This window comes from Nostoc sp., assembly GCF_036917975.1.
Taxonomy (GTDB): Bacteria; Cyanobacteriota; Cyanobacteriia; order Cyanobacteriales; family Nostocaceae; genus Nostoc.
Genome location: NZ_JBALEJ010000041.1, coordinates 1 through 57,671 on the forward strand (window position 1 = coordinate 1; position 57,671 = coordinate 57,671).

Annotated in this window: 43 protein-coding genes, 1 tRNA gene and 1 rRNA gene (1 of these 45 running past the window's edge); 24 read left to right on the forward strand and 21 right to left on the reverse strand. The window is 42.1% G+C overall.

The window, feature by feature from the left end:
• From rrf to V7K76_RS17995, 4 genes are all read left to right on the forward strand, one after another.
• Positions 1-90: ribosomal RNA gene (rrf, locus tag V7K76_RS34620) — 5S ribosomal RNA — on the forward strand; the annotation flags it as partial.
• A gap of 762 nt (positions 91-852) precedes the next feature.
• Positions 853-1,182: a hypothetical protein gene (locus tag V7K76_RS17985; protein ID WP_334778251.1), complete on the forward strand. Its 330-nt coding sequence runs from the start codon at positions 853-855 to the stop codon at positions 1,180-1,182.
• Between the two features lie 73 nt (positions 1,183-1,255).
• Entirely contained in the window at positions 1,256-1,804 is a 549-nt protein-coding gene (locus V7K76_RS17990; protein WP_334778252.1) for a GIY-YIG nuclease family protein, read from the forward strand.
• 48 nt (positions 1,805-1,852) lie between these two features.
• A complete protein-coding gene (locus V7K76_RS17995) occupies positions 1,853-3,316 on the forward strand; it encodes a protein kinase domain-containing protein (protein WP_334778253.1) in 1,464 nt (487 codons plus the stop codon).
• Between the two features lie 163 nt (positions 3,317-3,479).
• Here the strand turns inward: V7K76_RS17995 and V7K76_RS18000 are convergent, their stop codons facing one another.
• Positions 3,480-3,659: a hypothetical protein gene (locus tag V7K76_RS18000; protein WP_334778254.1), complete on the reverse strand. Its 180-nt coding sequence runs from the start codon at positions 3,657-3,659 to the stop codon at positions 3,480-3,482.
• Here V7K76_RS18000 and V7K76_RS18005 point away from each other — a divergent pair.
• From V7K76_RS18005 to V7K76_RS18020, 4 genes are all read left to right on the forward strand, one after another.
• Positions 3,658-3,831: a hypothetical protein gene (locus tag V7K76_RS18005; protein ID WP_334778255.1), complete on the forward strand. Its 174-nt coding sequence runs from the start codon at positions 3,658-3,660 to the stop codon at positions 3,829-3,831. The two genes, V7K76_RS18000 and V7K76_RS18005, sit on opposite strands and share 2 nt — an antisense overlap.
• A gap of 135 nt (positions 3,832-3,966) precedes the next feature.
• Positions 3,967-5,370 (forward strand): 3-isopropylmalate dehydratase large subunit, encoded by a 1,404-nt coding sequence (leuC, locus tag V7K76_RS18010; protein ID WP_334953451.1) that lies wholly within the window; start codon positions 3,967-3,969, stop codon positions 5,368-5,370.
• A 144-nt stretch (positions 5,371-5,514) separates the two neighbouring features.
• Complete coding sequence (gene leuD / locus V7K76_RS18015; RefSeq protein WP_334778257.1) at positions 5,515-6,123, forward strand: 3-isopropylmalate dehydratase small subunit; 609 nt, start codon at positions 5,515-5,517, stop codon at positions 6,121-6,123.
• Positions 6,124-6,303: 180 nt separating this feature from the next.
• Positions 6,304-6,474: a hypothetical protein gene (locus V7K76_RS18020; RefSeq protein ID WP_334778258.1), complete on the forward strand. Its 171-nt coding sequence runs from the start codon at positions 6,304-6,306 to the stop codon at positions 6,472-6,474.
• Positions 6,475-6,541: 67 nt separating this feature from the next.
• Here the strand turns inward: V7K76_RS18020 and V7K76_RS18025 are convergent, their stop codons facing one another.
• Positions 6,542-8,470 carry a protein kinase domain-containing protein gene (locus tag V7K76_RS18025; RefSeq protein WP_334778259.1) on the reverse strand — a complete coding sequence of 643 codons (1,929 nt, stop codon included), beginning with the start codon at positions 8,468-8,470 and terminating at the stop codon, positions 6,542-6,544.
• Between the two features lie 164 nt (positions 8,471-8,634).
• Between V7K76_RS18025 and V7K76_RS18030 the strand changes: the two genes are divergently transcribed.
• The 5 genes from V7K76_RS18030 (at position 8,635) to V7K76_RS18050 (ending at position 14,211) form a co-directional block, all read left to right on the forward strand.
• Positions 8,635-9,123 carry a hypothetical protein gene (locus V7K76_RS18030; protein ID WP_334778260.1) on the forward strand — a complete coding sequence of 163 codons (489 nt, stop codon included), beginning with the start codon at positions 8,635-8,637 and terminating at the stop codon, positions 9,121-9,123.
• Positions 9,124-9,130: 7 nt separating this feature from the next.
• Positions 9,131-10,795, forward strand: a complete 1,665-nt coding sequence (locus V7K76_RS18035) for an RluA family pseudouridine synthase (RefSeq protein ID WP_334778261.1) — start codon at positions 9,131-9,133, stop codon at positions 10,793-10,795.
• 205 nt (positions 10,796-11,000) lie between these two features.
• Positions 11,001-12,227 (forward strand): precorrin-6y C5,15-methyltransferase (decarboxylating) subunit CbiE, encoded by a 1,227-nt coding sequence (gene cbiE / locus V7K76_RS18040; RefSeq protein WP_334778262.1) that lies wholly within the window; start codon positions 11,001-11,003, stop codon positions 12,225-12,227.
• A 192-nt stretch (positions 12,228-12,419) separates the two neighbouring features.
• Positions 12,420-13,193 carry a nucleoside phosphorylase gene (locus V7K76_RS18045; RefSeq protein ID WP_334953447.1) on the forward strand — a complete coding sequence of 258 codons (774 nt, stop codon included), beginning with the start codon at positions 12,420-12,422 and terminating at the stop codon, positions 13,191-13,193.
• A 430-nt stretch (positions 13,194-13,623) separates the two neighbouring features.
• The gene (locus tag V7K76_RS18050; protein ID WP_334778264.1) at positions 13,624-14,211 is read left to right on the forward strand and encodes a retropepsin-like aspartic protease family protein; all 588 of its coding nucleotides are present in this window, start codon (positions 13,624-13,626) and stop codon (positions 14,209-14,211) included.
• A 214-nt stretch (positions 14,212-14,425) separates the two neighbouring features.
• Here V7K76_RS18050 and V7K76_RS18055 read toward each other — a convergent pair whose 3' ends face one another.
• From V7K76_RS18055 to V7K76_RS18085, 7 genes are all read right to left on the reverse strand, one after another.
• On the reverse strand, positions 14,426-15,247 hold the full coding sequence (locus tag V7K76_RS18055) for an NADPH-dependent oxidoreductase (RefSeq protein WP_334778265.1): 822 nt from the start codon (positions 15,245-15,247) through the stop codon (positions 14,426-14,428).
• Positions 15,248-15,357: 110 nt separating this feature from the next.
• On the reverse strand, positions 15,358-16,473 hold the full coding sequence (locus V7K76_RS18060) for a sulfonate ABC transporter substrate-binding protein (RefSeq protein ID WP_334778266.1): 1,116 nt from the start codon (positions 16,471-16,473) through the stop codon (positions 15,358-15,360).
• A gap of 256 nt (positions 16,474-16,729) precedes the next feature.
• The gene (locus tag V7K76_RS18065) at positions 16,730-17,491 is read right to left on the reverse strand and encodes a class II aldolase/adducin family protein (RefSeq protein ID WP_334778268.1); all 762 of its coding nucleotides are present in this window, start codon (positions 17,489-17,491) and stop codon (positions 16,730-16,732) included.
• Positions 17,475-18,149 carry a cysteine dioxygenase family protein gene (locus V7K76_RS18070; RefSeq protein ID WP_334778269.1) on the reverse strand — a complete coding sequence of 225 codons (675 nt, stop codon included), beginning with the start codon at positions 18,147-18,149 and terminating at the stop codon, positions 17,475-17,477. Before V7K76_RS18070 ends, V7K76_RS18065 begins: the two co-directional genes overlap by 17 nt.
• Positions 18,150-18,416, reverse strand: a complete 267-nt coding sequence (locus V7K76_RS18075; protein WP_334778270.1) for an RRXRR domain-containing protein — start codon at positions 18,414-18,416, stop codon at positions 18,150-18,152. It lies immediately after the preceding gene.
• Between the two features lie 132 nt (positions 18,417-18,548).
• Entirely contained in the window at positions 18,549-19,670 is a 1,122-nt protein-coding gene (locus V7K76_RS18080) for an LLM class flavin-dependent oxidoreductase (RefSeq protein WP_334778271.1), read from the reverse strand.
• 116 nt (positions 19,671-19,786) lie between these two features.
• Positions 19,787-20,839, reverse strand: a complete 1,053-nt coding sequence (locus tag V7K76_RS18085) for an aliphatic sulfonate ABC transporter substrate-binding protein (RefSeq protein ID WP_334778272.1) — start codon at positions 20,837-20,839, stop codon at positions 19,787-19,789.
• Positions 20,840-21,487: 648 nt separating this feature from the next.
• Here V7K76_RS18085 and V7K76_RS18090 point away from each other — a divergent pair.
• A complete protein-coding gene (locus V7K76_RS18090; RefSeq protein WP_334778273.1) occupies positions 21,488-21,685 on the forward strand; it encodes a hypothetical protein in 198 nt (65 codons plus the stop codon).
• Between the two features lie 352 nt (positions 21,686-22,037).
• On the opposite strand, the gene V7K76_RS18095 is transcribed toward V7K76_RS18090, so the two are convergent.
• Both V7K76_RS18095 and moaC read right to left on the reverse strand, forming a co-directional pair.
• The gene (locus V7K76_RS18095) at positions 22,038-22,169 is read right to left on the reverse strand and encodes a hypothetical protein (protein WP_334778274.1); all 132 of its coding nucleotides are present in this window, start codon (positions 22,167-22,169) and stop codon (positions 22,038-22,040) included.
• A gap of 112 nt (positions 22,170-22,281) precedes the next feature.
• Complete coding sequence (moaC, locus tag V7K76_RS18100) at positions 22,282-22,791, reverse strand: cyclic pyranopterin monophosphate synthase MoaC (protein WP_334778275.1); 510 nt, start codon at positions 22,789-22,791, stop codon at positions 22,282-22,284.
• Between the two features lie 34 nt (positions 22,792-22,825).
• Between moaC and V7K76_RS18105 the strand changes: the two genes are divergently transcribed.
• A tRNA-Arg gene (locus tag V7K76_RS18105) sits at positions 22,826-22,899 on the forward strand.
• Between the two features lie 38 nt (positions 22,900-22,937).
• On the opposite strand, the gene V7K76_RS18110 is transcribed toward V7K76_RS18105, so the two are convergent.
• From V7K76_RS18110 to V7K76_RS18120, 3 genes are all read right to left on the reverse strand, one after another.
• On the reverse strand, positions 22,938-24,191 hold the full coding sequence (locus V7K76_RS18110) for an MFS transporter (RefSeq protein ID WP_334778276.1): 1,254 nt from the start codon (positions 24,189-24,191) through the stop codon (positions 22,938-22,940).
• Positions 24,192-24,510: 319 nt separating this feature from the next.
• The gene (locus tag V7K76_RS18115) at positions 24,511-25,524 is read right to left on the reverse strand and encodes a glycosyltransferase family 2 protein (protein WP_334953442.1); all 1,014 of its coding nucleotides are present in this window, start codon (positions 25,522-25,524) and stop codon (positions 24,511-24,513) included.
• Between the two features lie 14 nt (positions 25,525-25,538).
• A complete protein-coding gene (locus V7K76_RS18120) occupies positions 25,539-26,243 on the reverse strand; it encodes a C40 family peptidase (RefSeq protein WP_334953440.1) in 705 nt (234 codons plus the stop codon).
• Positions 26,244-26,253: 10 nt separating this feature from the next.
• Between V7K76_RS18120 and V7K76_RS18125 the strand changes: the two genes are divergently transcribed.
• From V7K76_RS18125 to V7K76_RS18155, 7 genes are all read left to right on the forward strand, one after another.
• On the forward strand, positions 26,254-27,186 hold the full coding sequence (locus tag V7K76_RS18125; RefSeq protein WP_334953438.1) for a serine hydrolase: 933 nt from the start codon (positions 26,254-26,256) through the stop codon (positions 27,184-27,186).
• A gap of 309 nt (positions 27,187-27,495) precedes the next feature.
• Positions 27,496-28,779 carry a proton extrusion protein PcxA gene (locus V7K76_RS18130; protein ID WP_334778280.1) on the forward strand — a complete coding sequence of 428 codons (1,284 nt, stop codon included), beginning with the start codon at positions 27,496-27,498 and terminating at the stop codon, positions 28,777-28,779.
• Positions 28,780-28,955: 176 nt separating this feature from the next.
• The gene (locus V7K76_RS18135) at positions 28,956-29,432 is read left to right on the forward strand and encodes a hypothetical protein (protein ID WP_334778281.1); all 477 of its coding nucleotides are present in this window, start codon (positions 28,956-28,958) and stop codon (positions 29,430-29,432) included.
• Positions 29,433-29,863: 431 nt separating this feature from the next.
• Positions 29,864-30,733 (forward strand): polyphosphate kinase 2 family protein, encoded by an 870-nt coding sequence (locus V7K76_RS18140; RefSeq protein ID WP_334778282.1) that lies wholly within the window; start codon positions 29,864-29,866, stop codon positions 30,731-30,733.
• Positions 30,734-31,263: 530 nt separating this feature from the next.
• Positions 31,264-31,896 carry a chemotaxis protein CheB gene (locus V7K76_RS18145; protein WP_334778283.1) on the forward strand — a complete coding sequence of 211 codons (633 nt, stop codon included), beginning with the start codon at positions 31,264-31,266 and terminating at the stop codon, positions 31,894-31,896.
• A gap of 73 nt (positions 31,897-31,969) precedes the next feature.
• A complete protein-coding gene (locus V7K76_RS18150; protein WP_334778284.1) occupies positions 31,970-33,865 on the forward strand; it encodes a CheR family methyltransferase in 1,896 nt (631 codons plus the stop codon).
• A 606-nt stretch (positions 33,866-34,471) separates the two neighbouring features.
• Positions 34,472-36,550, forward strand: coding sequence for a PAS domain-containing hybrid sensor histidine kinase/response regulator (locus V7K76_RS18155; RefSeq protein WP_334778285.1), 2,079 nt, complete (start codon positions 34,472-34,474; stop codon positions 36,548-36,550).
• Between the two features lie 511 nt (positions 36,551-37,061).
• Here V7K76_RS18155 and V7K76_RS18160 read toward each other — a convergent pair.
• The 3 genes from V7K76_RS18160 to V7K76_RS18170 form a co-directional block, all read right to left on the reverse strand.
• Positions 37,062-39,479 (reverse strand): ATP-binding protein, encoded by a 2,418-nt coding sequence (locus V7K76_RS18160; protein WP_335029917.1) that lies wholly within the window; start codon positions 39,477-39,479, stop codon positions 37,062-37,064.
• Positions 39,480-39,789: 310 nt separating this feature from the next.
• Entirely contained in the window at positions 39,790-44,478 is a 4,689-nt protein-coding gene (locus tag V7K76_RS18165) for a response regulator (RefSeq protein WP_334953432.1), read from the reverse strand.
• A gap of 208 nt (positions 44,479-44,686) precedes the next feature.
• Positions 44,687-45,952: a hypothetical protein gene (locus tag V7K76_RS18170; protein WP_334778288.1), complete on the reverse strand. Its 1,266-nt coding sequence runs from the start codon at positions 45,950-45,952 to the stop codon at positions 44,687-44,689.
• A 376-nt stretch (positions 45,953-46,328) separates the two neighbouring features.
• On the opposite strand from V7K76_RS18170, the gene V7K76_RS34625 reads away from it, so the two are divergent.
• Entirely contained in the window at positions 46,329-46,472 is a 144-nt protein-coding gene (locus tag V7K76_RS34625; RefSeq protein WP_442936245.1) for a hypothetical protein, read from the forward strand.
• A gap of 21 nt (positions 46,473-46,493) precedes the next feature.
• On the opposite strand, the gene V7K76_RS18180 is transcribed toward V7K76_RS34625, so the two are convergent.
• A complete protein-coding gene (locus V7K76_RS18180) occupies positions 46,494-47,987 on the reverse strand; it encodes a hypothetical protein (protein WP_334778289.1) in 1,494 nt (497 codons plus the stop codon).
• A gap of 374 nt (positions 47,988-48,361) precedes the next feature.
• Positions 48,362-50,089 carry a ShlB/FhaC/HecB family hemolysin secretion/activation protein gene (locus V7K76_RS18185; RefSeq protein ID WP_334778290.1) on the reverse strand — a complete coding sequence of 576 codons (1,728 nt, stop codon included), beginning with the start codon at positions 50,087-50,089 and terminating at the stop codon, positions 48,362-48,364.
• A gap of 759 nt (positions 50,090-50,848) precedes the next feature.
• On the opposite strand from V7K76_RS18185, the gene V7K76_RS18190 reads away from it, so the two are divergent.
• Complete coding sequence (locus V7K76_RS18190) at positions 50,849-53,665, forward strand: CHAT domain-containing protein (protein WP_334778291.1); 2,817 nt, start codon at positions 50,849-50,851, stop codon at positions 53,663-53,665.
• Between the two features lie 224 nt (positions 53,666-53,889).
• On the opposite strand, the gene V7K76_RS18195 is transcribed toward V7K76_RS18190, so the two are convergent.
• Entirely contained in the window at positions 53,890-57,201 is a 3,312-nt protein-coding gene (locus V7K76_RS18195; protein WP_334778292.1) for a two-partner secretion domain-containing protein, read from the reverse strand.
• A 203-nt stretch (positions 57,202-57,404) separates the two neighbouring features.
• On the reverse strand, positions 57,405-57,671 hold the end of the coding sequence (locus tag V7K76_RS18200) for a DUF928 domain-containing protein (protein WP_334778293.1). The gene runs 465 nt beyond the window's last position; 267 of the gene's 732 nt are visible here — the last part of the coding sequence; its start codon lies beyond the right edge, outside the window; it ends in the stop codon at positions 57,405-57,407.

Consider the following 57,671-nt stretch of genomic DNA (forward strand, 5'->3'; position numbering starts at 1 on the left):
ACTGAACCCTTCCCGAACTCAGAGGTGAAACGCTGCTGCGGCCACGATAGTTTAGGGGTAGCCCTACGCAAAAATAGCTCGATGCCAGGTTTATTATTTATACTTAAAGCCCCACGCTTACATCATAGCTTGGGGCTTTTTGTTTATCCCAGCATTCATGCCACATTAGGTGGGTTAATTTAAAAATTGAAGTATTTACCGAAAAATAGACTAGATAAAGAAAGGTGGCTCTTCCGTACCTGTTATGCTATAAGATGTCTGCAAATAAGTTTGAACCCCTTATTGTGCAATAATAACAGGCATTATGATTATACTGCAAACGGCTAATATCTGGACTTTACGGGATGGTATAAATTTCAGAGGGAAAACTTGAAGAAAAACTTTGCGTACCTACCCTGCGGGAAGGCGTTCGCGTAGCGTCTCGTAGAGAATGGCCTACGGGTTTACCTCAGCGAACCTCTGCGTTTAAAAGTAAAATTCCTAACCGTTTTTAGTATACCATTTGAGTCTTCGTGCTGAAATTGAGGTTATAATCGCCTCTAAACCTTGATTTTAAAGGAAAATTTTGGGGTTTAATTAAAATTTCAGCATAACACCTACTGAAGAACCAGAAAGATTTTAACTTCTAAAACTAAATTTAGATTTAGATATGGCGATCGCGTCACAAGAAAGTGCCAAAATGGATTTTGCTGACACCCAAAACTTAATTATGTTTCAGAGAATTAGGCTTGTTTTTTCAACACAGGGTTACAAGCTGGACTTAGTTGCCTGATAATTTTGTATTATCATGTATAATATGTTGCTTTTTCTTGATATCATTTAGTCGTTAATAACTAGCTATTAATACAAAAAATGTCACTTAAAATAGTTCATAGCTTTGATGCCAGTTTCACTCTTCAAGCACAAGCTCAAGAAACTCTATTTAATTTGTTGACAAGTGTTGCTTTCTTGAACCAAATTTGCCAACAGTTGGGATGTGAGCAACTTAAATTTACAGAATTACTTTTCCAGCCAGTTCCTTACAGCTTAACTACCACAAAAGGAATGCCAGCAGAATTTGAAAAATATCATGAATCTGATGAATATGCCATTATTAATGTGCCACCAAATTTCATGTTCAGTGCTAAGATTTTCCAACCCAGTCGCCTTTGTGCAATTTACCAAAAATTGGGTAATGGTTAATTATTCAAGATTATTTTTCCCTAATTAGCAATTCTCAATTCTGAAGGCAAATAGTAAGTTTAATATTTTATGTATGGCTTCTGAAACGAATCTTTCTTCTTTAGCAGTTCTGGAATACATTCCTTATATCGACGATCGCGGCCAACTACCCGAACAATTTCAGGGTAAAATTGGTGTATATGCTATTTTTGACCAAGAAAAAGCGCTGCAATTTGTAGGATACTCTCGTGATGTTTATCTCAGCCTTAAGCAGCATTTAGTCCGCCAGCCACAGCATTGCTATTGGGTAAAAGTTCAAACTATTGAACGCCCCAGTCGCACAATCTTAGAAAATACTGAAAATGCTTGGATTGCTGAAAATGGTAGTGTGCCCTGGGGCAATGGGGATAACAAAGAAAAATGGACTCATCCCATTGATGTCAAAGTAGTAATGACACCTGAAGAACAGGCAAAATATCAGAATCCAGCTAATGATGAATTAGCACAAATAAAAATTATTAAAAATGTAGCACGGAGAGTAGAAGCAGAAATTTCAACGCAATTGCTAGAAGTGCGCGGTTTGCAAATGCAAATTCGCTTCAATCCTAAATTGAAGGAAGAAGGTTTACTAGATTTGAAATGAAGGTAGTTTTGGGGAAAACTATCTTATGAATATCGCTTGTAATCTCCTATGACAATACAACTGCTGAACGATCGCTATCAAGTTATCCGCACATTGGGCGCTGGTGGGTTTGGTGAAACCTATCTAGCTGAAGATACTTATATGCCTTCAAAGCGCCATTGTGTGGTTAAACAGCTAAGACCGATTCACAACAATCCCCAAATTTACCAGTTGGTGCAAGAGAGGTTTCAACGCGAAGCAGCTATTTTAGAAGAACTCGGTGGTGCAAATGAGCAAATTCCGGCATTGTATGCCTACTTCTCCTCAAGCGGACAGTTTTACTTAGTTCAGGAGTGGATTGAGGGCGATACCCTAACTGGAAAAGTCCAGAAGCAGGGGCTATTTAGTGAAGGCGCTGTCCAGGAATTATTCATGAATTTATTACCCGTCCTGGATTACGTTCATTCCAAGTATATCGTTCACCGCGATATTAAACCGGATAATATCATTGTGCGCCATCGAGACGGTAAACCAGTACTGATTGATTTTGGGGCTATACGGGAATCGATGGGAACAGTAGTAAATTCCCAAGGCAATCCTACTAGTTCGATTGTAATTGGTACGCCTGGCTATATGCCGAGTGAACAAGCCGCAGGTAGACCAGTTTTTTCTAGTGATTTATACAGTTTAGGAATGACGGTAATTTATTTGCTGACTGGTAGACAGGCGCAACAACTAGAAACCAATTCCCAAACGGGTGAAATTGTGTGGCGACAGTATGCGAGTCATGTTAGCCCAATTATGGCAGGACTTATTGATCAAGCGATCGCTTATCATCCACGCGATCGCTACCCCACAGCCAGAGCAATGCTGGATGCTTTGCAGAGCATAGCAAATCCAATTCCACTGACACAACCCCTCTTGACTCAACCGACTGTAGTCTCTGCACCGCAGCCTCAGACGCTATCTGTCAAGCCGCAGCCTACCCCTCAAAGTAATCAACCAAATGGTATTCTCATCGGTGCTTTAGTTGCAGGTGGGCTAATCGGTGCATCTGTGATTATTAGTCAAGTGTTACCAAAATCTTCTCAACCCATAGTAGACAAAGCGGTATTACCTACAGAAACACCCTCAACTATCACCAGCCCAGTGATAGAAACTCCCAAATTTACACCAACTCCCCCATCTGTTCCTATTCAATCTACACCTTCCTCAACTACATCAATACCGCCAGTTGATACCACGACTCCAAACAATTATTTCTGGCTTTCCCAAAGACTTGTAACTGATACAGATTTGAATGGTAAGAACGGTTTTGAACTAGATATTATGCGAAATTCGATTTTTGCAATTCATGGTCGTCGTTTTAGCACTGCTGAATTACAAAATTACTTTGATAACCAATCTTGGTATCGTCCTATATATTCACCAGAAGAATTTCCACCTAAATTGCTGACAAAATTAGAGCAACAGAATGTAGAATATATCAACAAATATCAAGACCGTAACGGCTTGAGATATTTCAAGAAATAAGTTTTTCATAAAGGGAGAGTGGCAATAACTCCTGCGGATGGTTCTACGTCTCGTCCTTCGAGTTGCCTGAGTTGTGTAGGCGTAGCCCGTCGTAGACATCGCAGAACTGAATGGATTTTTTGCTATATGCCTTTGCGCTGCCAACGTTGAAAATGCTCCTCAGTCAGTCTAGCACAGCCAGCAAACTCGCCTTTATAGCAGTGCCAAAATCAATCAGCACAGTATCACCAGTTAGGTTAGTTTTGTACCCATCTTGGTAAGCCGCAATGCGAACTAAAACACCATTAACGTCTGACTCCCATCTGCCATCGGCGACCTTATCAAAACAAAAAGGATTTCCCATGACCCAAGACAGTCCAGACAGATTAGACCGGATAGAAGCGACATTAGATAAGCAGTTGCAAGTAAATGCTGATCTGAGAGTAACAGCCGAAGCCCTGCTACAAACCGTTCAAAATTGCATCTCACTATTTCGGAGAATTTTCGCATTTACTACCTCAAAGGCGATCGAATGACATCGCTAATTCTCTGCGTACCTCTGCGCTTACTTCTGTGCCCCTCTGCATTTAAAAATATTTAAGTTATCTGCAAAAACCGAGACTCTTTTTTGATACTATTTAAGGCCGGACTCCTTAAATATTGATTGACGTATGAGCAAAGGTACCCTGTTTGATAAAGTTTGGGACTTACACACCGTTGGTACACTTCCCTCAGGGCTAACGCAACTATTTATCGGGCTTCATCTAGTTCATGAAGTCACCAGTCCCCAGGCCTTTGCTATGTTACGCGAGAAGGGTCTAAAAGTACTGTTTCCAGAGCGGACTGTGGCCACGGTCGATCATATTGTGCCCACAGATAATCAAGCGCGTCCCTTTGCCGATAGCTTGGCAGAGGAAATGATTCAGGCGCTTGAAGAAAATTGTCAAGAAAATAACATAACTTTTTACAATATTGGTTCTGGCAGTCAGGGTATAGTTCACGTCATCGCCCCAGAACTGGGAATTACCCAGCCGGGAATGACGATCGCTTGTGGAGATAGTCACACTTCCAGTCATGGGGCATTTGGTGCGATCGCATTTGGCATTGGTACTAGTCAAGTCCGCGATGTTCTTGCTTCCCAAACCCTTGCCCTTTCCAAACTGAAAGTCCGCAAAATAGAAGTTAACGGCACTCTCAACCCAGGAGTTTATGCCAAAGATGTAATTTTACATATCATCCGTACCCTTGGCGTGAAAGGTGGTGTGGGTTATGCCTACGAATTTGCAGGGACGACCTTTGCACAAATGAATATGGAAGAAAGGATGACTGTCTGCAATATGGCGATCGAAGGCGGTGCTAGATGCGGCTACGTCAATCCCGATCAAGTCACCTATGATTACCTCAAAGGTAGAGATTTTGCTCCCAAAGATGCAGATTGGGAGCAAGCAGTAGTTTGGTGGGAATCCATCAAGAGCGATGCTGATGCCCAGTACGATGATGTAGTGGTATTCGACGCGGCGGAAATTCCTCCTACCGTTACTTGGGGGATTACTCCCGGTCAAGGTATCGGTGTCAATCAGTCAGTGCCTCAACCAGAAGAACTGCTAGAAGAAGACCGATTTATTGCCGAAGAAGCTTACCGCTACATGGATTTATATCCTGGTCAACCCATCAAGGGTACCAAAATAGATGTCTGCTTTATTGGTAGTTGCACCAACGGCAGAATTAGTGATTTACGAGAAGCGGCAAAAATCGCCAAAGGTCGCCATGTTGCAGAAGGAATCAAAGCCTTCGTTGTCCCTGGTTCTGAACGGGTGAAGGAAGAGGCGGAAGCTGAAGGACTGGATAAAATCTTTCAGGAAGCTGGATTTGAGTGGCGTGAACCGGGATGTTCCATGTGCCTGGCCATGAACCCCGATAAGTTAGAAGGAAGACAGATCAGTGCCTCCTCATCTAATCGCAACTTTAAAGGAAGACAGGGTTCCTCTTCCGGTCGGACATTGTTAATGAGTCCGGCGATGGTCGCCACTGCTGCCATCAAAGGCGAAGTCTCTGATGTGCGTGAGTTGCTGTAACTTTGGGGACTGGGTATTGGGGACTGGGTATTGGGGACTGGTAATTGAAATACCTATTACTATTCCTCATATCCTCATCCTCCCTAGTCCCCAGTCCCCAGTCCCTTTTTCAACAGGCTGTCATTGAAATAATAGATAAAATCTATGGTGAGTGAAGTTAAAACGGTTTCAGGACGCGGTATACCCTTAGTGGGCAATGATATAGATACCGATCGCATCATTCCTGCACGATATTTGAAAGCCATTACCTTTGACGGCTTAGGTGAAGGCGCGTTTATCGATGATCGGAAAGCACTTAAAGGTGAACATGCCTTTGACCAACCCCAATACCAAGGCGCGAAGATTTTAATAGTCAACCGGAACTTTGGCTGTGGTTCATCACGGGAACATGCACCCCAAGCGATCGCTAAATGGGGAATCCAAGCTTTAATTGGTGAAAGCTTCGCGGAAATCTTTTTTGGTAATTGTGTGGCAATGGGCATACCTTGTCTGACAGCCGATGCTGTTACTGTTAAACAACTGCAAAAGTTAGTCACTGCCAATCCCCAAGCCGCCGTCACTGTAAATCTGGAAACCTTGCAAGTGCAAATTGATGATTATACCGCCCCAGTTGCGATCGGTGAAGGGACAAGAAGCACATTTATTTCTGGAACTTGGGACGCTTGCGGTCAGTTGGTAGCTAACGCTGACCAAGTTCGGTCAACGGCTGCAAAATTACCTTATGTAGGTTGGGGCAATTTAGCTGCAAGTTAGCGACGTGTAGAAAATTCGTTTGTGTCGCCGCGATTTCTAATCGCCTGGTATATTTGCTTTCGTTGAAATGCTTCCCTTTCGGGACTTCCAAATCAAAAAATACCCATTAACTCTTGTGGGGTGGGCGTCTCGCCCGCCCAATTTATCTGGCGGGCAAGATGCCATTGGTGTCAACTTAACGTGAAAGCAAGTCTGGAAGCAGCTTTTAGATTGCCTCGTTCCCAGTCTCCGACTGGGAATGCTTGTCTTTGGGGCTACCGCCTCTCTTTACTGGCGGCAGAGCCACTTTTGAGTTGCATTTCCAGCCGGAGGCTGGAAACGAGATTTGAAAAGGGTTTTAGCTTAAGTTGACACCAATGGCAAGATGCCCACCCCACAATATTGGATAAGAGAAGGAGCTTAACTGAACTGTATTATCTTAAAAGCCACTCTTAGGAGTTTCTATAGTATTAGGACTCTCTGTAGTAGTAGGTTTCTTAGTATCGGGAACTTTCTGTTCGGTACTCTTTTGATTACCTTGATTTTCTAGCGTAGTTAGTGCCTGTTTTGCCAGATTTGCGGCTGCTTGTTTAAATAATGGTTCTATTTTATTTCGCCAATATTGAGTATTCGGCAACTTTTCAGGATGGTTTCTATAATCTAAAACCTTATCCCATTTACCATCATCTATTGCTTTGTTGATCTCATTAGACAAAGCCTCAGCCTTCGCCCAATCTTGCTGCCACTGGGCAATCATTTTCCCCGTCTCTTGGATACCAGAAGCAGCATTTGCCGGAACTGACCTCAAAAGTGCGATCGCTCCTGTTATATCCCCTGAATCATACTTCTGTCTTGCTTGTTCTATAATATTGGCACTGTTATCACTAGGCTGCGATCGTTCTGATTTCCCAGCATCGTCGGCTGACCCCTTCGACTTTTCTGGTAATGAAGTTGTGACATCCCGCGATTTTGATTTTGTCTTGGTAGTCGGTCGATTCGCAATCGAGCTACTATCATCTACAATCTTTGTTGCAATGCCTTTTTCGCGTAGGCAAGAACTCCATTCTTGATTATTGGTTATCTCATCCGAGTCAACCCAAGCTAAACGACCAGGTTTAAGTTTAATTTCTACCCAACCTGCTTTTGTCCGCTTGCCAGTCACCTCGAAATTGGTGTTATCAGTAACAGTTTGCAAAACGTTATTAGAATTTATCGAACTAGGTTTAGAACGGATATTAGAACTTCCCGCGACAATAGCCAAGCATTTGTCTGTTAAGGCAGTATTATTACCTGTAATATTTAAAGCGAAATTTTTCACATTTGGATATACATTGGCTACCAAAGCAGCCGCACCACCCGCCAATAATATGCCAATTAATATCGGCCAAGGGTCGGATTTCTGAGAATCTTGACGCCCAGGTTTCGCGCGGACAGGATTTGCCGGTGCAACTGCAACAGTTTGCAGGCGAGATACTTGAGGCTGGGATTTAGCTACTTGGTAGCTGGAATTATTGGCGGCTTCTTGAGATGTGGAAAGTGCTGCTACAGGATTAATTGCCTCTTTACAGGCTTGCAATGCCTCCGTGGCGCTTTGGTAGCGGTCTTTGAAGTGATAACGTACCATCTTAGACAAGACTGCCGCCAGTCGATGGTTCACGGTTACTGAATGACGCCAGATGATTTCGCCCGTTTCTGGGTCTTCTTGCAATTCTGTTGGCTGTAATCCTGTTAATGCTTGAATGGCAATCACACCAAGGGAATAGATATCGCTGTTGGGACGGGGTTTACCTTGCCCTTGTTCTGTGGGCATATAGCCAGGAGTGCCAATAACCACTGTCGCCGAAGCTTGTCCGCCCACTGCTACCATTTGTGTACGCAGTTGCTTCACTGCCCCAAAATCTACTAAAACTAATTTATTGTCGGAAGTGCGACGAATGATATTATCCGGTTTGATATCGCGGTGAATCACGCCTTGGCGATGGACAAATTCAAGAATTTCTAAAACTTCCTGTAACAGTTGAATTACCTGGCTTTCATTCCAGCGTTTACCAGGGATAAGTTCTTCAGCTAAGGTATGTCCTTCAATATATTCTTGTACTAGATAGAATTCTTGATTGTCGTCAAAATACGCTAGCAGCCTGGGTATTTGGTCATGATTGCCCAGTCTTTCCAAGGTTTCGGCTTCACTGTTGAATAGGCGTTTCGCAGTATCAAAAACTCTGGGGTCAGTTCCGGGTTTAAGGTGCTTAACAACACAGATGGGATTGCCAGGCCGTCTAGTATCTTCAGCAATATAGGTTTGACCAAATCCTCCCATCGCGAGGACTCGAATTACTTGGTAACGATGATCTAGTAGCTTGCCTATCATATTCCCTCCCCAGAGTTCTTACCTAATTTTCCAGCTAGTAATAAATATCTCCAAATTTTCTTCAATGAAATCCGCTATCTTGAGAAAAGATTTAGATTAAAAACGCAGCTTTTTAATAAACACAGACTGTTTATTTTTCTTTATAGTGCCCCTGTTTACTACCAATGCCACCTAAAATAACAAACTCAGTTGCATGGCAACAGGCTGAAATCCTCATGCAGCCTGCTTTCATTCGGGTTATCGACAATCTCCGCAAGCTGCTTGATGAATCTTCCTGGACGGGAACTTACCATGATGTCCTGATTTGGCCGCCTAGCACCACTGATGAAATCAAAGCATTGGTGACTGAGTTGTTGCAAGCAATGGAAACTGCAACGCCCCAAGAAGCAGATGAAATCAGAGAGACTCTGGCTCGTCTGCCGATGCCCCATCCAGGATATCATCTACGTTTAGAGCGTCAACAGCAGCAAGCAAGTATCGATTTGTGGGAACTGTGTTATCAAGTGTGTTTTCTTAAATACAGCCCAGTTGAGGAATCTGCTGATGTTGATACTAGTTTAATTGATGAACTCGGTGAAGTGGATTGGCTGCGTTTGGATGCGAAGGCAAAGGAGTTAGTTGAACAGGCGTTTGCTAAATTACCAGAGAGTTGAAGCCTGTATGGTAGTTCTGCATCCACTTTCAGATTTCATCGACTGCGATGCGATCAGCGACTCATCTTGTAGCTATTGGTACGAAGGCCGCTGTCTAGAAAGTGGCAATCGTCTAAAATTACCCCGCACCTCAATGTCTGAAGCGATCGCCCACGGACTAATGCAAGAGTTAGCTAATAATGACTGTTATTCTTGTGAAGGCAAGATGTATGGCATCTTATTGGTTGAACTGCCTAATGGCGAAAAATGGGTACTAAAAGCCTTCTCCGGTCTTTTAAATGGTTGTAGTGTTGTTGATGGTTGGGTGCCACCAATTCCAGGCAGAGACGAAGTTGCTTTCGAGGAAGCCCGCACTTTGGCGCAGTTAGACGCGATTAAGCAAGAACTTCTGACCTTGAAGCAACTGACCGAACGCCAGCAATATGAAACTCTATTAAATGATTTTGAGCAGCAGTTGCAAGCAATGAGCGATCGCCATCGCGATTGCAAACATCAACGACAGGAAAAACGTCAGCAAATCTGCAAGACACTCAGCCCAGAAGCACTCACTATTGCTCTTGAACAACTCGATGAAGAGAGTCGTCAACAGGGAATTGAGCGACGACAACTTAAACGCCAGCAAAATGCCGTATTACAACCCCTGCAACAGTTAATTGCAGCAACAGATACGCGAATTAGTGAACTGAAACAACAGCGAAAAGCACTATCCCGTCAATTACAAGCTCAAATGCAGGCTAGCTATAGCTTGACTAATTTTTCTGGGCGATCGCAATCATTGCAAGAATTGATGCCAGGAGGTTCGCCCACTGGTACAGGAGACTGTTGTGCCCCAAAGCTGCTTCATTATGCAGCAACACATAATCTCAAACCGTTGGCAATGGCAGAGTTTTGGTGGGGTGCATCTTCAGCAAATCAGGACAAAATTCAGGGAGAATTTTATGGAGCATGTGCGGAGCGATGTCAGCCATTGATGGGGTTTTTGCTCTCAGGGTTAAGACCTAACCCCCCAACTCCCTTGCCTTGCAGGGAAGGGGGAGAGGTCACTTTACCCATTATTTATGAAGACGAATGGCTAATTGCAGTAAATAAACCTGCTGGATTACTTTCGATACCTGGCCGTTATCGCGATCGCCAAGATAGTATCTTGAGTCGCTTAGGTCATCTGTTACCGGATGGCATGGCGCTTGCATCTGTGCATCGCCTAGATCAAGAAACTTCCGGGATTTTGTTGTTAGCACGCGATCGCCAAACCCATCGGCAACTTAGTCAGCAGTTTCAGCAACGCCAGGTTCACAAGGTTTATGAAGCCATACTTGCCGGTGTTGTAACAGTTGAGCAAGGTGTAATTAACTTACCATTGTGGGGAGATCCTGAAAATCGCCCCTATCAAAAAGTTGATTGGCAGCATGGCAAACCCAGCTTGACACACTTTCAGATAATGGCGAGAGAAGGAGACTACACCCGCGTAGAATTTACGCCACTCACCGGACGCACCCATCAATTAAGGGTTCATTCAGCTGATGTGCGAGGACTGGGGATAACTATTTTAGGCGATCGCCTTTATGGATGCTGTGCAGTTGCCAGTCGGTTACATCTGCACGCCAGAGAACTTCGCTTCAAGCATCCGCAGTTAAATGAAACTATTCATCTACATGTAAAGACACCGTTTTGAGTAACCGTTCACGGGGGAAATTAGGCTACCAGGAAAAATAAGTAACGCTATATAGGACTCATATTTGATTTTTGAACAAAACTCAGTACACCTTTATTTCTTCTTCCCAGTCCCCAGTCCCCAGTTCCTTACCTCTACGAGTGATTCAGAAATCAAATCGGATTGCTATAGCTATGAAGTAGTGATTATTAATTATGAATTTGATATGACAGAGAAATGGCTTTCTATTGTCGGCATTGGGGAAGATGGGTTACAGGGATTAAGTGCGATCGCTCTTTCCCTAATCACTCAAGCTAAAGTAATTGTGGGAGGCGATCGCCATTTAGCAATGCTCCCTACAGATGACCAACGCGAGAAACTAGTCTGGACATCTCCCATTAGCACTTCAATTGACGAAATCATCCAGCGTCGGGGTCAGTCAATCTGCGTACTCGCAAGCGGCGATCCCATGTGTTACGGCATTGGTGTCACCTTGATGCGGCGAATTCCTATCTCTGAAATGACAATTATCCCCGCACCTTCAGCCTTCAGCCTCGCCTGTGCCAGAGTTGGATGGTCTTTAACTGAGGTGGAAACCTTGAGTTTAAATGGTCGTCCATCCTCCTTACTCCAGTCTTACATTTACCCAAAAGCGCGGCTATTAATTTTGAGTGAGGGTAAAGACACACCCGCCATTGTTGCCCAAATTTTGACAAATCGCGGCTATGGTGGCAGCAAAATCACCGTACTGGAGCGTATGGGCGGCGTTCATGAAAAAATTATCAAAGGTACGGCTGCATCTTGGGGTGAAACTGAAGTTGCAGCTTTGAATGCGATCGCAGTTGATTGTATTGCTGATGCTGGGGTGATCTCATTACCAAAGTTACCAGGATTACCAGATAACGCCTATCACCACGATGGACAGTTAACTAAACGTGAAGTTAGAGCAATTACCCTTGCAGCTTTAGCACCCACACCGGGAGCGCTGTTGTGGGATGTTGGCGCAGGTTGCGGCTCAATTTCAATTGAATGGATGCGGAGTAATGCACGATGTCGAGCGATCGCGATCGAACAAAACTCATCTAGACTACTTTACATTGCCGATAATGCCAGCACTCTCGGTACTCCAAATCTGCAAATTATTGAAGGGAAAGCGCCCTATGCCCTGAAAGACTTGCCAACACCAGATGCTATTTTTATTGGTGGTGGGGTGACAGCAACGGGACTTTTTGATGTTTGCTGGGAAGCACTAAGGCCAGGGGGGCGTTTGGTAGCAAATGTAGTGACGGTAGAGGGTGAGCAAACTTTATTTCAATGGCATGAGCGAGTCGGTGGCGATTTAACTCGTATTGCCATTCAACGGGCGGAACCTATTGGTAAATTTCTGGGCTGGCGAGCAATGGCGCCTGTGACGCAATGGGTAGTAGTAAAGTCTGAAAAACTTAATGGATAATGGTGTATGGGTGCGATCGCATTTATAATTTGGTGATAACTCAATATAGTTCAGATCAGCCCAGAACACTTGTAGAGACGGCGATTTATCGCGTCTCCCAAACCCAAAATTTTTGCCAGTAGCCCCTTTCACTAAACCACAAACCTTTGAAATAACGTAAAAATAGAGGTTTTAGCTATCGTCTAAAATTGAATGGCAAATAAACGCTTTTATCACATTGGCTTTGGGCAAGATGATTTGGGTTCATCACCTCCCAGCATTGCCCTATTATCTGGCGATCCAGAGCGATCGCGTCTAATTGCCCAAACTTATTTACAAAATGTACGCGTGTTGTCAGAAAATCGCGGACTCAATAGCTATGTGGGATACTTACCTAATGGTCGCCGTATCTTATCAGCTACAAGTGGCATGGGTGCGCCTTCATTAAGTATTGTAGTCAATGAGTTGGTACAAGTAGGAATCCGGCAAATTATTCGTATTGGAACTTGTGGTTCTATTCAACCTTATATACCAGTCGGTAGTGTTGTCATTAGCAGTGCAGCATTATGTCGCCAAGGTGCAGCTTATGACATTGCACCTGTGGAGTATCCAGCCGCAGCCGATCCTTTTCTGACAGTCGCTTTAGTTAAAGCCGCACGAGAATTAGAGGTTGAACATTACATCGGAATTACGGCATCAGTTGATACTTTTTACGAAGGGCAAGAACGCACTGACTCAGCAAATCCATATTTAATGCGATCGCTGCATGGCATTACAGAAGAATATCGCCGCTTGAATATCTTGAATTACGAGATGGAATGCGGCACATTATTCAAAATGGCAGGAGTGTATAATTTTGCAGCAGCGGCCATTTGCGGTGTAGTAGCTGGGCGTACTGTTAGCGAAAATATCATTCTAGAACAAAGAGACATTGCTGTGAAAAATGCGATCGCAATTGCTGTAAATGCAGCAGATAAATTTGAGTAAGCTAACAAATTTATCTTACAGCTATTTACCTGAAAACTACTGTAATTAGGATGTCACACTTAATCTGCTCTAAGTGTTATTATCATGTCTTTACCTAATCTTTAATTTATCAATCAGTAATCCTAGTTAAGATGTATTGAGTAAAATGCAATTTTATTTTATAAAGGCACATAAGTAAAAAATAACTATAGCGCTTTTTCGTTGAATCTAATATGTACCTAACCCATTATCTATAAGGTAAAGGGAGTAATATTGTATATATATCTCCTTTGAGTAGAGAGGTCATAGCGTATTGCATATAAAAGATAACTGCTATATATAAATATGGTGTTTTTGGATTAATAATCTGGATTTTTGACACAAATTTTCGCAGTATTTATGAGTAATTTACTTATCAACAAATATCAGAAAAATTGGAGAGCCATATAATATGAAGAATGCTTGGAAGCGTTGGATTACGACCGTTAACCTAGCTGCAATGTCTACGACGGGCTACGCCTACGCAATAATGCCGACCCTGATATTTTTAGCATTCTCTCATCAAGCAACAGCAGACGATCCAGGAGCGTGTTACATGGTAACTTCCTCTGGTAAAACTGTTGGATTAGGAAGCCTTTGTGGCAATGGTAATATAGTTGCACCTCCAGACAACAAAGTTTTTCGAGTTCCCATCAAACGCCGTTTTGGTGGAACTCCTGTGATTGATGTCACTTTCAATGACAAAAAAACCTTTGAAATGATAGTAGATACAGGTGCTAGTGGAACGATTATCACTCTAAATATGGCGAATACACTTGAACTTCAGGCTACGGGTACAATGCAAGCCCAAATTGCTGATGGTAGCGAAGTAGAATTCCCAACTGGTAAGGTCAAATCCATTGCAGTCGGTGGAGTTACAGGTAATAATCTTCAGGTAGCGATCGCACCAAAAGCAAGCATCGGCTTACTGGGCCACGATTTTTTTGGCAACTATGACATCAAGATTCTAGAGAAAGAGATCGAATTTCATCACCGCTAATGCTTGCAGTTTGAAAATTTAACTTTGTGAGAAAATAGAAGTGCGATCGCCCCTCATCAGAGAGACAACCGCACTATGATTATTATGCTTAGGGAACTCCAAGAAATAAATTATCCAATATTGTGGGGTGGGCGTCTCGCCCGCCCAGTCCATAAGGCGGGCAAGATGCCCACCCCACAAGAGTTAATTGAATATTTTTTTATTTGGAAGTCCCTTACAGCAACTTGAAGCCGAGGTTATTGAGAATTTCACGCAAGCGATCGCGTCCTCTCAAAGCCTCCACAGTTGCAATCCGTTGGGCTGAGTGTTCTGACCAATCGCCAGCAATATTCATCTTTTGTTCAGTATAAAAGTCTTTGATGATGTTGTTGTAGTGAGCGATCGCTTCTTCTTGTTCTGCTAATTTATAGGTTTCATGGTGCAGCACAGCTGTCTGGGGTAAGCGTGGTTTAATTGCTGCTGGCACTTCAGGATTTGGATAACCCACACACAACCCAAATACAGGGAACACAGAAGGCGGTAAATTTAGTAGTGCTGCTACTTCTTGAGGATGGTTTCGTAGTGCGCCGATATATACTGTTCCCAAACCAAGTGACTCGGCTGCTACAGTTGCATTTTGCGCTGCTAATGTGGCATCAATTGTAGCTGTCACAAAGGTTTCCAAATATTCTAAAGCGTCATGAGATAGTCCGCGACTGTCAGCAACATAACTTAGACGCGCCAAGTCTGCTAACCAAACCAAGAATAAAGGCACTTGCTTAATGTGTGCTTGATTTGACGCTAGTTTAGATAATTCTTCTTTGCGTTCTTGGTCTTCGATTGCAACTACACTCCAGGTTTGCAAATTAGAAGAAGTAGATGCAGATTGGGCGGCTGCAATTAGCAACTCCAGAGTTCCTGGTGGTAGAGGATCGGATACATAAGACCGGATGGAACGGTGTGATAGTAGTGATGTCAGCGAATCATTCCATTCAATTTCCGAATTGAAAGGAGTTTCACCGTAGCGCGATCGCAGTAGTTCTGTAGGATTAGTCATAATTAATTCCAAGATTTACATTTCAAAAGTTGTCAGTTGTTTGACTAATAGCAATTTCATCTGTCAGGGCATAGAGATGTATGCCCTGAAAACCGATTCATTGTACTAGTTTAAGTTTTTGGTGAAAAAGCAGCGTATTCTTCTTTTGTCAACACTGCATCTTTTACATTTACCTCTTTGGGAATTAACTTCAATTTGTAATATGTATCTGCAACACCTTGTTGGAGATTTATCAAATTGTCGTCAACTGGTACAAGCCCAAAAGTTCGTCTGTTAGTTGCCTTCCTCATCGTTTCTAGATCAATTCCTAACACAGGTGCAAGAATTTTTGCTACTTCTTCTCGATGGTTTTTAGACCATTCTTCGAGATTTTGAATTTCCTCCAGTATTGCCTTGACAGTTTGGGGATTTTCGGTAACAAACTTGCGGGTCATCAAATAATATCCTCCCTGTTTATTAATTCCCGTGCCATCAATCAGGACTCTGGCTTTAGTTGCCTCTTGAGCCGCTGCATAGAAGGGGTCCCAAATTACCCAGGCATCCACACTTCCCTTAACAAATGCCGCGCGGGCATCTGCTGGAGCCAAATATTTAGGTTCAATGTCTGTATATTTCAATCCAGCTTTTTCTAAAGCTTGGACTAACAATAAGTGGGCACTAGATCCTTTTTGAAAAGCAACTTTTTTACCTTTTAGGTCAGTAACTTTTTGAATTTTTGAATTTTGAGGAACAAGAATTGCTGAACCAGCCGGACTAGCAGCAGTACCAACAACGTAAGTTAGTGATGCTCCCGCAGCTTGGGCAAATATTGGCGGTGATTCTCCTACTGGGCCGATGTCAATGCTACCGACATTCATCGCTTCTAGTAGTTGCGGCCCCGCCTGAAATTCAGTCCACTGTACAGTGATACCTTCAGGTGCTAAACGCTTTTCTAAAACACCCTTAGCTCTCAACAAAATAGTCGATTTTTGATAGCCAAATCTGACTACTTTTGCATTGGAGGCGGAATTGCTAACAGATGTGGCATTGGGATTAGGGGCATTAACAGTTGGTGTCGATGAACAAGCAGCAAATAGCAAGCTCAGACAAAGACCTGTAATAAAAGCCCCCACTATTGGCAAAGGAGAAGAAAAGAATAATTTATGTTGGTTGTTAGAGGGGATATTCCTGATTTTTATCAACGATATCCACTTGCTAATTAAGCGGCGAAAGATTTGGTTAATCATCAAAATGATTTCTCTGAGCGATATTAATACTATAAACTTATAGGTTTACTGGAGTATATAATATTCAGATATTCAAGGTAAGTTGATAATAAGTAACTGAACTGAGCGAAGTCTGAGCTACTCCCATACGGTTCAGCTACCCTGCTCTTAAGCAAGCTACAGTCGGGTTTAAATCCCCTAATGTAGCTCTCTTCTCTACGAGACACCGCGCGGAAAATTTTGAATTTTGAATATCTTAGTGCCAAAAAGCATAGTGCTAATTCAACAAATCAGGCTCTTCACGCACAATCCTGTCGTAAAGGGGCTGGAAACTGAACCACCCACTTGTATGTGATCCCACTTGAGTTTGGGTTAAACGGGCTGTCTCGTGTTTGATAGTAGTGGGTCTACCTGCTGCTTCTGCTAGCAATTGGGCTTGACACGATCGCTCTAAACTAATGTACCAGAAGGCAGCTTCATCTACTGTATGTCCCACAGTTAAAATGCTGTGGTTGCGTAAGATAATAGCTTTCTTTGACCCCAAAGCTTGGGCTAATCGCAGACCTTCAGAAGTTTCTAAAACAACACCTGTAAAATCGTCAAACAGGGCATGGTCTTCGTAAAAAGCACAAGAATCTTGAGTCAAGGGGTCAAGGAGACGGCCCAAACTAGACCAGGCTTTACCATAAAGTGAATGGGCGTGAGCCGCCGCAATTACATCAGGTCGAGCTTCATGAATCTGAGAATGGATGGCGAAAGCAGCTTGATTTACCTGAGCATCACCTTTAACCACCTCACCTTCTCTGTTAACTAAGATCAGGTCAGAAACTCGGATATGACCGAAGTATGTCCCTAATGGATTGACCCAGAAATGGTCTGTAAACTCTGGATCGCGAGCCGTAATATGTCCGGCGATTCCCTCACTGAATCCAAATTTACCAAACAGGCGAAAGGCAGCAGCGAGGCGTTGCTTACGGTACAGGCGTTCGTCTTCAACTCGATCAAATACTGGGGGTTGTGGTCTATCGTACTTGGGCATGTTCTTTTTCCTCTTCCTCTTTACAGGGAGCGTTGGAATATCCAGAGCGAAATGATTTGACGCTGTGAGATTCTGGGATGAACTGGTGACGCAAAATGCAACCAGTATCATTACCTAGAATATGGATAGATACAGATGCGCTCTGGGATGTGGTTTTGACGGCGTGGATATCACCATCTGGCGGTAACAGGCGGTAGATATCTCCTGGTTGAAGCGATCGCACTTCAGTTACTTGTAATTGTGCGTGTCCTTCGGCATCACCGCTATCTACACGGCGATAGACTGTTTCTTCTTGATTGCCTTGATATAAACCAATCAACCCCCAAGCTAAATGGTCGTGGACGGGAGTTGTGGAACCTGGGGGAATCACCAAACTGAATACTGACAGTGAGCGGTCTTTGGCGCGATAAAGTAGCCACTGACCAATACCGCCACCCATCCGGCTTTCAGGATTGACTTGGGCAAACTTTTGGGGTAGCCATCCCTGTTGAGCAAGGAGTTCTTGAAAATAGGGTTCTAGTCTAGCGAGAGTTTGTGGGCGATCGTCAACAGTACTAGCGCTAATTTCCCGCACCGTTGCGACAAAGGATCGTAGTTCCTGGCTCTCAATAAACCATTGGTCTTCCGGTAATGGTTCCAAAATCGTGTGGTTCGTCATTTATATTCCTCTGTTTGGGAGGCGACTAACATTAATACCAATTTTGTGATCTTTATTGACAATAGTACTAGTAGTTTTAACACCAGGGCGAATCTTAAAGCCAAGTTGCTCAAGTTTGAGATGAGAAAGGGACTCTTTCAGAATGATCGTAAAGGGATATCGCTGAAATACCGTAGCTTTACCTTGTGACAATAGCAGCCTAGCATGACTGATGCGTACTGGATATAACGGTTCTTGGTTGGCATCGAGAATGAATACTTTGGTCATGTAATTTTGAAATAATCAAATTATTTACAGCAGTTTTCAGGTAAAACAGGGAGTAGTGTAGCTCTGTGTACCTCTGCGATTACTCTGCGTACCTCTGCGTTGAAAAAAACTCCGATTTTACGCAACGCTGCACTAAGAGACAACAGCAGCTTGTCGCTCCCGGCGTTGCACTTCTGCGCGGACTAGGGGAATCACATCACGACCATAGGCGATCGCATCTCCTAATGGATCAAATCCCCGAATCAATAGAGTCGTTACCCCAGCATCATAGTAATCCACCAGGGACTCTGCGACTTGTTCCGGTGTACCAACGAGGGCAGTAGTATTACCATAAGCACCAGTCGCGGCGGCAATGGGCGTCCATAAGCGTTTGTCGAAAATTTCGCTTTCTTGAGCAAACTGTAATAACCGATTAGAACCCACTGCTTGCGGACGTGCTGAATTAAAGTAGGGAGTTATCGGTAGTTGATTTTCTGTTTTTGCAGCCCGAATTTCCTTAACCCGCGATAAAATCGAGTGGGCTTTTTCCCAAGCTTTCTTTTCAGTATCACCCAGAATCGGTCGCAACGAGACACTGAAGCGTGGCGATCGCCCTGGTGGTGTTACAGCTTTTACTTCGCGTATCCGTTCCTTAACCGCCGCAATGGGTTCTCCCCACATGGCATAGACATCACTATGCTTTGCACCCACGGGCACTGCTGCACCAGAAGCGCCGCCAAAATATAGAGGTATATGGGGTTGTTGTAAAGGCTTCACATCTGAGTAAGCATCTTTTACACAATAGAATTCGCCCTCATAATCGAAGGGAGTATTACTCGTCCACACCCGCCGCACAATATCGAGGTACTCATCTGTACGGCGATAGCGAGTATCGTGGTCAAGCCAATCACCATCGCGTTGCTGTTCGGCATCGCTGCCACCTGTAATAATGTGTACAGCAATGCGACCATTAGTAAAATGATCCAAAGTTGCCGTTTTCCGGGCGAAGAGTGTCGGAGCCACAAAACCAGGGCGGTGGGCGATTAAAAACTTCAACCGTTCTGTTGCCGCCGCCGCGAAAGAAGCCACAGTTAAGCCATCGGGGCCAGTTGAGCCATAACCAACCAATACCCGATCAAAACCACCCTCCTCATGTGCCTGAGCAAACTTGCGGACATAAGCGGCATCTATAGAACCACCTGTGATTGAAACTGTCGGCCCATCTAACTCAGATATTTGTCGCGTTCCAATCATCCCAATAAATTCAATTGGCATAGTGCATCACCTCGAAAATTACAAATCTTATTTGGGCATGGGGCATTGATAAAGAGGTAGAGGGACGGGGGGCGGAGGGGAAAACTCTTCTCACTTGCTCCCTGCTCCCTCTGCTCCTACTTAGCCGTGGGGCAGATAGTCGCAGCAACATCTACTCTTTTGGGTAAAATCTTTTGCTCTAGCATCCAGTCAGCAGTCTTCTGAATTTTGGCAACATCATCAGCATTCGGTGTGGCAAGTAGCTGCGGCCCTTGATTCTCTGTTACTCGCTTGGCTACGGCTGGAGAGATTTTGATGTCCTTGACCAGATATTCGGCTGATTTTGCCGTATTTGCATTCAACCAATCGTACTCCTCGCTTAAACCGCTAAAAGCAGCTTTCACGGCTTCTGGAGATTTAGCCGCCGCCTCATTACGCACAAGCATTACACTATAGGTAGGAGCTGGATGGGTTGTGGTGATTCTCCTAGCACCATGCTCTAATTCGGCAACTGAAACATAAGGTTCCCAAACTGCCCAAGCGTCCACAGTTCCTTGATAGAGGGCGGGTGCAGCATCAGTTGGCGCTAAAAATACACGCTGAACTTTATCTTTAGAAATTTTCTCTTTTTCCAATACTTTTAATAACAAATACTCACCTGCACCAGCTTGATTAACTGCAACTTTTTTACCTACAAGGTCAGCAGGCTTACGGATAGGAGAATCGCCCCGAACGACGATCGCACTGCCCAATGATTCTGGTCTGGGACGCTGGACAGCCCCAATACAAAGTTCCTGACCGGCAGCAATAGCTGATAACCCAGGAATGTCTCCACACCCACCAATATCGGCTTGATTCGCGCTAATTGCTTGCAGTAAGGTGGCACATCGGTCAAAGGGGCCAGCCCATTCAACTTTGATATTCTGAGCTGCAAGCTTCTTTTCTAACTCTCCTCGTTGACGTGCAATTGGTACTGCACCTCCCTTTTGATATCCCAGACGAATCAAACTAGTTTTCTCTTGAGTCTGGTTACTGACATTTTGGGCAGTGGTATTAGTATTTGCAGAGTTACTTGGAGCGCAGCCAGAAATCGCCAAACCTACCCAGGAACTAGCAATCAATAAGGCACTCAAGGATTTTGTTGAGCGTTGTGGCAATAAAAATAAGAACTTTTTGAATTGATTCAACAACTTTTTGATTACTCCTTTTATTAAAAAAATATAGATAATAATGAGAGTCTAGATATCAACTTCAGTACTCTCATAGTTACTACTCATTTAGGGATTTCCAAGTAACAAACTATCCAACTTTTGTGGGGTATCTCACAATCATTTATAGTTGGATATTTTGATTGGGAAGTCTCTTAACTGTGATACTAGTTCCCGTAAATACGGCAAGTCGGTCGGATAACCGTTGAATTAACTACAAGCAGAAATTATCACATACAAAGTTAAAAAGCAAGTCGATTGTCATAGTTCTGTACAGGAGGAACGCAAAAAGGTGGCATTGTCCATCTCATCTGGATGTGTATCATTCGTCCACAATGCCAAAAAGCAAGGAAAAGCTTTACAACCCCTTCGGGGCGGGAGTAGGGAGTAGGGAGTAGGGGATATATTAGCCCTCGATTTAGGTTTAAAGCCGTACAACTCTTAGAGACGCTACCGCGTAGCAAGATCCCCGTAGGGGTACGTCCCGCTACACGCTAACGCCTGCAAGTGGCGCGAACGCGAACAGCGTCTCGTCAGAGAAAAAATCCTTGTATTGCATATTGGTTGAAACCCCGCTTTTCGGAAAAGCCTGCTTAGTTTCCCTACTCCCTACTCCCTTCGATCGAAACCGTGATTTTACCGTCTGCACTAGCAAAACCTCAGACATGTGATACATCTGCAATCCAGCAAGCTCAAACAAACTTGACTCAAGCACTAGAAGAGTTTGTCAAAACTATTGAGCAAGCTTCAGGCGATCGCACAGAAAAACTGCAAGCAACAATTTCAGTTGTCATCAGTTTACTTGAGACACTGAAAAAATTGAGTTAAGAGTCGAATGGCACTAAGAAAAGCCCAAAGGCTTGTGTCGTCTTGTTCCCAGCCTCCAGGCTGGGAATGTATTTAAAAGAGGCTCTGCCTCGAATGGCACGCTTGTAAAGGGCAAATCCTTAATATGGCTGGGTTTGGGGTGTAAGGGTGTAAGGGTGTAAGGGAAAGAATTAAAAACGATCATTGCATACTTAACAAATCAGTACTCCTCCCCTACACCCCACACCCCTATACCCCTACACCCAGTCCTCACAAGGGTTTCACGTTTACAAGCGTGACATTCGGCTCTGCCTCTTGTCAAGCTAATAGACATCTCCGAAAAAGAATGTAGAGACGTAGCAGTGCTACGTCTCTACAAGGGTTCTGGATAACCCATCTTTAATTTCTGGAGATGTCTAATGGAGGCGGAGCCTCCCAGAATGGGTTCCCTGCCTAGAGGCAGGGAACCAGTCATAGTAAGGGCTGTATCTTTTCTTAGTGCCATTCAGTTAAGAGTCAGTGTAGGAAGTGGGGAAGAAGCAAGGGAGAAGAGTTTTCCCCTCCGCACCCCGCTCCTTTGCCTCTTTTCAATGCCCAATGCCGCAAAATACTGTAGCTTATTGCTCCGGCGGTAAATAATCTTGTGATTTCCCGCCACTTTTACTTATTAAACGAATGGATTCAATTTGAATCGACTTTTCTAAAGCCTTTGCCATATCGTATAAAGTCAGGGCAGCGACAGAAACGGCGGTTAAGGCTTCCATCTCTACACCGGTTTCAGCTTTGGTTTTGACTGTGGCTTGAATTTGATAACCAGGTAGTTGGGGATCGGGTGTAATTTCGACTGTGATTTTTTGCAAAGGCAAGGGATGACATAGAGGAATTAAAGTTGCTGTTTGTTTGGCTGCCATAATTCCAGCCAATCTTGCAGTTGCCAACACATCCCCTTTTGGGACATTTCCGGCTTGAATGGCAGCGAAGGTGGCTGGCAACATCCGCACATTGGCCGCGGCTACGGCTTGGCGAATGGTGGGTGCTTTATCAGACACATCTACCATCTGTGCCTGTCCTTGGCGATCTAGATGGGTTAGGTTCGCAAAATTAGCTGGAAAATTATCTTGCGTCATTTGGTTAGAACGTGTTAATATAGATTGTCGATGAGGGCGTGTAGCTCAGTGGACTAGAGCACGTGGCTACGGACCACGGTGTCGGGGGTTCGAATCCCTCCTCGCCCGTTTTTAAAAGTTAAGAGTTGAAAGTTAGGAGTGATGAGTTAAATTTCATCACTCCTAAGTTTTAAGTCGTTTAAGGCGTAAGCATCTGGAGCTAGACCTAGTGCGAAGCGTAGGGAGTTGGATAAGTCTTTGCTCGATCGCGTGAGAAAGATCATAAGTGCGAGAAAAGTGATTGCAGCACCGTAGCCAAACATATTCCGGTAGCCTACAAGTTCGGCGATGATGCCCAAAAGAGGAGCAGCGATCGCAATTCCCATATCAAGTCCGGCTATGCATATAGCAAAAACTTTTCCCCGCTCTTGAGGCAAGGAGCGGTCTGCCATCATTGTGATCATCATCGAGATCAGTGTACCACCACCAGCACCTTCAGCGATCGCAGCCAGTAAGAAAACGATCGCGCTGTTAGCCTGCCACAGCAGTAGTAAGGCTAAAACGTAGCACAAAATACCAAAGGTAATAAATAAACCACGACCGAAGCGATCGCTTGCCTTACCAGAAAATATTCTGATACTAAAACTAGAAATTGCCGCAGCTGTAAAAAACAGTCCGCCATTGAAGTCCAGATTAGTGGATTTGAGGAACAGTGACACAAAGGTATGTATAGCACCAAGGGATAAACCAACCAGCAACATCACTATAGTTGGAACTTTCACCCGTGGACTGACCAAAATTTGCCAAAAGTTGCGATTCCCTTCTTCAGTTTGCTCTTGTGTTTGGGCTGGCGGATTAGTGACTTGTACAATCCCCAAGAAGGCGACAAAACCCAATTCAGCAGATAACAAAAATAACGGGCCGTAACCACTTGTAGCTTCTAAATACCCTCCCAAGGCAGGGCCAATTGCTAAACCAATGGGAGTTGTCAGGCTCATGTAACCAATGATTTCACCACGAGTTTGGCCGGGAGCTAAATCTGCGACTAAGGCGCTGTAGCCAGTGGTAAAAGCAGCAACACTAATACCGTGAAAAATCCGCACCAAAATTAATAATCCAATAGATTGGGTTGCTAAGTAACCAAAGGGTGCGATTGTAGCAACTATTGTCCCAATCAGCAAGACAATTTTGCGGCTACGTTCATCGGCTAGCCGTCCCAGCGTCGGGCGAGATAGTAATAACCCAATGGCGAAACTGCCCATAACAAGCCCAATTTCTTGCTTGCTTGCGCCTACTTCATCGATGTAAAGCGGTAGGGTTGGTAAGAGCGAAGACATACTAGACCAGAATAATAAACCTGCTGTAAATAAAACAAGCAGGCTGCGCCGTAGTTCGGTGTCAAAGGTATTAAATGCTTTCAAGGTAGATGCGATTTGATGAGTTTTTTGTCAATCTTAGGGCTGGGGACTGGGGACTGGGGATTGGGGATTGGGGATTGGGTACTGGGGACTAGTAGTCTGTCCCATTAATTTTGAGGGATAAAAGAACGAACCGCATTCGCGCAGCGTCTCGTTAGAGAAGGACGCAAAGAGCGCAAAGGAAGAAAAGTTAAGAATGAGTTCACCCATTATGTTCACCCATTATATTTAATGGTACAGACCACTAGGGACTGGGGAGATTACTAAACCCAATGCCCAATCCCCAATCCCCAATCCCCAATGCCCAATAATTATTGTTACCTTACTTAACATTTTTTGCTACCACTTCTCGCACGCGATATATGGGACGTCCTTGGGATTCGTGGTATGTACGCATGAGCAATTCGGCTAAAAGACCGAAGCAAAACAACTGTACTCCCGTAACAAGTAAGAGAACTGCTAAAATCAGTAAGGGACGATTGCCAATCATCTCACCTAGAGCCAATTTGACGAAAGTCAAGTAAATGCCGATCGCAGTGCCCAAAAACATTGAAATCAAGCCCAACAGCCCAAAAACGTGCATCGGACGGGTGAGGAATTTTTTCATAAACAGAATGGTTAACAAATCCATCAATACGCGAAATGTCCGCCAAATTCCATATTTACTGCGGCCGAAGCGACGGGCATGATGACGTACAGGTACTTCGGTAATTCTAGCTCCTTCGATGTAGGCCAAAGCAGGTAAAAATCGGTGCAATTCCCCGTAGAGGTTCATATCTGCCAACAGTTCGGGACGATAGGCTTTCAATGAACAGCCATAATCATGAATATTCACGCTAGTAGTATGCCGAATTAGCCAATTGGCAATTTTGGAAGGAAGTAACCGATTTACAGCACCATCTTGACGTTTTTGCCGCCAACCACTCACTAAATCGTAACCTTCATCCAGCTTTGCTAATAACATGGGGATATCAGCCGGATCGTTCTGAAGATCGGCATCTAAAGTGACGATCGCTTTACCGACTGCATAATAAAATCCCGCAGCCATCGCCGCCGTTTGTCCGTAATTGCGACGCAAAATCACCGCTTTTAAATCAGTGCGGATTTGCGCCTCTTGTTTGAGAAAATCCCCAGAACCATCTGTAGAACCATCATCCACACAAATGATTTCATAATTTATCTGACTAGAGGCTAAAGTAGATGCGATCGCTTCTAGTAAAAGCGGCAAACTTTCCACCTCGTCATGTATTGGCACCACCACTGAAACATCTGGGACAATTGCTGAAATCCCCCCATTTTCCCCCATCACCCCTTGATCGACTAACCCACTCCTCATAAGCCTCAGCGCCCTCAGCGTCTCTGTGGTTCGTAACTCTTAAAAACTCTACCAGCACCCCGCACCTGCTGATAATATGACTGACTAATCGTATCTCCCTGTTCCGAAAGAACATCAATGCCAATCCCATCTCGTCCCTGATCTTTCCCAGAACTATGGATATAATAACCATCGGCCAAATAAAGTCCGACATGGGTAGCTTTTTGGCTAGTTCCAAAAAATACCAGATCCCCAGCTACTAATTCGGCAATCGTAATTGGTTGAGTGAATCCTTCCTGTTGATAGGCATCTCTAGGTAGCCAAATACCTACCGAAGCAAACGCCGCCTGCATCAACCCAGAACAGTCATAATTTGGCCCCACCGTACCACCCCAAAGGTAATAATTTGGTTGTTGCATCGCTTTTTGGGTAAAGGCGATAATCTCAGTGAGGAATTTTTTAATTTCAGATTCAGAAAATGTTGCCGCCTGATAAGGTACAGTAGCAGGTTGTAATGAATCCAAATCTGAAAGAGATACCCATCCCAGATAGTCATCTTCACATAAATAAACTTCTACTGCTAAATTTTGATAATTTGATGTTACCCATAAATGTCGCCCAGATGCGGCTTGAGTTGCTAAACGCGTACATTCAGGAGAATCATATAAATTCAAGTCAGCTAAACACTGATACTCGCCTGATTTTGGATTTTGGATTTGTGATTTTAGATTAAAGGACATTAATTAGAGAATGATTTTTTTTAATAAAGACGATCAACTAGAAAATCTGGGTAATGGCATTTTAGATGCAGCTTGGGCAGAATTTCCAACCTTAGCGCGTAACCAAATTGCCCTGACTTGGGTTGTTTACGATCCCCCAGTACGAGTAAATACTGGTGGTGCGCTAACTCCCAACGCTTTTTGGGATCACCCAGTTCGTGGTTTTACTTATCGTGGTGTTGAACGGATTTATCCTGCTAGTGTAGTCAAGTTATTTTACCTGGTGGCGGTAAACGAATGGCTAGAAAAAGGCATGACTCAAACTTCCAAGGAGTTGGAGCGAGCCTTACGCGATATGATTGTGGATTCTAGTAATGATGCTACTAGCTTGGTTGTGGATATTTTGAGTGGGACTACCTCAGGGCCAGAATTACCAATCGGGCCCTTTGAAACCTGGCAATATCAGCGTAATATTGTGAACCGCTATTACCAATCGTTGGGTTGGGAAGAACTGGAGACGATTAACGTCTGTCAAAAAACTTGGGGTGATGGCCCTTATGGACGGGAACGGGCGTTTGTAGGAGAGTTACTGGAAAATCGCAATATGTTAACCACAAATGCGATCGCGCGCTTACTGCATAGTATTGTTGGTGGGGTAGCGGTTTCAAGTGGGCGATCGCAAGCTATGATGGCTTTACTGAAACGTCCTCTCAATGATTTGTCCTCTGACACTGAGGAAAATCAGGTGACAGGTTTCTTAGGTAGTGGATTAACTGAAAATGCTCAAATTTGGTCAAAAGCAGGTTGGACAAGTCAAGTTCGCCATGATGCCGCGTATATTGAGTTACCAGAACAACGTCCCTATCTCTTAGTGGTATTTACTGAAGGGAAAGCGCAGGCTAAGAGTCAGGCTATTTTGCCCTTTGTTTCTAAATTAGTTGCTGAAGCGATCGCTAGTCTATGATCTACTCCTGTTTCATCGCCAGAATACTTATTTATTCCTGTGCGTTCTTCCCTGCGAGACGAACCGCGTTATTATTTGTATTGTAAGCGGCATCTTTGGGGTTAATCTGCATGACTCGATTCTAGTCATCAATTGCCCCCTAGAAATCTTCTAAGTTATCGCAGGCAAAACCAGATTATTGTAGGCATTAAGATACTGGAGATTGAAACGAATTGCTGTAGTAGTATAGTCAATATTTTCAATTAGCTATTACCCATTTTTCATGGTTATATAACTATAATACATATTATCTAAATAGTCATATATGTAATGAAAGATTCATTTGCAAAAACAGCAGAATCACTCCGCCAAAATTTCAAAGGATATTTGCGATCGCTTAACCGTTGGTTGTTAAATACACCAGAAAGGGCACTCTTAGAAGCTTACCAAGCCGCTCAGAGAATTAAAAGTATTGAGGACGAACATTTCGATCGCAAAAAAATATCCTTACAGTCAGGAAAATATACTGAGAATGTCATGTCTTATTGGCAAGTATATCTCAATAAGAACTTAACTATTATTAAAATTAGGCTGGCAGAATTCCAACTTAGTCGGGGAATTGTCAATATTTCTAATTCAGTTTTGTTAGAAAAACTAAAGGTTATTGATGAAGTCGTAGAAAGATACGCTATCAAAGATGAAATAATTAACAACAGCCCATTAGCGTCAACTTCTCAACCTCTTACAAATAATCAGAACAGAATAAAAAGACAGCCAAACTTATCTAACATCAGTAATATTGATGTTAAACCTCCAACTCAAACAAATGGGGTGATTCCGGGTTCTATTGGCAGAACAATTCATAAAATCCAAGAAGATTTTGCACCCCAGACAGAAGAAGAGTTTATCAGGAATTATCGCATTTCTAAAAGTAGAACAATAATTGCCTTGAGATTTTTGGTAATTCTAATTATTGTACCGCTTTTAACTCAGTTTTTATCTAAAGAATTTTTAGTAACTCCAATATTACAAAGAGTTAGAGGAGATAATATAACTCAAATTTTCATCAATTCTGACATGGAAAAAGAAGCTCTCCATGAGTTCCATAATTTTCAACAATCACTGAGATTTGAATATTTCCTTAATCAAGCGCCGCCACTTTCTTCAGAGTTAATACAAGAAAAAATCAAAGACAAAGCTGTTGAGATATCTGAAGAATTTCGCACAAAAAGTAATAGTAGTCTTGGTAATGTTTTTGCTGATTTAATCTCACTATTTTCTTTTGGGATAATTATCGCTCTGAGCAAAAGAGAAATTGTAATTCTCAAGTCTTTTATGGATACCATTGTCTATGGTCTTAGTGATAGTGCTAAGGCTTTTTTGATTATTTTGCTTACAGATATATTTGTAGGATTTCACTCACCAGATGGCTGGGAAGTCCTTTTGGCAGGATTCGCAGAACATTTAGGTCTACCAGCCAGTAGAAATGTCATCTTTTTCTTTATTGCTACATTTCCGGTGATTTTAAACACTATCTTTAAATACTGGATATTCCGCTATCTCAGTCGTTTATCTCCTTCAGCATTAGCTACATTAAAAGAGATGGATGAGTAATAGTCGCTTCTCTACGAGACGCCAAGGGCGAACGCTCCGAATTCAAAATTCAAAATTCAAAATTCAAAATTAATGATCCCCATAAATATTACGAATTACTAATTACGAATTATTTTGCCGCTTTTGTTTCCTAATTCGCTAGGCTTATGTATATCCTGGTTCTTCTGAAACGTGCTATGGATTTTGAAAGCAAAGCCAATGCCCCAACTCCTACAGACAATATAGAGTTTGCTCAACCAACGACTACTCGTAAGCCACTACAGTTATTGCGAGATACTGAGGCTTTGCTACGTCGTCCAACTGTAGCAACACTATCGCCGATTTTGCCACCAAAACTGAGCAATAGATTTCAAGCAACCTCATCTTTGGCAGATGAATCCTTTAAGGAACTGGCAGAAATTGACCTAAATACTATTAGTGATTTTGAACTGCGTCCGGCACGAATTCTTGTTGGCTTGAGCCTTGTTGGCTTTGGGGCACTCATGATATTGGTGCTGCTGCTATACTTAAACACACTGCATCCAGAACTCAGTACAGTTGAGAAAATTCGGAAATATTGGTATCAATATGTTTGGTTTGTCAGCTTAGGTGTCACTGGGATGTTTATCTTGGGACGTGAAGCAATGCGTCCGATAACAAAGCAACGGAAGTAATTGATTAATAGGGAGCATCCCAATGAGAGCTTAAATCTTTTCCCTCACCCCTAGCCCCTCTCCCAAAGATGGGAGAGGGGAGACATAATTCTAGTTCCCCTTCTCCCAAAGATGGGAGAAGGGGTTAGGGGATGAGGGCTATCAAGGTTTTTGCACATTTGGGATGCTCCCGATTAATAAATTATAATTTTCAACAATTAATACTTCCAAATATGCTTGGCTATTAACAAACTCCGTGGGTTTAAGTCCCCCGGTTCAATAACCGGTAAGTTTTGGGTCGGGGTCTAAATCCCCGGACGCGACTCGAAAATACTCGCTTGCCGCCGGCGCTATCGCAGACTCGCTTTGCGCGTCGCTTTCACAAAACTTACTTGCGACTTGCGACTTGCGACTTACGACTTGTTTTAATTAGCCATTAGGAGATTTTATACATGAATCATGATGCTTTTATTGTTCCGCCAGGTTCAAAGATTTCTCTGAAAAAAAACTATGACCCAGCTTATAAAACTGATTTTTATGAAAAAAGTGATGCTGCCACCAAATTACAGAAAGATGTTGAACGACTAGCTAATTACCAAAATATTCTCTATGCTCAAAACACTTATGCTTTATTAATTATTTTTCAAGCAATGGATGCTGCTGGCAAAGATAGCACTATTAAACATGTGACTTCTGGTGTGAACCCACAAGGATTTCAGGTGTTTAGTTTTAAGGGGCCAAGTGCGGAAGAATTAGACCATGATTATCTGTGGCGTTCAATGAAGGCTTTGCCAGAAAGAGGTCGAATTGGCATATTCAATCGTTCATATTATGAAGAAGCGTTAGTAGTTCGTGTCCACCCAGAAATGCTGAAAAAACAACAACTTCCTCACTTTCCTGAGGGGAAAAAGATATGGAAACAGCGTTTTGAAGAAATTAATAATTTTGAAAAATATTTGGTAAACAATGGTGTGATTATCCTGAAGTTTTTTCTAAATGTATCGAAATCAGAGCAGAAAAAACGCTTTTTAGAACGAATAGAATTTCCTGAAAAGAATTGGAAATTTTCAGATAATGATGTCCGAGAACGAGCTTTTTGGGATGATTATATGAATGCTTATGAAGAAGTTTTTAACAACACTAGTACTAAATGGGCCCCGTGGTATATTATTCCTGCCGATCGCAAATGGTTTACACGGCTGACTGTTGCCAATATCATCTGCACAAAACTAGAAGAATTAAATCTGCAATACCCGACAGTTAGTGAAGAACATAAGCAGCAACTTTTAGAGGCGAAACGCATTCTAGAGGAGGAAGATTGAAGAAGAATTCAGAAGTCAGAATTCAGGAGTCAGAATCAAGATGCTCGAATACTCGCTAACGCTTCGCTATCCGCCAGTCGCACAAAATTCATTCTGTTAGCGGTAGCGGGGCGTTTAGCCCATTCTGGCTCCTGACTCCTGAATTCTGTTCGATAAGTAAAGGCAAGAAATTCTGAAGTAGTTGAGATATATAGCAATTCGATTTGATTTTTGAACTTATAGCGGTTCTCGTTGACGTGAGGTACACCCGTAGGGGCAATACCCTGCGGGAAGCCGCTTTGCGTCTACCTGAATTACCCCTACACCTTGCGATATAATTTTGTACCGCATTTGAGTGACAACCGCTATATTTGCGTAAGCAGGGAATAGGGAATAGGGAATCAGGCTTTTTAAGTTGAGCGCGAGTTTTTTAAAAAATAAAATAGGAGCTTTATACTGTATAATTTATCCAAAGAAGGATTTGAAAACTTAACTTTATTAATGCTGTCTTTAACTAAAAAAGTTACGCAGATAGTCATAGATGGAAAATTATGATTCAGATGGCAGAAAATGCCAACAATCATCCGCTTAATTTTACTAATACTGCCTTTGATATAGTAGCGATCGCAGCCTCCGCAGGCGGTCTGACTGCTCTAGTTAAAGTACTATCCACTCTACCTGCAAAATTTCCAGCCGCGATCGCCATTGTGCAACACCTCGGTCCCCAACACCGTTCGTTCATGGCAGAAATTCTCAGTCGGCGGACGGCTATTACTGTCAAACAAGCACAAGAAGGAGATTGTCTAACCCCTGGAACGGCTTACGTTGCCCCACCCAATCGTCACCTGTTGGTTAAGAGTGACGGCACTCTTTCCTTATCACAGTCGGAATTAGTACATTTTTTACGTCCTTCGGCTGATTTATTATTTGAATCGGTTGCAGGTATTTATCAAGAAAGAGCGATCGCTGTTGTACTCACTGGAACAGGTAGCGATGGTGCGATGGGAGTAGAAGCGATAAAAAAAATGGGCGGTACTGTCATTGTCCAAGACGTAGAAACCGCCGAATTTTCGGGGATGCCCTCCGCCGCCATTCAAACTGGTAATATAGATTTTATTCTCCCCCTCAATGAAATTTCCAGCACCCTGGTGACTTTGGTCATGGGGAATGTTGAAATAAACTGAGATATTGCATCATCAAAATTAATTTTGAGGTTAATAGATAAAAAAATACTTTTAATCTAAAATCCAAAATGGTATGGCTTCTGCCGAAAAAGATCCAAAGTTTGAAAATTTACTGATTTATCTTAGACAAAACCGGGGATTTGATTTTACAGGCTATAAACGCTCGACTTTGATCCGTCGGGTACTCAAACGGATGCAGTCATTAACTATAGAAAATTTTGAAGAATATCAAGACTATCTAGAAGTTTATCCAGAAGAATTTAATTATCTTTTTAACACTATCCTAATTAACGTTACGGCTTTTTTTCGAGATTCATCAGCTTGGGAATATATCGCAGAAGAAATACTGCCTAATCTGATTAGAAATAAAAAAAAATCTGACCAAATTCGCATCTGGAGCGCTGGCTGTGCTTCTGGAGAAGAAGCTTATACCCTAGCAATGTTGATGGCTGAAATATTGGGAGCAGAGGAATTTCGCCAACGAGTGAAAATCTACGCTACAGATGTAGATGAAGATGCTCTCAACCAAGCGCGTCTTGCGGTGTATTCAGCCAAAGATATCCAAGCAGTACCAGATGAACTGCGCCAGAAATACTTTGAAATTGTCGGCAATCGCTATGTTTTCCGCCAAGACTTGCGTCGGTCAGTAATTTTTGGTCGCCACGATCTACTTCAGGATGCGCCCATTTCGCGCTTAGATTTACTGGTCAGCCGCAATACATTAATGTATTTTAATTCTGAGACTCAAGGACGAATTCTGGCCCGGTTTCATTTTGCACTCAATGATCATGGCTTTCTGTTTTTGGGGAAAGCAGAGATGCTATTGATGCATTCTAGTCTGTTTCTACCACTGGACTTAAAAAACCGGATATTTACTAAAGTATCAACGGTGAATCTACGCGATCGCCTTTTAGTTATGGCAAATTCAGTAGATGATGAATCTAGCAGCCGATTGGCTAGACACCTCCGGTTGCGAGATATGGGTTTTGACACAGCCCCAATCGCCCAAATAATCATTGATATCAATGGTCTTTTGGTAATGGTGAACGAGCAGGCGCGGACTTTGTTCGCCCTTTCCCCGAAAGATTTAGCTCGTCCCTTCCAGGATCTAGAACTTTCTTATCGGCCGGTTGAATTGCGATCGCTAATTGAACGGGCTTATACTGAACGCCGTCCTGTGAGCCTCACAAATGTAGAGCGCTATTTGTCTAACACAGAAACCCAATATCTGGATGTGCAAATTACGCCTTTACAAGAAACAGATACCAGCTTTTTAGGGGTCAGCATCTCCTTTCATGATGTCACCCGTTATATTCAACTCCAAGATGCCCTGCAACGTTCCCAACAGGAATTAGAAACTACTAACGAAGAACTGCAATCTACTAATGAAGAATTAGAAACTACTAACGAAGAACTGCAATCTACTAATGAAGAATTAGAAACTACTAACGAAGAACTGCAATCTACTAATGAAGAATTGGAGACGATGAATGAAGAACTCCAATCTACTAATGAAGAATTACAGACAATTAATTACGAACTGAGCGATCGCACCACAGAACTTAATCGCACAAACATTTTCCTTGCCTCTATTCTCAGAAGTTTCCAAACGGGAATAGTGGTAATTGACAGCAGCTTTAATATCTCTATTTGGAATTACGTGGTAGAAGATTTATGGGGCTTGCGAACTGATGAAGTGATTGGAAAGTCTATTTTCAGCCTAGACATTGGGCTACCCGTCGAGCAGTTGCGATCGCCTATCCGCGATTCTCTATCTGGGAAAAAACAGTTTCAAGAAATGATCCTCGATGCTACCAATCGTCGGGGTAGACAAATAAAATGTTATCTGGCAATTACTCCACTGCTTGGCATTGAAATGCGAGGAGCAGTTTTGATGATGGTAGATATAGAGAGAGTCAATAGTATGATTTCTACTCAAGAGATGGAGGAACGGCAGCAACAGGAATGAATCAATTCAAAATTCAAAATGACGCTCTCTACGAGACGCTAAAAGCGAACGCGGACTCGCTAACGCTGCGCTAACAAAATTAAAGACAGCCACCCACAAGGAGTGGGGTTTCTACCTACCTTGGGAAACAATGATTCTTTCTCGTGCGAACGCGCCACTTGCAGGCGTTCGCGTAGCGGGACGTACCCCTACGGGGATCTTGCTACGCGGTAGCGTCTCGTAGAGAAGTACGGTTTTAAACCTCACTTCTTTTCATAAAACAGGAGTCAGTAATTGCTGAAATACTTACATAGCTAAACCAGAATTTGATACTGGATTTATTGGCTTTTTTGCTGTATAATTAAGATAGTTTCCTGTAAAGTTTGTTTTACAAGCTAAAAGTCGTCTAACTATAGTAGTGGTAAAGAATTTAGTTAGACTACATATTATTTTTTACAAATCATACAATACTTTGATGCTGTACACAAGCATTACGCTACAAATAGGCTAAAGCCTACAATTAACCTTCATCCCCGCATCTATTGCACGTATGTGTCTTCCTGGGTCAGGCACATACTGAGGGTTTTTAGGCATTTCCCTTATAAAAGAAGGCTAAGAAAAGTGCAAATGACCAAAGATAATTTTAAACAAGCCATTGTCGAAGCGCATCAGCGATTAGAAAATCTCTCACAGCTTGCAAGTCTGGCGGCAGAGAAATCTATAGGACAGGATTCCCCTAAAGACCTTTTGCAACAAGCGATGACCGAAATCTCTATTTCTCTGGAAGAGTTGCAGCAACAAAATGAGGAATTGATTGCTACACGCCATTTGCTAGAAGCAGAAAGCCAACGTTATTACGATTTATTTAACTTTGCCCCAGATGGTTACTTGCTTACAGATGCTACTGGAATTATCCAAGAAGCTAACTATGCTGCGGCTAAGTTATTGAAGGTGCGCCAGTCTTACCTGATTGGTAAACCACTGGCTGTATTTGTGCATCAGACAGAACGGCAGAAATTTCGTCAAATTATGCTGCAATTGCAACAGCAGGGGCAAATCCGCAGAGAAGAGTTACAGATTTCTCATGAAGAAGGAACTACAGACTTTCCCGCAGAACTAACAGCGATCGCAGTGGAAGATAGTCAGGGTAAAACTGGAAACTTGCGTTGGTTATTCAGAGACATTAGCGATCGCCGCCAGCAAGACCAGAAAATTCGCGAACAAGCTGCCCTATTAGACATCACAACAGACGCAATTATTGTAGAAGATTTGCACAACCAAATCTTATTCTGGAACCAAGGCGCAGAGAAGATGTACGGCTGGCAAGTTCAGGAAGCTCAAGGAAACAACGCCTGGGAACTTTTATTTAAAAAAACCTCACCTCTACTATCAATAGCTCAGAAAACTGTTATTGAGCATGGAACATGGCAGGGAGAGTTGCATAAATTTACAAAAGATGGTGAAGAACTAATCATTGCTAGTCGCTGGACGTTGATGCTTGATGCCGTCGGCTTGCCTAAATCAATCCTGATCGTTGACACCGATATTACCGAGAAAAAACAACTCGAAACTCAGCTATTGCGTAGTCAACGTTTAGAAAGCTTAGGCACTCTCGCTAGCGGTATCGCTCACGATCTCAATAATCTTCTCACTCCAATCATGGGAATTGCTCATCTGCTGCCCCTAAAATATCCCCATCTTGATGACGTTTCGCTGCAAATGCTGAAGATACTAGAAACCAATGCCAAACGGGGCGGTGATTTGGTGGGGCAAATTTTGTCATTTACCGGTGGTTATGAAAGAGAACACACAATCGTGCTTGTATCGCAACTCATCGAAGACATCAAGCAGATAGCCAAACAAGCATTTCCCAAATTGATCGATATCAAAACAGATATAGCGCCAAATGTCGGGATGGTTGTCGGAGACAGCACCGCACTGCATCAGGTGTTAATGAACCTAGTAGTCAATGCTCGTGATGCCATGCCCAATGGCGGTAAACTCTGTATTTCTGCCGCCAAGGTGTTCATTGATGAAAACTATGCCAGGATGCACATTGGCGCAACAGTTAATTCCTACGTGAAGATTACAGTTACGGATACTGGAGTTGGCATTCACTCAGAAATTATCGATCGGATTTTTGATCCCTTTTTCACCACTAAAGAAATAGGTAAGGGTACGGGACTGGGTTTATCTATATTGATGGGCATCGTCAAAAGCCACGGTGGTTTTGTGGAAGTAGCCAGCGAGGTAGGAATTGGGACTAAATTCCAAGTATACCTGCCAAGCAAGGAGGGCAGCATTTCTCAAGTAATAGATGAGATAGAACTGCCAAGAGGTCAGGGAGAATTGATTTTAGTCGTCGATGATGAAGTAGCCATCACTCACATCACCAAAACCACATTGGAATTCTCTAACTACAAAGTATTGACTGCCCAAAATGGGATTGAGGCCATTGCGCTGTACACTGAGCATAAAGATGAAATTAGGCTGGTGCTGATGGATATAATGATGCCGTTAATGGGTGGGGAAGCAACCATCAGCACCTTGCAAATCATCAACCCGCAAGTGCAAATTATTGCCATGAGTGGATTAGCTAGGTCTGAGGCATTAGTACAAACTACGGGTATTGGTATCCAAGGCTTTTTATTGAAACCTTTCACCGCCAATCAATTATTGAGCCTTGCTCAAACAATATTCCGGTGACCAAGCCCCGTTGGGGCGGGAGTAGGGAGTAGGGAGTAGGGAGTAGGGGAAAAAAACTAGCCCCAACAACCAGTGGGATACAAGCCCCGTCTTTCAAGACGAGAGCATTGGCCCGTGGTTTCAAGCCCCAACCAATGCCGTCTTCCCTACTCCCAACTAAGAGTTCCCTACTCCCTGTTGGTTGACGTACCTACACCGTCTGAGTACAGGTCGGTGTAGGCTTATGGGCGAATTAAACTCAACGAGGTTGTCACCAACCCCGTTGGTCTTCAAAACCCTGCAAGTAATTGGATAATATTTTAACGAACTTTGGGGGTTTAAGTCCCCAGCAATACAGGCAGCCCGTTTTGGGTCGGGGTCTAAATCCCCGTCCCAAAACGTAATTGCGAATTGCGTTAGCGAGTCTTCTCCCAAAGGGAGACGCTAAGAGCGAACGAGCGTCATTGCGAATTGCGAATTGTTTTAATTGATAGTCCCTAACTCCTAACTCCTAACTCCTAACTCCTAACTCCTAACTCCTAATTAAAAATTCTTGGATACGTTTAAGAAACTCTTCTAACTCTACGATTAAGTCAGTTGTACCTCCACGCTCTTGGTCGTAAGCTAGTTGTTCTATTTTTTCTATTGCTAGACGCATGGTTGTGATTCCCATATTGGCACTGGAACCTTTAATTTGATGGATTTGGAGCGCTATTTGATCAAAGTCATGAGTTGCGATCGCTACTTTTATAATCTCTAGACGAGGTTCAATATCTTCAACAAACATTTGCAGTAGTTCTAATTCAAATTCTGGGTTGTTTTCAGAAAGTTGATGCAAGCGTTCCCAATCAATTGGGAGGTCAACTAAATCTACATTTGTTGTAGAAACTGTCTGCTCTGTGGTATCTATTTCTTTTGCCTTGAATATTACATTTTTCCAATGCTGAAGTGTCGCCGCCAAATCTTCTTTCATCACCGGCTTGCTTAAATAGTCGTCCATGCCGGCATTTAGACACATTTGTTTGTCTTGTTTCATCGCATTAGCTGTCATCGCAATTACCACAGGACGACGACCACTAGCAAAGCTGCTTTCTTGCCAACGGTGAATTTGTTTTGTGGTTTCCAAACCGTCGAGAAACGGCATTTGGCAATCCATCAGAATCAAATCGTAAGGAACTTTTTCTAATAGCTGCAACGCTTCTTTCCCATTATTAGCGACATCAGCACTGTAGCCGAGGTTTTGGAGTTGCTTCAAGGCTATTTTCTGATTTACCAAATTATCTTCAGTTAAAAGAATTCTTAATTTATGGAATTCAGGAGACGGAGAAGAAGAATCGGGGACGCTGACTAACTCCTGACTCTTGAAGGCCAGTTGCTTCACTTGGGGAGACTCGATCGCACAGAAGACTGCATTGGCTGTTGCTGACTCCTCTGGAACAACAGAGGCGGCAATCGTAAAGTAAAATGTGCTACCGACACTAAGCTCACTTTCAACCCAAATTCTGCCACCCATTAACTCGCACAGTTGCTTGCAGATGGCAAGACCTAACCCAGTACCGCCATACTGTCGATTAATGGAGGAGTTAACTTGACTGAAAGCTTTAAATAAACGCTCCAGGCGATCGCGTGGAATTCCAATGCCTGTATCTTTAACACTAAACTGAATTTCGTCAGTATTTGCAGCAGAATGATTAATATCGCTATTCTTGCGGGTTGTAACTGAAACTTCTATGCTTCCAGTTTCGGTAAATTTAATCGCATTACTGATTAAATTAATCAAGATTTGGCGCAGTCTGGTGATATCTCCCACAATCGTAGTCGGAAGTTCAGGAGTATCTAAAAATGTGAGTTTTAAACCTTTTTCTCTAGCTGTTGGCCCAAGCATATAAAGAGCCTCATGAATGCAATTTCGCAAAGCAAAAGGTTCTGCTTCTAGTTCCAAGTGGCCTGATTGAATTTTAGAGAAATCAAGGAAATCGTTAATAATTTTGAGTAAGAAATTTCCGTTTGTGTAAATGGTTTCAACAAAATATTTCTGTTCAGCAGTCAATTCAGTATATAGCAACAAACTAGCCATACCACTTACCGACGCGATCGGAGTCCGAACTTCATGGCTAATCATCGCTAAGAATTCCTGTTTAGCAAGTTCTGCCTGTTTTCGTTCAGTTATGTCTCGCAAAATATAAATATAACCTTGAAAATGTTCAATTTCTGTTTTGACTATTGAGGATGAGAAAGCTACAGGAATTGTTTTACCACTTTTGGTATAGCAAATGCTTTCTATCTCTTTTACTAAAGTATTTATGTCTTGACCATGAGATATATCAATACATTCCATATCTGCAACTATCAGTGGATATTTATTGACTTCTTTAATAACTTTTGTGATAGGTTGTCCGATTAGTTCTACCTCGTTGTATTGCAATAAAATTTGTGCAGCATAATTGATTTTTTTTATCTGCCCTGATAGTGTGGTCACTAATAAAGCGTCTGCCATTGATGTCACAATTTGGTCAATATATTGTTTAGATGCCTTGAAGTTACGTAGCAAAAGATTTGCTTCATTTGCACCTTGAAATAAAGATTGCTCAAGAAGCATCCGTTCTGTTGCATTTTCGACAACAATGATGATTCGATTCCTAGAATGGTCTTCTTGGTGATTATTAGTAATCCGAATATCAATATACAAGGGAGAATCTGAATCTTGCGATCGCATAATTCCCTTTAATTCAAAATTATCTTGCTCTCCCTGTCGAATTGCATCGAAAATATCTTCAATTCCCTGTAATTCAGGAAACACAATCCTAACATCCTGACCAAACTTCACTTCATGAGGAATATCAGCAAAATGATTAACTCCCAAAGACATTTCTATAATTTTGAAATTTTCATCAATTATTAAATATTCAATACCACATATAGATAATAGCTTTGTCAACAATGAGTCCATCTTACTAAATTAGCCGATTGGCTAAAGATTGAAATATTTGATCAACTAATTAGGGGTTGTTGTACAGCTTTTGCTCGCGCCAGCGCTAATTTTTGAGATTTGTTCACGCTAGTATGGTCATAACTATAACCTATATTTTTTAAATGTTTATTTGGATGCTGATTTAGAAAAAACTTGATCTGTTGAACCTTATGCTGTAAATCCGTTTTCATTAAACTCGCTGATTCGCGTTGAAAGTAAAATCGAATTTTAATCTGTGGGAGTTGCACTCGCACCGCACTAGACACAGATTTTACGCATTATTATTTTTTCATGTTTTGGCATTACTATTTTTAGCGTTCAAGAATTTTTGGATGTGTTTAACAAAGTCTTCTAACTCTAAGATTAAGTTACTAGTACCTCGACGCTCTTGGTTATAAGCTAGTTTTTCTAATTTTTCTGCTGCTAGATGCATGGTTGTAACTCCCATATTGGCACTAGCACCTTTAATTTGATGGGTTTCTTGTGCTATTTGCTCAAAGTTATGAGTTGCGATCGCTACTTTTATAACCTCTAGACGAGGTTGAATATCTTCAACAAATATTTGCAGTAGTTCTAATTCAAATTCTGAATTATTTTCTGAGAGTTGATGTAAGCGTTCCCAATCAATTGGGAGGTCAACTGAATCGACATCTGTTGTAGAAACCGTCTGCTCTTTGACAGATGTTTCTTTTAGCATGAATATCAAACTTCCCCAACGCTGTAGCATCGCGGCCAATTTTTCTTTCATTACTGGCTTGCTCAGATAGTCGTCCATGCCGGCATCTAGACACATTTTTTGGTCTTCTTTCATGGCATTAGCTGTCATCGCAATTACTATAGGACGACGACCACTAACAAAGCTGCTTTCTTGCCAATGATGAATTTCTTTTGTCGTTTCTAAACCGTCAAGAACTGGCATTTGACAATCCATCAGAATTAAATCGTAGGGAATTTGTTCTAATAACTGCAAAACTTCTTTACCATTGCCAGCAACATCAGCACTATAACCAAGGCTTTGGAGTTGCTTCAAAGCAACTTTCTGATTCACCAAATTATCTTCGGCTAAGAGAATTCTTAATTTATGAAAATTAGAAGCCAGAAGTCCGGGGTTAGGAGTCAGTTTGAAATCCTGCCTCCTGCCTCCTGCTTTCTGCCTCCTGCCTCCTGCCTCCTTTTCTTCTAGCTGCCTTCCTAAGATAGTCATGATGGTATCGAGGAGTCGGGATGGCTTAACAGGTTTGACTAAATAAGCCGCAAATCCGATTTTTAGCGATCGCTGGATTTCATCGCGTTGATTAGTAGAGGTAAGCATAATCAAAGGTAGCCCAGCGATCGCGGGATTTGCCTTAATTTGTTCTCCTAAAGTCATGCCATCTATTTCTGGCATCTGCATATCAATCACAGCGATGTCATAGAGATTTTTTTGCTTGGCAGCCTCCTGAATAGCTTTAAGACCAGTAGTAGCCGAAGCCGCCTGATCTACCAGCATCCCCCAACGGGTAGCTTGATGGTGAATGATTTTACGATTAGTAGCATTATCATCCACCACTAATAAGCGCCGATTCAGTAAAAGTTCGGGATCGCTTTCTGAAGAAATAGGGTAAAGTTGCTTGGCGAGAGTTACTTCAAACCAAAATTTAGATCCTTTCCCTAATCGACTTTCTACGCCCATTTCTCCTCCCATCAAGCTTACCAGTTGCTTGCAGATGGCTAATCCCAAACCTGTGCCGCCATATTTACGGGTGGTGGAAGCATCTACTTGGGTAAATGGCTTAAAGAGTTTGCATTGGTCTTCAGGGGTAATGCCAAGACCGGTATCTATGACGGCAAAATAAATGGTAGCTGTAGTAGAGGTTTGCGATCGCAGTTCTGCTCGTAATACTACCTCTCCGTCGCTGGTGAACTTGATCGCATTGCTGATCAGATTCATCAGAATTTGCCGCAAGCGGCCAGCATCGCCTTGGAGGTGGATAGGGACGTTGGGATAGATTAACGATGCAATTTCTAATCCTTTGTTATGAGACGGGGGAGCCAATAATTCCAACACCTCTTCTACACAGGTAGATAAGTCAAAATCTAGAGTTTCTAGCATCATCTCCCCGGCCTCAAGTTTGGAAAGATCCAAAATTTCGTTGATTAGGCTTAAGAGAGCGTCGCCACTAATGCGAATTGTTTCGATAAAATCCCGTTGCTCTGAGTTTAAGGGAGTTTCTAACATTAAACCTGTCATCCCCAACACAGCATTCATCGGAGTCCGAATTTCGTGGCTCATATTGGCCAAAAAGGCACTTTTGGTTTGAGAAGCTAATTCAGCTTGTTGTCGGGCAATTTCCAGTTCTCGGCGCTGTTGAGTTTCTGCATTTAACATTTGGGCTTGGGCTAAAGCAATACCTACTTGGTCAGCGATTTGCCGTAAAAGATGAGTTTCAAAGCTAGACCAGTGGCGGGTACTGCCACACTGATGGACAATCAGTAAACCGCAGAGTTCTTCTTTGACAAGCAGGGGTATGACTAAATTAGACTTGACTCCAAATTGTTGCAGTAATTCGATGTGGTTTTTTTGGGCTTCAACTATATCTAAGTCAGCAAGCCCCAGATTCCGTTTTTGACGGTACTGCTGTAGATAGTATTGTTGTATGTATTCGGCTTCAAAGTAAGCATCGGTGAACTTTTTCTCTTTGATTGCCAGCCAGCCAGAAACTACTGCCTCAACAAGAGTGGTTCCAGATCCATCTGTTAAAGGTTGATAAATCAAAACGCGATCGCTATGGAGAATTTTTTGAACTTCAGTAACAGTGATTTGGAGAATTTCTTTGATTTGCAAAGACTGACGAATCTTGAGGGTGATTTCAGTAAATAGTTGCGATCGCAAGTTTTGGCGTTGGAGTTCTTCTTCTGCCTGCTTGCGCTCGATAAACTGCCCTACTTGCTCACCAATCGAATTCATAACTTTTGCCAAATTTGAGTCAGCCTGCTGGATCTCATGGCTAAAGCAAGTAATGACACCAATGATTTTTTTATCGCTACGGATCGGAAAACCAAAAGCTCCATGCAGTTCTGCTTGGGCAGCGATTTCCGAGCGGATGAAATTCTGATCTTTAACAACATCAGCAATCCATACAGGTTCAACACTAGCCCAGACACGGCCAGGTAGCCCAATTCCTGGGGTAAATGTAATCTGCCGACTGAAGATGTCAAATTCTTGCATTTGCAGCGAAGTTTCATACCATGAATTTGACAGGGACAGTAGATTTGCTCGCTGATCTACCATCCAAAATTCACTTAAATCCCATCCCAAACTTTCGCAGATTCCTTGCAGAATTTGGGGCATGGCTTCGTTGATTGTCGTTGACTCTGCTAAGACGCGAGTTGTAGCATACTCTGCTTTTAGATGCTGTTCAGTTCGTTTGCGTAAGCGCAGTTCCTCAGAGACATCGCTGATATCAATCCCTGTGCCAACAACGTATTCAACGTCGCCCTCATAGTCTCGTAAGGTAGTGTTAGCCCAAGAAATCAGCCGCCGACTGCCATCTTTCGTTACCCAATAGTTTTCGTATTTATTAGGGCTTTCACCAGTTCGTAACTCCTCAAAAACTGCTCTCACCGGCTCTATCTCTTCAGGAATGAGAAACAGATTCCAGAAATGCCTTCCTTTCACTTCATCAAATGAATAACCAGTGGTTTGTTCACAAGCTTGATTGAAGCGAACAATTTGCCCTTTAGAGTCAAGAACTATGACCAAAGCGCTGGTTGTATCCAGAACTGCTGAGATAAAGTTGCGTTCTTTTTTCAGTGTTTCCTCTGTTAATTTCCGCTCTTTTCCCTCACGATAGATAAAGTAGTAGACTATAGCCAAAATCAGAAAACTTAGGCAAATAGCGATCGCCTGCATCAAAAGAGTATTACGGGCGCTATTTTTGGTGATTTTTAACTGCTGCTGAAGTTCTTCTGTCTCTTTCTTTTCCATCTCACGAATGATATTGCGGATATCACTCATTAAGTTATTTCCCTGATTTGTATTTATTACCTCCAATGCAGCATCTAATCCTAAATTCTGGCGTAAGTCGATAGTCTTTTTCAGTTCGTTCAGTTTGACTGCAATTAAGGGTTCAAGGGTATCGAGTTGACTCAGTTGCCTAGAATCATCTGCTGTTAATTTTCTTAGCTCCTTAATTTCAGGAGCAAGTTTGGCAATTGCTTTCTGATATGGTTTTAGATATGCATCCTGTTTAGTGAGTATATAACCGCGTTGTCCCGTTTCCCCATCCTTGATGTTAGAAAGCAGTTCTTGCAAATTGTTGATTGTCAATTGGGTATTGTCCAACTTTTTACTAGTATCAATTAACGCTTGCGTACTTTGATACGAAATCGTGCCAATCAAGACTAAAATTGCCAATGCCAATCCAAACCCGGCGGCAACTTTTTTTAAAAATTCTTTGCGTGTCTTCTGCGCCTGTTTGCGGGCATCACTTGCCAAAACCAAACTTGCTAAACTGCGCCGCATTTCTAGTTGCTTGATTACCTGGCGGCCTAAAATTCGTAGTGCTTCAACTTGTTCTGGAGAGAGATTTCTTGGTACATAGTCAACTACACAAAGGGTTCCTAGCGCATATCCTTCGGGGTTAGTCAGGGGTACACCAGCATAAAACCGAACATTTGGAGCGGAGGTAACAAACGGATTTGTCGCAAACCTTTCGTCTTCTGTTGCATTAGGCACAACAAAAATTTCCGGCTTCATAATAGCATGGGCGCAGAATGACACATCTCTGGGTGTTTCTAGAGCATCCAAACCAACCTTTGACTTGAACCACTGACGATTAGTATCAATTAGACTGATTAAGGCAATGGGAGTCCCACAAATATATGAGGCTAAACGGGTAAGATCGTCAAAGGCAGCTTCCGTTGGAGTATCGAGAATCTTATACTGCAAAAGAGATTCGATTCGCTGTGTTTCGTTATCAGGTAATGGTGCTTTCATTCTTCAGCCTTATACCATTTTGGATTTTAGATTTTGAATTACAGGAGGGAATGGGGAGTAGGGAATGGGGAGTAGGGAATAGGGCTAAAAATCTCTTGGTATATGACTTTTTATTAAATTTTGTATCTCATTTACCTAAATCTGACGTATTTATAAGGGTTTCTCTCCTGCCCCTGCCCCCTGCCCCCTGCCTCCTGCCCCTTGCCCCCTAAAATTTGACCCGCAACTGTCCTGTCAAAGAATCACTACCGTAGGAACTTCCCCCGGTTTCTTGATTGCGGACATTACTAAAGCTATAGCCCAAGTCTGCTTCTATATTGGGCGACAGCTTTACCGTACAGCGTGTTTGATAAGTATTAGCATTGTCAAATTCTCCTTTAAGTCGCTGCCGTCCTAAGTTGGCAGCGAGACGACAGCGTAAGAAATTAGCAATATCTCCTTCCCAAGCCACCTCACCGTTGTAAACTAGGAAGTCTGGTGGAGAAAAGTAGCCGCTTGTGCGTTCTAAATCGCGATCGAAACTCCAAGTGAATAAGTTAGCTGCCACAGATAATTGTCCGAACTTGCGCTCTAATCGGCTAAAAGACTGCACATCAGAATTACCATCGTTGTAGTTACCCAAACGCAATGATGAAAATAAGCTGGTGTTACGGTCAATCTGCCAAAATAAATCAGGCCCAAGTCGCCAAGCAGTAATTTGATTTTCTAAAGTTCGGACATTAGATTTATAAAGCCCTTGTTCTAAATTACCTGATAGTACTACCGCCGATAGCAATTGACCTGATGTCGAAATTTGCGGCGGCGAAATGGGAGCCTCTACCTTAGCATTGAGATTGATAGCTGTGGGTAAATGATTGAACATATCAACCCCGGCTGCTGTTTGCAGAGTCACTTGCCCAATTTTTCCTTGCCATCCAACTTGCAAGGGAAAATTGGTAATTGATTCAACACCGCGTTGCCCAAAATAGTTAAAACCTGTCCTAAAAAATATTTTATTGCCATTACTCAATCGAAACTGAATCGTTGGTTCGAGGAAAAAATTAGTTTGGCCAAAGTTGTCTGACTCATAGTGATAATCCGTATCAATACTTTCTAAAACAGCATCCGGTGTTCTTGGTTCTGTGGAAGTTTTTGGCGGGCTGGAATTCTGCGGTGGTTCGGGTAGCGCTGGCGGTAATCGCAAATCAGGATTGAAGTTTTCGGGTGCTGCCATCAAAATAGGTAATCGATAGGGAAGGGGTCTTGAGTATTGCTTTACTGACTCAGGATTATTTACTGTGGTAACTCGCTCAGTCAATTCTGAAGATAATTTCCAGTTTTGATGTGCTTGGGCAGCTTGTAACTTAGCTTCTGATAATATCCAAATACCGACGCTATAAATTAATCCCAATTTAATCTGTAGACATCCCAAAATAAACTCAGTGTAAAAACTAGATCGAGAAACAAAGAAATAACCTCTAAAACTATCTGCCATCGCTTGATACTATAAGTTGTAAATAAAAAACTTGCTGCCAAAGAATTTCCTGGCTGCTAGCTGATATATTTATTGGGCTTGGGATTATGATGCCCACAATAGATGCTTGTTAAGACATGGGAAGGAAAAAAGACGCTACTAAACGAAGGGATGATTAGCTCTGACTTTTCACGTCATGGGGAAAAGCCCATGAAAATAATGGCAGGCTGACGCCAACGGGAAGGATAATTCTAAGTACTTGTACGAATGGCACTAAGAAAAGATATAACCCTTGCCCTGACTGGTTCCCAGCCTCCAGGCTGGGAACGGATTCTGGGAGGCTCCGCCTCCAGGGGCTTGACGAGAGGCAGCAGAGCGTTCTCCTGATGTTTCTTGGGTGAAAATTGAGCGATGGAATGCTTTAACTCCAGAACAACAAGAAAAATTTGCCCCGATTTGTCTTAAATTTACAGCAGATTATGTAGCTTTAGCGATTAGACATCTCCAGAAATTAAAGATGCGTTACCCAGAACCCTTGTAGAGACGTAGCACTGCTACGTCTCTACATTCTTTTTCGGAGATGTCTGTTAGGATACACATGGCGCATTTCAAAGCGACTTTGTTCCCAAAGTGGTAGCAAAGCCTGTTTACCAGCATTTAACTGAGCTTGTGAAAAAGAAATTTTCCCATTTTCTAGAATCCAAATAAATATCCGAGTTATTAAATCTGCGTTTAAACTATTTTCATATTCACAATTATAGATTCTTGTTACTTGCTTATCTAAGCAATCTATAGCATATTTAAAAGTTAAGTTTTTCCAGTCTGTGAAATTACTATAATTTTCTTCTTGCGTATTTTTCCATTCAACTCTCCGTAAATTTCCAATAATATAGTCTATGCCTGTTATGGAAGAATCTGTATTACGCACTAAATTTGTATAGGCTTGGTAATATGGTTGCAAGAGGGAAGCAGCAATATTTTCCACATATATATGTAGCCAAGATTGTATGTCATGGAGATAAGGTACTAAATTCCTGATATGATCAATTTCCTTAATCACCGCACGTTCGCTTGTGTAATTTGTGATTTTGGCTAGCAATTCAGCTTCAGATAGTTGAGACATTTCTGAATAATAATTAATTACTTTGGGAATATATTTTTCTAATAACCACTGTCTGGTATACCTAGCCGTCCAGGTTCCTCGTATACCGATATCTTGCTGCCATAAGCTAAATTTCTCTGTCTCAATAGATTGTAAATTAAGATGATTTAGCTCATAGATTATATGAATTTGATTCTGAGGCGATAAAGATAAGTCACTATCTAGTTTTGGGAAAATAAATGTATGATCGCGAATTCCTTGACTCACGCGAATTGATCTATTCTCTCTGTGAAATAGATGCCATTCTGACTTACCTTTAGTATAATCAAATTCATTAGCAAACTGTTGCATTAACTCCCATAATTCTTGGATTACAGAAAAAAGGACAAAACCTCGATTTTCTGAAAGCTTGGCGAATTCAAAATCCCATGTTTCTAAAGCATTTTCAAATTCTATTATTAAACTTTTATATTCTTGGCAAACTTCATCAATACACAAACACAATTCTGTTACTTCTAAATTCGATAAAATGATTGTTGCTTGACCCAAATTTACTTGGAAATTATTTTCATCTAACTGTTTCAAAAAACGACGACATCCCCAACATGGCTGAGTGTGCAATCCAGTCATTAATTGACCCAAAATATCTTGATGATTTAAGTGAATTTTTAGATATTTAAAAAGAATACTACTGAACTCTATTTGACAATTACCTTCGCTAAAATTTTTGGGTAAATTACAGGCGATCGCAACTTTTGGTTTCACAACAACTAAATGATATCCTTCACGCATTATAGAAGGCTCAAAATCATATTCTTCTAAAATATCCTGTAAATCTAGATGGTGTCTGATAATTTTCTCTATTAAATTATATCTAGTATGTATTAAACCTGTTGTATGGTCAAAACCTTGTATCCATGTAATGAATTGTTTAATTGATTCTGGAATAGTCATCAGATAATCTACCTGCTTGGATAAATTTGCTATGCCTTATTTTGTTCGTGTAATTAGCAATTTATCAAGTCAGTTTGGATTATATCGTGATTATAGATACTAGAATGAAACCATTAGTCTTAGAGGTTGTTTGAAAAGTGGTTAGCCGTGATTTTAGGCACTAACTGATCCCCCCTAGCCCGCCTTAAAAAGGCTACGGTGTACACACAAGTCAGATCCAGTTTCACCCCACGCTTGGGATAAGCCAGAAAGCCCTCATGTAGAGACGCGATTCATCGCGTCTAAAAAACCGGCACGTTATACAGACGCGATAAATCGCCGTCTCTACAAGTGTTTTGTTGCTCTTTAACTTAAATATCAAAATCAAAAAAATATCAAAATGGCTGATAGCGGATTGAAAAATTAAAGCCATTATCTTGCAGTGAATTACCGCGATCGCTTGTGCCCATCAATGGTATACCATAGTCTGCACGCAATACTAAACCGTTCAAAGGTTGCCAGTTTAAACCCAACCCTAAGCTAGCAATGGTTTGCGGGTCAGCATTAATACCGCGATTGTTCCAAGCTGTACCAATATCAAAAAATGGTATTAGCTGTAGTGTTTCCACAGTCGATGCTAGGGGAATACGAACTTCCACACCTCCAACTACTCCATTGTCAGCGACAAGTTGATTTTGACTATAGCCGCGGACTGTATCTACTCCCCCAATGCTAATTTTTTCCAGTGAAAGTAAGGAATCAGGAGTAAGCTGAGTGTTAACTTTGGCAAGCATCAAAATCCGGGGAGATAGCTTTTGTACCCATTGAAATTGTCCCACCCAAGAGAAAAAACGCCCGTCAGTACCACTATCGTTGATAGTTGGATCAAAAGCATCAATGCCAAAACTAAATTGCGATCGCGCCGCCAAGACACTGTTAGCATTACGTTGTAACCAATCTTGGGAAAAGCGAATTACTGTAACTCTTGATTCCCCATTTTCGGGGCCTTCGGTAAAGGAGAAGGGAATATCATTGAGTATATAGGTTTGACTGCGCCGTAAATCGAATGCAAAACCTAGAGCAAATTCTCTGTTTGGGGTGTGAATTAACGGTTGACGGATATTAAAAGAAAGGGTTTCGGCTTCGCTGCGGATATCTAAGTCACGAAATTCGCTTTCAATAATCCGGCTAGCGCTGTTGCTGTAGCGGACACCAATGGTTCCATCTAGGGCGTTAAAGGGAATAGAATAACTGATATTGTAAATGTCTAAACCTTCACTACCAGCATATTCAGCACTGAATTTATCCCCAAACCCTAAGAAATTATCGTGAGCAATAAAAATACTCCCTTGTTCTGAACCAACGCTAGGGGATTGGTTATTGGCAAAGACAACCCCAGCGTGAAATGGTGGTGATTCGGTAATTGTCACCTGTAAAATATTGTTACCTGGTGTGCTACCTGCGGTTAACTCAGCATTAACTCGTCCAATCACGGGGTCAAGTTGTAATAATTGCAGCGCTTCTTCGAGACGTTTTTGGTTTAAAGGCTTACCTGCTAGCCGTTCAATCCGGGAACGCACGTATGCAGTTTGCAATCTTTCTAACCCTAAAATTGAAATTCCTTCCAGTTCGCCTTCCACAACCTGGATTTGCACGACACCGCTAGCAATATTTTGATTGTTGGGAATAAATGCACCACTGGTAATATAGCCATTATCAACATAGAGTTTGGTGATTTGCGATCGCAGTTGTAATAACTGCTCAAATGTGATGTTTTTATTTTCTAGGGGCTGTTTTAACTTGATGATTTCATCTTTTAAAACAGAATAGCCTGTAACTTGAATTTCTTTGACAAAGAACTCTTCACTACTGGGAAAATTTGTATCGGGTAGATTTTCTTGTGGAGGTGATGGGAGTATGGGGACAGTTGGTGTCGGTGGTGTGGGAGGAATAGTTGGTGTCGGTGATGGTTGAGGAATAGTTTCTTCCACTTTCCCCGGTGTATTGGGGGGAATTGTGACTCCCGATGGGGGTGTCGATTGGGCAAATACTGCAAGTGGAGTGATGCTGATGCAGGTAAGTAATATGAAAAAAAGCTTTTGAAACCGGAGGTAGGAACCCATTGTTGATATATAATGTGTAAGATTTGTAAAAGATATGGTCTAAATTTTTGCAAGTCACCATTGGGTATCTGAGAGGATAAAATACCCAGATATCCGACTTATGTTTAATAATTAATCTAGCAGGTATGATGTTAATAAATACTCTAGATTGTGTTCCCAGATTTCAGCCGGGAAGAGGATATTATTATTTAATTAAAATACCATAATAATTTTCTTGATGATTGCATAAAAGTGCAAATCGTCAAAATGCGATTTTTCATGCTTGGGTTAATAAAAGCGATCGCACTTCAAATGCTAGTATTTAGAATACAGACCTAACCCCTAGCCCTTCCCTTCTAGGCGTTGGGGACTAAAATTCAAAGCCTTTCTCCTTTTAGGAGAGAGCAATGGAAGTGAGGTCAAAGTGTATTGCATCCGAACGAGAAGCGCTATAAATTGCAGAAAACTGCACGTTTTCCGAAAGCTAAGTTTTTAATGCCTATTTCTGGTAAGTTAAAAAATAAACCAGGAGTCAGAATTCAGAATACTCTACCCATAAAGGGATAGAGTTTTAAGGCAGTATATTTAATACTAGTAACGAGACACCATTCCACACGCTTTTAACCGGGAGCATCCCAATTTTGCAAGAACATGTTTGTCATTGCGAATGAAGCGACAGCGTAGTGAAGCAATCGCAAGATATGGGATTGCTTCTCTCTACTACGTTGCGCTCGCAATGACAATTTATAACCTGAGTTCTGAATTCTTCTTATAAAAGCTATGAAATTACAAAACAAATATCTCAAACGCTTACTTATTGTACCTTTGCGACTCTGCACAAAGCTAATTTATCTCTTCACTCAGCGATACCAAAAACTAAATCATCATCGATTTATTAAAATACTATTTTTAGTAACTATCCTAATTTGTTTATTATTTGGACAAGTTGTATCTGCACAAACGCCAAATGCCACTGCACTAGTCGAACAAGGAATTAAAGACTATAATGCTGGAAATTTCTTTAATGCGATCAAAAATTGGCAAGAGGCATTAAATCAAGATAAAAATAATCCGTCAGCTACGGCGGTTGTGAATGAAAATTTAGCACGTGCTTACCAACAAGTAGGAGAAAATAAAGAAGCGATCGCATCCTTATCAGCAGCAATTCGTGACTATGGCGCTGTCGCAAATATCGAGCAAGTGGGACGGATGAAGTCAGAACTAGCCCAAGTTTACAGCAATTTGGGACAACCCCGCAAAGCGATCGCACTTTTGTGTGGTCAACTAGTAGATAAACCAAAAATTTCCGAAAATCAACCAAGTCAGCAAATAAAATGCACTCCAGAAAGTGCTGTACAAATTGCCACCAAATACAATGACAAACGCGGACAGGTTGCAGCTTTAGGCATTCTCGGTGAAGCATATCGCTTAATTGGAAGTTACGACCAAGCAATTTATTATTTAGATGCGGCACAAAAAATTTCACCAGAATATAAATCTTTGGTATTTAATAGTTTAGGCAATGCTTACAAAAGTCGCGGTCAATTACGAGAGTTACAAGCCGATTCTGCAAATAAGGCTAGCATTTTGAGTAAAGAAAAAGAGTTTACTGAAAAGTCTGTAGATGACTACAAAACAGCCAATAAATATTTTCAGGATAGTATCAAGTTCGCCCGCAATGAAAAACAACCTATAGCAGAGATGCGGGGATTATTAAATTTAATTCAGTTGGGTTCCCAGACAAATAAAAGCAAAATTATTAATAACGAGGAGTTTGATAAAACCCTTAAAAATGCTTTAAAAGTTCTTGAAACTTTGCCAGATTCAGCCACAAAAATCTATGGGGAAATTGATTTAGCATACTTGCAGCGCGATGCTAAAGGAACTTCACCTTTTACCTACTGTCCAACTCAACTAGTTTTATCTAGTAATATGCAGTTGAATTTGCTGGAAAACTCAATATTAACAAGTAAAAAATTACAAGATAATCGTCTAATTTCTTATTCTAATGGTGCTTTGGGTCATTTCTGGGAATGTAGCTCAGATAATGAAAAAGCATTAAAGAATAAAAAAGCATTAAAATATACCCAAGCGGCGATCGTCGCAGCAGATAACAAATTGAGTGCAAAAGATAGCTTGTATTTGTGGGAGTGGCAAGCCGGACGTATTTTAGATCGAGAAAAGCAACAAGAAGAAGCGATCGCATCTTATCAACGAGCATTTGATACTCTAGAAGATATCCGCAGCGATATTTTGACCGCCGAACGGGATGTACAATTTGACTTCCGCGATGTTGTGCGACCACTATACCAAACATTGGCACAGTCGCGGCTCGATTTGCTAGGAGTTGGGGCAATTGCAAGTGAACAACGTGCGAATGAATTATCCGCAGTAGTTAAAACCATTGATGCTTTAAAACTAGCAGAATTACAAAATTATTTTGGTAATGATTGCATTTTAAGTGCCTTGAATCCCAAACAGGTAGGAGAACTCCTCAAAGATAATAGTGTAGCCTTTCAGAATACTGGGTTTTTGAGTTCGATAATTTTAGAGGACAAAACCGGGATATTATTGCAGTTACCCAATCAGGCAACTAAATTTAAGTGGATTGAAGACCCAAATCAAGAAGGTACAAACAAAATAGTTAGCAGCCACAAGCTACAGAAAAAGATTGCCGAGTTTCGCACAGGATTAGTTAAAGGGCAAGAAGAATTTAACTACGATACAACAACTGCGGCAGAGCTTTATGATTGGATCATTCGCCCAATGCTATCGGATATCAAACCAGAGAAAGTCAAAACCCTCGTATTTATTCAGGATGGTTTTTTGCGTAGTGTACCAATGGCAGCACTTTATGACAGCCAAGAAAAGAAATATTTAGTTGAAACTTATGCAATTGCCACAACTCCCAGTTTACGACTTACCACACCCAAAGCACGCGATCGCAGTACACAAAAAGCGTTAATTTTGGGTTTAACAGAAAAAGCCATAATCGACGGCAAAACTTTTGATGCACTTACTGCTGTTCCCGATGAAGTGAGTGCAGTTCAAAGTATATTTCCTAATCATACCGAATTGATCGATCAAAACTTTTTCCCCGAAAGTTTTCAGCAAACACTTGACAAAACCACATATCCCATTGTCCACATAGCTAGTCACGCTCAATTTGGGATAATTCCTGAAGACACCTTTATTGTTACAGGCAAAAACCAAAAACTTACCATCAGCCAATTAGAAAACTCACTGCGAAACCTCAACAGTAAATCAGATGGCGTCGAACTACTGACATTGACTGCCTGTGAAACCGCAGTTGGCGACGATCGTGCCACACTAGGATTAGCTGGAGTTGCATTGCAAGTTGGAGTTAAAAGTGCGATCGCATCTTTGTGGAGTGTCACAGATGAATCGACATCGGAACTCGTCAAAACATTTTACACCAACTATCGTAACGCTGGCATGAGTATTGCAGAGGCATTACAACAAGCCCAAATTAAAATGATTCATCCTCAGAATTTACCACCATCTGAAGAGATGAATCCCACATATAATAATCCTGCCTATTGGGCACCAATGATTGCGATCGGTAATTGGCTTTAATGCTAATTACTGTTCGGTTAAGACAAGAGACGCGATGAATCGCCGTCTCTACAATAATCTTTCTTTTGTAGAGACGGCGATTTATCGCGTCTTTGTGATGATTTATCGCATCTCGAAAACCCAAAATTTTTGCCGTAGCCCTTAACCCAAGCGTATTGAGTTATGGTAACGAAAAATGAGAACGACTTGTGTATACCCTCCAGCAAAAAATTACTCATTACTCATTACTGACATTCTCGACTGAGTACCAAGCGTCCATCAGCAAGTCGATAAAGCCCTTGTGGTTCAACTATGCGATCGCCTTTTTTCCAAGTTGGCGATGTTGGTTCAACATTACGCACCTCACCAGTCGAATAGTTTGAAATTAATCCATCCCCCGGACTATTCCGTAAACCACCAGAACCAGTGATGAAGAATGTACCTTTTTGTTTGGGACTGCGAACAACGCAACTATTAGCAATCAGTGCATTAGTATCGATGACGTTTGGTGATAATCCGGTAAAGCTGTTTTGAATGGAAGTGGTATCGGGTGCGTTAATATTTGTTGTACCTGAAACGCCTAATTCCGAACTTGCAGTAATATCACTTTTTTCGGTTGGTTTTGGACGCGACTCGATACCGAAGATACCTTGCGAGTTAATTTGGACTCTTCCACCGGAACCAGTGTATGCATTGGCGCTGATATCGCTGTTTTCTTCGGGGATGGCGACGATAAATTTAGAGTTGATATTGATATTACCGCCATTGCCACCAGCTTGGCTTCTACCTGCGGTGGTTGAAATCAAACCGCCACCGCGCAACAATAATAAATCAGCGATATCTAGCGTAATGTTACCACCATTACCTGCATTTGTGAAAGAAGCAATACCGCTACCTTTACCAAGAATTTCCAGAAAATTAGCCTTAATTCTGATATTTCCAGCGTCACCTGTACCGAAGCTGCCTGAGACAATTTCAGCATCATCACGTACAGTCAGGCGATTGGTAGTAACATCTATATTACCACCTTTACCATTAGCCCCTTCGTCAACTGATGATAGTAAGCCAGTTGCAAACTCACCGTCTGAACCAGTCAGGATAATGTTATCAGCTTTTACCGTTAAATTACCTGCGTTTCCATTTCCGAAAGTTGCCGATGATATCTGTGATTCTGCTTGTACATTTAATAGTTGAGTTTTGATGCTGATATTGCCTGCATCGCCTTTAGCTTCACTGTCAACCTGAGTTCTGATATAACTACTTCCGCGTAAATCAATTTGATTGGCATTAATCCCAATATTTCCTGCATTACCTTGATTGAATGTGGAGGCAGAAATTTGTCCGTTATTGCTGAGGTTTAAGCGTCCTGTTATAACGTCAATGCTTCCCCCAGAACCAATTCCTCGCGTTTGTAATTCGGCAAATAAACCTGATGGTGCTGAACCATTTAATCCTTCTCCACCAACCCCACTAATATCAATAGAATCAGTGGCATGAACCACCAAATTACCCCCTTGTCCCTGTCCCAATAACACTGAGGTTGATATATTTCCACCATTACTCAATCGCAACCTTTCCGTGTCAATAGTTATTGTGCCGCCCCGGACATCGGTATTACTTCCCTGAACATTCGAGGATAAGTTACTTATCTCATAAAAACCCCCGAACCGAGACAGAATTTCTTGTGTTAGAGGCTCAGACAAAAATTCTTCCGCAGTAGCTTGGTCTAGTCTAGCCAAAAACTGTTCTTTAGGTACGAAAATAAACCCATCCAATTCTACATCTTTGGCGCTGATGGTAATATTTCCGGCGTTGCCACTGCTTTCAAGGGATGTGGTGCTTATATGTCCTCCTTGACTGACAGTGAATCGAGGTGTTTCAATCGTTACATTACCTCCATTTCCTGAGCCAGAAGATGTACGGCTTGATACATAGCTAGAGTAACCGCTAATCTCTACGTATTCACTAGCTTTAATAAAAATGTTAGCTGCATTTGCACTGCTAGAAGTATCTGTACTGATATAACCCGCATCTTTGAGATTGAGTCGCTGGGTTTCAATGGTAATATCCCCTGCTGTTGCTTGAGTTGTACTTCCAAATGGTGTAGCAATACCTGTAGATATATTACTTTTAGTCACCTCAACGGCATTCCGAGCCTGAATGAAAATAGAACCGACATTTCCACCACCAGATGAAAGTGCTGTTACTCCCTCCCCTAATAAATTGTTTTGAAGTCGCAAAGTGCCTGTTTCAATCCGTAAATTACCTGTTGAACCCGAACTTAAGCTTCCGAGTTTTAAAGAGCCTTTCTCAGTGATATTGACAGCATCTGTCGATCGCACAGTCAAGTTTCCTGCATTACCTGCACCTCCAGACCCAACACCGATAAAGCCACCATTGACGTTGACAGACTCTGTTGCATTCAAGGTGAGATTTCCTCCATTACCTTCACCAATGGTAATTACCGAGATCCCACTACTATTTTGCGCTGTACCATCTCCGGTAATTGTGATTTTCCCCGCATTGATAGTAACATCACCACCCGCACCCGTAGCTGAACTACTACTGATGGAAAAAATCGCACTACTGTTAGCAAGAGTTACTGCATCGCTGGCTTGAATTTGAATATCACCACCCTTTGCTGCACCAGAAGTAGCACTCTGAATTCCAGCGCCGTTATCTAAATTAAGTTGAGTTGCATCAACAAAAATTGAGCCGCCATTGCTACCGAAAATAAACGAACCGTTTAGCCCAATCTCGCCCCCAAATAGTTCAATTGCACTATTGCCACTTGCAACAATGAAGCTACTATTCGTTAAGTTGATAGGTGCGCGTCCGAAATTTTCTGGTAACTTAAAACCCAAGGACGAGCCATTGACATTCAACCCAACGGTTGTATCTCCACTGACTGCTGCCAATTTCACTTGTCCATTTTGAGTAAACAAATAACTACCATCTAAGGCAATTTCACCGCCCATAAGTGCTAGGGTGCTACCAGAGCCAACACTCAACCGACCAACCGCTTGACTAGTAATGCTTCCGGGTTGCGAACCAAACTGCAAGCCAATTGGCACATTGATAGCTAACAACGGTGGTGCTTGGGGATTTGTGGCGCTAAATTCTACCCCATTGGGAAAGACTAAACTATTTGCTGTTGTCCCTAAAAAAGAACCCTGCAAATTCAAACTGGCATTTTTCCCAAACACAATGCCATTGGGATTGAGCAAAAACAAATTCGCATTACCTAATACGCCCAAAGTCCCGAAAATATTTGATGAGTTCCCACCAGTAACGCGAGAAAATATATTTGTTATCCCCTGTGGATTGGCGAAATAAACCCCTCGACCCTCACCGACGTTAAAATCTTGAAAACTGTGAAATAGGTTAGTGCCACGAGATGCACCGCCTTCGATGCGGTCATTATTTGGATTAAGAGGAATGATCTGCGATCGCTCTTTTCCCAAGCTGTTATCAGGAATTAACTGAGCAAAAGTAGGATGAATAGAAACTGCTAATGCTCCCACGCATCCTGCGACGCTAAACCGCAAAATCTTCATAATTTCGATTTCCCTATTTTTTCTGTAGGACTAGATCCCCGACAACTTTTAAGAAGTCGGGGATCTAAATCATCAATTTAGCAACTTCCAAATAAAAAAATATTCAATTAACTCTTGTGGGGTGGGCGACACGAGAGCCCTATGGACTGGGCACTCATGTTGCCCACCCCACAATATTGGATAATTTATTTCTTGGGGTTTCCTTAGCGATCGCTAGCAATTTTCTGGAGGTATTCGATGCGTTGCTGAGTATTTTTTTGTTCTCCATCGTTACCTATCAATATTTCGGACTCTGCAAGGTTTTTCACTAAAATTGCCCCAGTCTGCCCTAGTTTACCATTATCAGTTCCTTTCAATGCTTCTGCCAGCGCTTCATACCACAAATCGTTTTCAGCATAATAATTTACGCTTTCGGGAATGCTAGTAAATTGTTTCTTAGCAAGTGATTGAGGATTTGTGACGGTAAATTC

Coding starts and splice junctions, on each gene's coding strand:
- V7K76_RS17985 (WP_334778251.1), top strand. CDS start 853: ATGTCACTTAAAATAGTTCATAGCTTTGATGCCAGTTTCACTCTTCAA.
- V7K76_RS17990 (WP_334778252.1), top strand. CDS start 1,256: ATGGCTTCTGAAACGAATCTTTCTTCTTTAGCAGTTCTGGAATACATT.
- V7K76_RS17995 (WP_334778253.1), top strand. CDS start 1,853: ATGACAATACAACTGCTGAACGATCGCTATCAAGTTATCCGCACATTG.
- V7K76_RS18005 (WP_334778255.1), top strand. CDS start 3,658: ATGACCCAAGACAGTCCAGACAGATTAGACCGGATAGAAGCGACATTA.
- V7K76_RS18000 (WP_334778254.1), bottom strand. CDS start 3,659: ATGGGAAATCCTTTTTGTTTTGATAAGGTCGCCGATGGCAGATGGGAG.
- leuC (WP_334953451.1), top strand. CDS start 3,967: ATGAGCAAAGGTACCCTGTTTGATAAAGTTTGGGACTTACACACCGTT.
- leuD (WP_334778257.1), top strand. CDS start 5,515: ATGGTGAGTGAAGTTAAAACGGTTTCAGGACGCGGTATACCCTTAGTG.
- V7K76_RS18025 (WP_334778259.1), bottom strand. CDS start 8,470: ATGATAGGCAAGCTACTAGATCATCGTTACCAAGTAATTCGAGTCCTC.
- V7K76_RS18030 (WP_334778260.1), top strand. CDS start 8,635: ATGCCACCTAAAATAACAAACTCAGTTGCATGGCAACAGGCTGAAATC.
- V7K76_RS18035 (WP_334778261.1), top strand. CDS start 9,131: ATGGTAGTTCTGCATCCACTTTCAGATTTCATCGACTGCGATGCGATC.
- cbiE (WP_334778262.1), top strand. CDS start 11,001: ATGACAGAGAAATGGCTTTCTATTGTCGGCATTGGGGAAGATGGGTTA.
- V7K76_RS18045 (WP_334953447.1), top strand. CDS start 12,420: ATGGCAAATAAACGCTTTTATCACATTGGCTTTGGGCAAGATGATTTG.
- V7K76_RS18050 (WP_334778264.1), top strand. CDS start 13,624: ATGAAGAATGCTTGGAAGCGTTGGATTACGACCGTTAACCTAGCTGCA.
- V7K76_RS18055 (WP_334778265.1), bottom strand. CDS start 15,247: ATGACTAATCCTACAGAACTACTGCGATCGCGCTACGGTGAAACTCCT.
- V7K76_RS18060 (WP_334778266.1), bottom strand. CDS start 16,473: ATGATTAACCAAATCTTTCGCCGCTTAATTAGCAAGTGGATATCGTTG.
- V7K76_RS18065 (WP_334778268.1), bottom strand. CDS start 17,491: ATGCCCAAGTACGATAGACCACAACCCCCAGTATTTGATCGAGTTGAA.
- V7K76_RS18070 (WP_334778269.1), bottom strand. CDS start 18,149: ATGACGAACCACACGATTTTGGAACCATTACCGGAAGACCAATGGTTT.
- V7K76_RS18075 (WP_334778270.1), bottom strand. CDS start 18,416: ATGACCAAAGTATTCATTCTCGATGCCAACCAAGAACCGTTATATCCA.
- V7K76_RS18080 (WP_334778271.1), bottom strand. CDS start 19,670: ATGCCAATTGAATTTATTGGGATGATTGGAACGCGACAAATATCTGAG.
- V7K76_RS18095 (WP_334778274.1), bottom strand. CDS start 22,169: ATGGCACTAAGAAAAGATACAGCCCTTACTATGACTGGTTCCCTGCCT.
- moaC (WP_334778275.1), bottom strand. CDS start 22,791: ATGACGCAAGATAATTTTCCAGCTAATTTTGCGAACCTAACCCATCTA.
- V7K76_RS18115 (WP_334953442.1), bottom strand. CDS start 25,524: ATGAGGAGTGGGTTAGTCGATCAAGGGGTGATGGGGGAAAATGGGGGG.
- V7K76_RS18120 (WP_334953440.1), bottom strand. CDS start 26,243: ATGTCCTTTAATCTAAAATCACAAATCCAAAATCCAAAATCAGGCGAG.
- V7K76_RS18125 (WP_334953438.1), top strand. CDS start 26,254: ATGATTTTTTTTAATAAAGACGATCAACTAGAAAATCTGGGTAATGGC.
- V7K76_RS18130 (WP_334778280.1), top strand. CDS start 27,496: ATGAAAGATTCATTTGCAAAAACAGCAGAATCACTCCGCCAAAATTTC.
- V7K76_RS18135 (WP_334778281.1), top strand. CDS start 28,956: ATGGATTTTGAAAGCAAAGCCAATGCCCCAACTCCTACAGACAATATA.
- V7K76_RS18140 (WP_334778282.1), top strand. CDS start 29,864: ATGAATCATGATGCTTTTATTGTTCCGCCAGGTTCAAAGATTTCTCTG.
- V7K76_RS18145 (WP_334778283.1), top strand. CDS start 31,264: ATGATTCAGATGGCAGAAAATGCCAACAATCATCCGCTTAATTTTACT.
- V7K76_RS18150 (WP_334778284.1), top strand. CDS start 31,970: ATGGCTTCTGCCGAAAAAGATCCAAAGTTTGAAAATTTACTGATTTAT.
- V7K76_RS18155 (WP_334778285.1), top strand. CDS start 34,472: ATGACCAAAGATAATTTTAAACAAGCCATTGTCGAAGCGCATCAGCGA.
- V7K76_RS18160 (WP_335029917.1), bottom strand. CDS start 39,479: ATGGACTCATTGTTGACAAAGCTATTATCTATATGTGGTATTGAATAT.
- V7K76_RS18165 (WP_334953432.1), bottom strand. CDS start 44,478: ATGAAAGCACCATTACCTGATAACGAAACACAGCGAATCGAATCTCTT.
- V7K76_RS18170 (WP_334778288.1), bottom strand. CDS start 45,952: ATGGCAGATAGTTTTAGAGGTTATTTCTTTGTTTCTCGATCTAGTTTT.
- V7K76_RS18180 (WP_334778289.1), bottom strand. CDS start 47,987: ATGACTATTCCAGAATCAATTAAACAATTCATTACATGGATACAAGGT.
- V7K76_RS18185 (WP_334778290.1), bottom strand. CDS start 50,089: ATGGGTTCCTACCTCCGGTTTCAAAAGCTTTTTTTCATATTACTTACC.
- V7K76_RS18190 (WP_334778291.1), top strand. CDS start 50,849: ATGAAATTACAAAACAAATATCTCAAACGCTTACTTATTGTACCTTTG.
- V7K76_RS18195 (WP_334778292.1), bottom strand. CDS start 57,201: ATGAAGATTTTGCGGTTTAGCGTCGCAGGATGCGTGGGAGCATTAGCA.